50 protein-coding genes, 1 tRNA gene and 1 pseudogene (1 of these 52 cut by a window edge) are annotated in these 52,379 nt (G+C 63.9%); 20 read left to right on the plus strand and 32 right to left on the minus strand.

Annotated elements, in window-relative coordinates; translation table 11 throughout:
* Positions 1–251: the start of a ketopantoate reductase family protein gene (locus tag JQ600_RS22360; protein WP_212264175.1), read on the minus strand. 811 nt of this gene lie to the left of the window's left edge; only the first 251 of its 1,062 coding nucleotides appear in the window; its start codon is at positions 249–251; the stop codon falls past the left edge of the window.
* Between the two features lie 204 nt (positions 252–455).
* Between JQ600_RS22360 and garD the strand changes: the two genes are divergently transcribed.
* Together garD and JQ600_RS22370 are read left to right on the plus strand one after the other, a co-directional pair.
* The gene (gene garD / locus JQ600_RS22365) at positions 456–1,991 is read left to right on the plus strand and encodes a galactarate dehydratase (protein ID WP_312010857.1); all 1,536 of its coding nucleotides are present in this window, start codon (positions 456–458) and stop codon (positions 1,989–1,991) included.
* Between the two features lie 321 nt (positions 1,992–2,312).
* Positions 2,313–4,046 (plus strand): glycosyltransferase family 39 protein, encoded by a 1,734-nt coding sequence (locus JQ600_RS22370; RefSeq protein WP_212385844.1) that lies wholly within the window; start codon positions 2,313–2,315, stop codon positions 4,044–4,046.
* 131 nt (positions 4,047–4,177) lie between these two features.
* On the opposite strand, the gene JQ600_RS22375 is transcribed toward JQ600_RS22370, so the two are convergent.
* The 4 genes from JQ600_RS22375 to JQ600_RS22390 all read right to left on the minus strand — a co-directional run bounded on the left by JQ600_RS22375 (position 4,178) and on the right by JQ600_RS22390 (position 9,122).
* Entirely contained in the window at positions 4,178–4,792 is a 615-nt protein-coding gene (locus JQ600_RS22375; protein WP_249136023.1) for a 2-dehydro-3-deoxy-6-phosphogalactonate aldolase, read from the minus strand.
* 37 nt (positions 4,793–4,829) lie between these two features.
* A complete protein-coding gene (locus JQ600_RS22380; RefSeq protein ID WP_212385842.1) occupies positions 4,830–5,753 on the minus strand; it encodes a 2-dehydro-3-deoxygalactonokinase in 924 nt (307 codons plus the stop codon).
* Positions 5,750–8,083 carry a xanthine dehydrogenase family protein molybdopterin-binding subunit gene (locus tag JQ600_RS22385; RefSeq protein WP_212385841.1) on the minus strand — a complete coding sequence of 778 codons (2,334 nt, stop codon included), beginning with the start codon at positions 8,081–8,083 and terminating at the stop codon, positions 5,750–5,752. The genes JQ600_RS22380 and JQ600_RS22385 overlap by 4 nt, the downstream gene beginning before the upstream one ends.
* 112 nt (positions 8,084–8,195) lie before the next feature.
* The gene (locus JQ600_RS22390) at positions 8,196–9,122 is read right to left on the minus strand and encodes a DMT family transporter (protein WP_212385840.1); all 927 of its coding nucleotides are present in this window, start codon (positions 9,120–9,122) and stop codon (positions 8,196–8,198) included.
* Between the two features lie 156 nt (positions 9,123–9,278).
* On the opposite strand from JQ600_RS22390, the gene JQ600_RS22395 reads away from it, so the two are divergent.
* Positions 9,279–9,653: a helix-turn-helix domain-containing protein gene (locus JQ600_RS22395; RefSeq protein WP_212385839.1), complete on the plus strand. Its 375-nt coding sequence runs from the start codon at positions 9,279–9,281 to the stop codon at positions 9,651–9,653.
* Between the two features lie 64 nt (positions 9,654–9,717).
* Here JQ600_RS22395 and dinB read toward each other — a convergent pair whose 3' ends face one another.
* The 3 genes from dinB to JQ600_RS37620 form a co-directional block, all read right to left on the minus strand.
* A complete protein-coding gene (gene dinB / locus JQ600_RS22400) occupies positions 9,718–10,965 on the minus strand; it encodes a DNA polymerase IV (RefSeq protein ID WP_212385838.1) in 1,248 nt (415 codons plus the stop codon).
* Between the two features lie 108 nt (positions 10,966–11,073).
* Complete coding sequence (locus JQ600_RS22405) at positions 11,074–12,273, minus strand: adenylate/guanylate cyclase domain-containing protein (RefSeq protein WP_212385837.1); 1,200 nt, start codon at positions 12,271–12,273, stop codon at positions 11,074–11,076.
* A complete protein-coding gene (locus JQ600_RS37620) occupies positions 12,207–12,665 on the minus strand; it encodes a TetR family transcriptional regulator (protein ID WP_409410663.1) in 459 nt (152 codons plus the stop codon). The genes JQ600_RS22405 and JQ600_RS37620 overlap by 67 nt, the downstream gene beginning before the upstream one ends.
* Before the next feature lie 346 nt (positions 12,666–13,011).
* Between JQ600_RS37620 and JQ600_RS22415 the strand changes: the two genes are divergently transcribed.
* The 5 genes from JQ600_RS22415 to JQ600_RS22435 all read left to right on the plus strand — a co-directional run bounded on the left by JQ600_RS22415 (position 13,012) and on the right by JQ600_RS22435 (position 17,050).
* Positions 13,012–14,184, plus strand: coding sequence for a patatin-like phospholipase family protein (locus JQ600_RS22415; protein ID WP_409363252.1), 1,173 nt, complete (start codon positions 13,012–13,014; stop codon positions 14,182–14,184).
* A 49-nt stretch (positions 14,185–14,233) separates the two neighbouring features.
* Positions 14,234–14,851, plus strand: a complete 618-nt coding sequence (locus JQ600_RS22420; protein WP_212490097.1) for a PepSY domain-containing protein — start codon at positions 14,234–14,236, stop codon at positions 14,849–14,851.
* Between the two features lie 233 nt (positions 14,852–15,084).
* Positions 15,085–15,675 carry a TetR/AcrR family transcriptional regulator gene (locus tag JQ600_RS22425; protein WP_212490098.1) on the plus strand — a complete coding sequence of 197 codons (591 nt, stop codon included), beginning with the start codon at positions 15,085–15,087 and terminating at the stop codon, positions 15,673–15,675.
* A gap of 110 nt (positions 15,676–15,785) precedes the next feature.
* Entirely contained in the window at positions 15,786–16,520 is a 735-nt protein-coding gene (locus tag JQ600_RS22430) for an SDR family oxidoreductase (RefSeq protein WP_212385998.1), read from the plus strand.
* Between the two features lie 170 nt (positions 16,521–16,690).
* Positions 16,691–17,050 (plus strand): DoxX family protein, encoded by a 360-nt coding sequence (locus tag JQ600_RS22435; RefSeq protein ID WP_212385834.1) that lies wholly within the window; start codon positions 16,691–16,693, stop codon positions 17,048–17,050.
* A gap of 126 nt (positions 17,051–17,176) precedes the next feature.
* On the opposite strand, the gene JQ600_RS22440 is transcribed toward JQ600_RS22435, so the two are convergent.
* The 22 genes and pseudogenes from JQ600_RS22440 to JQ600_RS22545 form a co-directional block, all read right to left on the minus strand.
* Complete coding sequence (locus tag JQ600_RS22440; RefSeq protein ID WP_212385833.1) at positions 17,177–18,775, minus strand: isochorismatase family protein; 1,599 nt, start codon at positions 18,773–18,775, stop codon at positions 17,177–17,179.
* A gap of 22 nt (positions 18,776–18,797) precedes the next feature.
* Positions 18,798–19,646 (minus strand): MBL fold metallo-hydrolase, encoded by an 849-nt coding sequence (locus JQ600_RS22445; RefSeq protein WP_212385832.1) that lies wholly within the window; start codon positions 19,644–19,646, stop codon positions 18,798–18,800.
* A gap of 40 nt (positions 19,647–19,686) precedes the next feature.
* The gene (locus JQ600_RS22450) at positions 19,687–20,586 is read right to left on the minus strand and encodes an amidohydrolase (protein ID WP_212385831.1); all 900 of its coding nucleotides are present in this window, start codon (positions 20,584–20,586) and stop codon (positions 19,687–19,689) included.
* Positions 20,583–21,701: a VWA domain-containing protein gene (locus tag JQ600_RS22455; protein WP_212385830.1), complete on the minus strand. Its 1,119-nt coding sequence runs from the start codon at positions 21,699–21,701 to the stop codon at positions 20,583–20,585. The genes JQ600_RS22450 and JQ600_RS22455 overlap by 4 nt, the downstream gene beginning before the upstream one ends.
* Positions 21,698–22,579 (minus strand): MoxR family ATPase, encoded by an 882-nt coding sequence (locus JQ600_RS22460; protein WP_212264190.1) that lies wholly within the window; start codon positions 22,577–22,579, stop codon positions 21,698–21,700. The genes JQ600_RS22455 and JQ600_RS22460 overlap by 4 nt, the downstream gene beginning before the upstream one ends.
* 11 nt (positions 22,580–22,590) lie before the next feature.
* Positions 22,591–23,616, minus strand: a complete 1,026-nt coding sequence (locus JQ600_RS22465) for a xanthine dehydrogenase family protein molybdopterin-binding subunit (protein ID WP_249147690.1) — start codon at positions 23,614–23,616, stop codon at positions 22,591–22,593.
* A gap of 1 nt (position 23,617) precedes the next feature.
* On the minus strand, positions 23,618–25,297 hold the full coding sequence (locus JQ600_RS22470) for a molybdopterin cofactor-binding domain-containing protein (protein ID WP_249133413.1): 1,680 nt from the start codon (positions 25,295–25,297) through the stop codon (positions 23,618–23,620).
* A 10-nt stretch (positions 25,298–25,307) separates the two neighbouring features.
* Positions 25,308–25,790 (minus strand): (2Fe-2S)-binding protein, encoded by a 483-nt coding sequence (locus JQ600_RS22475; protein WP_192740553.1) that lies wholly within the window; start codon positions 25,788–25,790, stop codon positions 25,308–25,310.
* An 11-nt stretch (positions 25,791–25,801) separates the two neighbouring features.
* Positions 25,802–26,626 carry a xanthine dehydrogenase family protein subunit M gene (locus tag JQ600_RS22480; protein WP_212385829.1) on the minus strand — a complete coding sequence of 275 codons (825 nt, stop codon included), beginning with the start codon at positions 26,624–26,626 and terminating at the stop codon, positions 25,802–25,804.
* An 8-nt stretch (positions 26,627–26,634) separates the two neighbouring features.
* Entirely contained in the window at positions 26,635–27,078 is a 444-nt protein-coding gene (locus JQ600_RS22485; RefSeq protein WP_212385828.1) for an SRPBCC family protein, read from the minus strand.
* A gap of 2 nt (positions 27,079–27,080) precedes the next feature.
* Complete coding sequence (locus JQ600_RS22490; protein WP_212385827.1) at positions 27,081–27,518, minus strand: SRPBCC family protein; 438 nt, start codon at positions 27,516–27,518, stop codon at positions 27,081–27,083.
* Between the two features lie 4 nt (positions 27,519–27,522).
* On the minus strand, positions 27,523–30,390 hold the full coding sequence (locus JQ600_RS22495) for a flotillin family protein (protein WP_212264194.1): 2,868 nt from the start codon (positions 30,388–30,390) through the stop codon (positions 27,523–27,525).
* A 39-nt stretch (positions 30,391–30,429) separates the two neighbouring features.
* Positions 30,430–31,263, minus strand: coding sequence for a phosphoenolpyruvate hydrolase family protein (locus tag JQ600_RS22500; RefSeq protein ID WP_212385826.1), 834 nt, complete (start codon positions 31,261–31,263; stop codon positions 30,430–30,432).
* An 11-nt stretch (positions 31,264–31,274) separates the two neighbouring features.
* Positions 31,275–33,536 carry an ABC transporter permease gene (locus JQ600_RS22505; protein WP_212385825.1) on the minus strand — a complete coding sequence of 754 codons (2,262 nt, stop codon included), beginning with the start codon at positions 33,534–33,536 and terminating at the stop codon, positions 31,275–31,277.
* Complete coding sequence (locus JQ600_RS22510) at positions 33,523–34,305, minus strand: ABC transporter ATP-binding protein (RefSeq protein ID WP_212264229.1); 783 nt, start codon at positions 34,303–34,305, stop codon at positions 33,523–33,525. The genes JQ600_RS22505 and JQ600_RS22510 overlap by 14 nt, the downstream gene beginning before the upstream one ends.
* A gap of 23 nt (positions 34,306–34,328) precedes the next feature.
* Positions 34,329–35,390, minus strand: a complete 1,062-nt coding sequence (locus JQ600_RS22515; RefSeq protein WP_212385824.1) for a branched-chain amino acid ABC transporter permease — start codon at positions 35,388–35,390, stop codon at positions 34,329–34,331.
* 3 nt (positions 35,391–35,393) lie between these two features.
* The gene (locus JQ600_RS22520; protein ID WP_212385823.1) at positions 35,394–36,410 is read right to left on the minus strand and encodes a branched-chain amino acid ABC transporter permease; all 1,017 of its coding nucleotides are present in this window, start codon (positions 36,408–36,410) and stop codon (positions 35,394–35,396) included.
* Between the two features lie 139 nt (positions 36,411–36,549).
* Positions 36,550–37,383: a helix-turn-helix domain-containing protein gene (locus JQ600_RS22525; RefSeq protein WP_212385822.1), complete on the minus strand. Its 834-nt coding sequence runs from the start codon at positions 37,381–37,383 to the stop codon at positions 36,550–36,552.
* A 136-nt stretch (positions 37,384–37,519) separates the two neighbouring features.
* Positions 37,520–38,575, minus strand: a complete 1,056-nt coding sequence (locus tag JQ600_RS22530; protein ID WP_212385821.1) for an iron-containing alcohol dehydrogenase — start codon at positions 38,573–38,575, stop codon at positions 37,520–37,522.
* A gap of 114 nt (positions 38,576–38,689) precedes the next feature.
* Positions 38,690–39,955 carry an ABC transporter substrate-binding protein gene (locus JQ600_RS22535; protein ID WP_211995594.1) on the minus strand — a complete coding sequence of 422 codons (1,266 nt, stop codon included), beginning with the start codon at positions 39,953–39,955 and terminating at the stop codon, positions 38,690–38,692.
* 672 nt (positions 39,956–40,627) lie between these two features.
* Positions 40,628–40,936: pseudogene (locus JQ600_RS22540) on the minus strand (fumarate reductase/succinate dehydrogenase flavoprotein subunit); the annotation flags it as partial.
* A 145-nt stretch (positions 40,937–41,081) separates the two neighbouring features.
* Positions 41,082–41,158 (minus strand) — tRNA-Pro (locus tag JQ600_RS22545).
* A 68-nt stretch (positions 41,159–41,226) separates the two neighbouring features.
* Between JQ600_RS22545 and JQ600_RS22550 the strand changes: the two genes are divergently transcribed.
* The 4 genes from JQ600_RS22550 to JQ600_RS22565 are packed head-to-tail and all read left to right on the plus strand — an operon-like array spanning position 41,227 to position 44,726.
* Positions 41,227–42,219, plus strand: a complete 993-nt coding sequence (locus JQ600_RS22550) for an L-threonylcarbamoyladenylate synthase (RefSeq protein ID WP_212385820.1) — start codon at positions 41,227–41,229, stop codon at positions 42,217–42,219.
* 24 nt (positions 42,220–42,243) lie between these two features.
* Positions 42,244–43,671, plus strand: a complete 1,428-nt coding sequence (locus JQ600_RS22555; protein ID WP_212385819.1) for an FAD-binding oxidoreductase — start codon at positions 42,244–42,246, stop codon at positions 43,669–43,671.
* Positions 43,672–43,679: 8 nt separating this feature from the next.
* Entirely contained in the window at positions 43,680–44,129 is a 450-nt protein-coding gene (locus JQ600_RS22560) for a GNAT family acetyltransferase (RefSeq protein WP_212385818.1), read from the plus strand.
* Positions 44,130–44,144: 15 nt separating this feature from the next.
* Positions 44,145–44,726, plus strand: coding sequence for an NUDIX domain-containing protein (locus JQ600_RS22565; protein WP_212385817.1), 582 nt, complete (start codon positions 44,145–44,147; stop codon positions 44,724–44,726).
* A 51-nt stretch (positions 44,727–44,777) separates the two neighbouring features.
* Here JQ600_RS22565 and JQ600_RS22570 read toward each other — a convergent pair whose 3' ends face one another.
* The gene (locus tag JQ600_RS22570; RefSeq protein ID WP_212385816.1) at positions 44,778–45,536 is read right to left on the minus strand and encodes an SOS response-associated peptidase; all 759 of its coding nucleotides are present in this window, start codon (positions 45,534–45,536) and stop codon (positions 44,778–44,780) included.
* Positions 45,537–45,598: 62 nt separating this feature from the next.
* Between JQ600_RS22570 and JQ600_RS22575 the strand changes: the two genes are divergently transcribed.
* The 5 genes from JQ600_RS22575 to JQ600_RS22595 all read left to right on the plus strand — a co-directional run bounded on the left by JQ600_RS22575 (position 45,599) and on the right by JQ600_RS22595 (position 48,210).
* A complete protein-coding gene (locus tag JQ600_RS22575; protein ID WP_212385815.1) occupies positions 45,599–46,111 on the plus strand; it encodes a hypothetical protein in 513 nt (170 codons plus the stop codon).
* A 91-nt stretch (positions 46,112–46,202) separates the two neighbouring features.
* Positions 46,203–46,622, plus strand: a complete 420-nt coding sequence (locus tag JQ600_RS22580; protein ID WP_212385814.1) for an NUDIX hydrolase — start codon at positions 46,203–46,205, stop codon at positions 46,620–46,622.
* A gap of 146 nt (positions 46,623–46,768) precedes the next feature.
* The gene (locus JQ600_RS22585; protein WP_212264208.1) at positions 46,769–47,146 is read left to right on the plus strand and encodes a TIGR02301 family protein; all 378 of its coding nucleotides are present in this window, start codon (positions 46,769–46,771) and stop codon (positions 47,144–47,146) included.
* A gap of 1 nt (position 47,147) precedes the next feature.
* On the plus strand, positions 47,148–47,852 hold the full coding sequence (locus tag JQ600_RS22590; protein WP_212385813.1) for an HAD family hydrolase: 705 nt from the start codon (positions 47,148–47,150) through the stop codon (positions 47,850–47,852).
* A 91-nt stretch (positions 47,853–47,943) separates the two neighbouring features.
* Positions 47,944–48,210, plus strand: a complete 267-nt coding sequence (locus JQ600_RS22595; protein WP_192735255.1) for a hypothetical protein — start codon at positions 47,944–47,946, stop codon at positions 48,208–48,210.
* 126 nt (positions 48,211–48,336) lie between these two features.
* Here the strand turns inward: JQ600_RS22595 and JQ600_RS22600 are convergent, their stop codons facing one another.
* Complete coding sequence (locus JQ600_RS22600) at positions 48,337–49,671, minus strand: dihydroorotase (protein WP_212385812.1); 1,335 nt, start codon at positions 49,669–49,671, stop codon at positions 48,337–48,339.
* A gap of 185 nt (positions 49,672–49,856) precedes the next feature.
* On the opposite strand from JQ600_RS22600, the gene JQ600_RS22605 reads away from it, so the two are divergent.
* The 3 genes from JQ600_RS22605 to JQ600_RS22615 are packed head-to-tail and all read left to right on the plus strand — an operon-like array spanning position 49,857 to position 51,995.
* Positions 49,857–50,738, plus strand: coding sequence for a folate-binding protein YgfZ (locus tag JQ600_RS22605; RefSeq protein ID WP_212385811.1), 882 nt, complete (start codon positions 49,857–49,859; stop codon positions 50,736–50,738).
* Between the two features lie 10 nt (positions 50,739–50,748).
* Positions 50,749–51,375, plus strand: coding sequence for a DNA-3-methyladenine glycosylase I (locus JQ600_RS22610; protein ID WP_212385810.1), 627 nt, complete (start codon positions 50,749–50,751; stop codon positions 51,373–51,375).
* Positions 51,372–51,995 (plus strand): HD family hydrolase, encoded by a 624-nt coding sequence (locus JQ600_RS22615; protein ID WP_212385809.1) that lies wholly within the window; start codon positions 51,372–51,374, stop codon positions 51,993–51,995. The genes JQ600_RS22610 and JQ600_RS22615 overlap by 4 nt, the downstream gene beginning before the upstream one ends.
* Positions 51,996–52,379: the final 384 nt, after the last annotated feature.

Genomic DNA, 52,379 nt, shown 5'->3' on the forward strand with positions numbered 1-52,379 from the left:
CAGACGAAGGCGATGTCGACCGGCGCCTCCTTCGCAAGCTGCTGCGCGTCCGTGACGTGCAGCGCGCGCACCGGAACCGAGAACTCCGGAACATCCATCGCGTGGGTGACGCGCAGGCCGTGCTTTCGCATATGCTCGACATGCTCGGGCCAGGGATCGATGAACGTCACGTCCTCGCCCGCCTGCACCATGTGGGCGCCGGCATATCCGCCGACGGCGCCGGCTCCGACGATCGCTATCTTCTTGCCCATGCTTTCCCCTTCGTTTTCTCTTTTTCTTACTGGCGAGGCTAGCGCACCGGAAGGCCTCCCCACAATGGCCGAACGCATGCGGCAGCCGAGCGCCGCTATGACGTCATGGTGCATGAGTTTCATATATTCCCCAAAACCGCCTATACTCGCCCGAGTCTGGCGCTGGATGCGACGGGTGCAACAAGGAGATTTTTCGTGACGGGAATTGCGACGCCGCAGGCCTTTGAGCCGCGCTACATCCGGCTCGACCCCAACGACAATGTCGCGATCGTGGTCAACGATCTTGGGCTGCCGGCGAAGAGCCGGTTTGCCTGCGGTCTCGAGCTGCGCACCTTCGTGCCGCAGGGCCACAAGGTGGCGCTGTCGGACATTGCGCCGGGCGCGCCGATCCGCCGCTACAACGAGGTGATCGGCACCGCGGCACGGCCGATCCTGGCCGGGGAATGGGTCGACGAGGCGCGCATCGACATGCCGACGCCGCCCGAACTCGACAGGCTCGAACTCGCCACCGCCGTCCCTGCCCCGCAGGCCCCGCTTGAAGGCTATACGTTCGAAGGCTTTCGCAATCCCGACGGTTCGGTTGGCACCAAGAACGTGCTGGCGATCTCGACCAGTGTGCAATGCGTCGCCGGCACGCTGCAGTTTGCGATCAAGCGCATCAAGGCCGAACTGCTGCCGAAATATCCCAATGTCGATGACGTCGTCGGGCTGACGCATAATTACGGCTGCGGCGTCGCGATCAATGCGCCGCTGGCGATCGTGCCGATACGCACCCTGCAGAACCTGGCGTTGAACCCGAATTTCGGCGGCGAAGTCATGGTGGTCGGCCTCGGCTGCGAAAAGCTCGTGCCCGAGCGGCTGCTCCCGGAAGGAACAGACAGCAGCGTGGTGCGGATGCAGGACGAAGCGTTCGACGGGTTTGGCGCCATCGTCGACGCCGTCATGGAAATGGCGGACGCGCGGCTTGCCGTGCTCAATGCGCGCCGCCGCGAAACCTGCCCCGCCTCCGACCTCGTGATCGGCCTGCAATGCGGCGGCTCGGACGCCTTTTCCGGGGTGACCGCCAATCCTGCGCTCGGCTTCGCTGCCGATCTATTGGTGCGTGCCGGCGCCGCCGTGATGTTTTCCGAAGTCACGGAAGTGCGCGACGCCATTCATCTGTTGACGCGGCGCGCCGCCAATGAGGACGTCGGCCGCGCGCTGATCCGCGAAATGGACTGGTATGACGGCTATCTCGCCAAGGGCGACGCCGACCGCAGCGCCAACACCACGCCCGGCAACAAGAAGGGCGGGCTCGCCAATATCGTGGAGAAGTCACTCGGCTCGATCGTCAAGTCCGGCACCAGCGCCATCGTCGACGTACTGGCGCCGGGCGAGCGTGTGCGAACCAAAGGCATGATCTTCGCGGCCACGCCCGCCAGCGACTTCATCTGCGGCACGCTGCAGCTTGCGTCGGGAATGACGTTGCAGGTGTTCACGACCGGCCGCGGCACGCCCTATGGCCTCGCTGCCGCCCCGGTCATCAAGGTATCGACGCGCACCGAACTGGCGCGGCGCTGGAAGGACCTCATCGACTTCGACGCCGGCCGCATCGCCACCGGCGAAGCGACGATCGAGGAAACCGGCTGGGACCTGTTCCGCCTGATCCTCGACGTCGCGAGCGGCCGCACCAAGGTGTGGTCCGACCGTTGGGGCATTCACAACGATCTCACGCTGTTCACGCCGGGACCGGTGACCTGAGGCGCGTCCACTTCGTCGCAAGTTGCCATTAGGCCTGCGTTAACCATTGCGCCGGGCGATTGCGCCTGGCTCGCGATTGGGCCGTTGCGCCCGGCGCTTCAAATCATGCGATTTAAGCGAACATTACGGAATCTAGCATAGGCAAAAGGGCAGCGCGCATTGGTCGGCGTCATTGAGGAGCCCTGTTTTGCAGCCCTTCCCGAGAGTTACTGGCCGCCATTATTTGCAATTTTCGTATTGGCTTCCGTCGCGCTGTCCTACCATTGCAGTGGAACAGCGAGAGCGCCTGAATCGCATGCGTGACGCGCAAGGGATCTAGCCATGAATGCGGACAGCGTTGACGTGCTGGGTGTTCGACAAAGGAGAATGTTGCCGCGATCTCGCTGGCTCGCTCTGCTGGGACTGGGTTTTGCGTTTGTACTTATTGTGCCATGGCTGCAACGAGCCCTCTGGTTGACACCATGTCCTGGCCGGATCGCGGGCGACTGCGCAGGTGAGTTGGACGACCTGCGCTGGACGTTCGCCATCGAAACCGGGCTCTGCATCGGTGTCATTGTGATCGGCGCAGCAATCAGCTCTGTTGGCGAGGTTGGTCGAATAACCGGGAAGATCGTTTCCTGGATCGGGACACGGACGAATTGGTGCATATCCGTGACCGTCATCGCCGCGCTGCTGCTGCCGTTGGCAGTGGCCTACTTCATCCTGGACCGGTTTCCGAATTCCGGCGACGAGGACTGCTATCTGTTTCAGGCGCGCGCGTTTGCTGGATTTCGATTGTGGGAAGCCCCGCCAATCCTGGGGACGGATTTGATCCCGTTCCGCACCTATCTCTTCGAATCCAAATGGGTCAGCCAGTCCCCACCGGCATGGCCGATGGTGCTCTCGGCAGGGATGCTGCTGGGAATACCGCCATGGACGGTAAATGCCTTGCTGGGTGGAGGCAGCGTCGTGGCGCTTGCCGCGTTTTGCCGGCGTGTCGGTAATCCATCCGCGGCTGTCGTTGCGGCGGCGCTTTTTGCGCTGACCCCGTTCTACGTCATGAACGCGGCTTCGTATTTTCCGCACGTCCTCTCGTCACTGCTGATCCTGTCGTTCTGCCTCTGCCTGCTGCCGGATGGTGAGACTCCGCGGGGGCACAGGCTGGTCGCGGCGGGAGCCATCGTCGGTTTGCTGGGGGCGACACGCTATTTCGACGTGTTGCCGCTGATTCCGGCGACGCTGTTGTGGTTGACCCGGCAGCGGCGGAACGCATGGCCGCGCCTGATCGGACTTCTGGCGGCAGGACTTATCCCGGTACTGCTGCTGCTGATGCTCTATCATTATCTGATCACCGGCAGCCCGTTCCGCACCGCATATTACGTCATCAACACGCCGGAAGTATCCAATATTTTCGTAAGCCTCGACCCCTTGCGGATCTTCAATGGGGTGGCGATAACCGCGGGTCGCCTGATCGAACTTGCGTTGTGGACGTCGCCGGTTTTGCTGATCGTGTATTGTTGTTGCCTCGTACTCAAATTCAAGGACCGCAAGGTCGCCTATTACGATCTGATTTTTCCGGGCTTCGTGCTGGCCTATGTGATTTACGCCGATTTCGGCGGCAACCGCTATGGTCCTCGCTTTTACTTCGATGCGTTCCCTCTGATGATGGTCACCATCGTTTCGGCGCTCCCTTCAGTCACCGCGAGACTGGAGCGGTCGACGGATCGCGCGATGCTGCCGCTCGCTCCGATTGCCTGCGTGCTGTATCTAGTTGGCATCTGGCCGCTGGTGCTGACGGCCTTCCAGTTCCAGGTGTTTTCGCGCCAGGAGCCGTTTCGGTTGGTGCAGCAAGCCGTGACCGGGAAGGCGATCGTCATTCACGACACCTCCAGCGGCCTCGGCATGCATGATTGGGACCTCGTGCGCAATCCGCCATCCATGGACGCGGCCATTCTTCATGCCCGTGTGGGGACCGATGTCGGCGCGCTGCGCAAAGCGTTCCCCGACCGGTCGATCTGGCGCTACAGTCGCCACGATCCAAAGCAGCCTGGTCAGCTGATTCGTGTCACGCCGTAGTTGCCTCTGGGTTCTGTCCCGGAAATTCGCTGACAAAGTCGCGCGCGTTACTGAAGGATGGAGTCGGCGGTGGCGATCCACACGGATGGCGCGTTGGGCGATGAGGGCGAAGCCCGGAGCCGTTCGCTGAATTATTTCTGTTCCCGCATCGCCAAATCGTACGCGCGGATCGTCGCCTTGGCGCGTTCTGCAACTTCGGCTGCGGTCATTCCCGGCTTGTAAAGGCTGGTGCCGAGACCGAACGCGTGAATGCCGGCTTTGGTGTACTCCGCAAAATTCTTGTCGGAGATCCCGCCGACGGCAGCGATCATCAGACCTGCGGGAAGAACGGCACGTATCGCCGTGATGCCCGACGCGCCAAGGACGCCGGCCGGAAAGAATTTCAGCGCGGAAGCCCCTGCCTTCGCCGCCAGCAGCGCCTCCGTCGCGGTAAACACACCGGGCATCGTGACCATGCCGCGGTCCCAGGCGGCGGCGATGACATCAGGGTCGACGTTGGGGGACACCATCAGCCGCCCGCCGACGTCATGAAGCCGCTCGACATCCTCTGATGTCAGCACGGTACCCGCACCGATCAGGATATCGGCGGGGGATTTCTTGACCGCGATCTCGATGGAGCGGAACGGATCCGGGGAGTTGAGTGGAATCTCAATCGCCGTCATGCCGTGTTCGATCAACACGTCGACGATGCCCTCGGCCTCTTCGGGCTTCACGCCGCGCAGGATCGCGACGAGCGGACGCTTCATCGGCGGGAATGGAACAGGGGTCACGCGTTTGATCCTTCTATAAAGTCCAGATGGACGTGGCAGCCAAGGACTTGGCAGCCAAGGCAAGACCGCGTCGGACCGCATCATCGGAATCGATGGATTGGACCGCAACGGAAAGGCTGTCAAACGCCAATCGATACAGCGCCTCGAGCCTGCCGGACGCAACCAGGGTGATGTCGCGCCTCGACCGATCGCCAGCCAGTCCCGCCGACAGTTCGAGGCCGATCAGGGTTCCTGATATCTTCTCGCGAGCCGAGGCAGGACCGCCCCCGAATAGAAGCTGACCCGAGCGCACCTGGAACAACAAATTGGCCGCGAATGCAGGCGTCTCAAAGGCGGCAACGACAGCCGATTTGAAGGCCTGGGTATCCACGGCTTCGTCCGCGTTCGCTACGGCTAGCGACAGGATCGTCCCTTGCGATACGGCGCTGAAGAGTTCGCCGGTCATGAATGTGGTGAAGCGTTCAACGGTCCCACCACGCACGCTCGCCCATTTCGAATGGGTGCCGGGCATGCAGACCAGCGCTTCACCATCTGCACCGAGAGCACCGAGAAGTTGGGTTTCTTCGCCCCGCATCACGTCCGGCGCCTTGGGGTCGCGCTGCGCGATGCCTGGAAGGATGCGGATATCACGCGACTGTTCGGGAACCGGCACGGCACGCTGCAGGATGGATGTGAGGCTTGCCGGCGTGTCGAGATATCCCGCTTCAACCCAGCCCTGCCGGGCGCCCGCCATGCCGCAGATGACGACTGGCAGGTGATCGGCGGCACCGACGGCATCGAGATGCGACTGCAACACGCTGGCAAAACCGATCTTGGCGGCCGCCATCATGCCTTCATCGCTGCGTCGTTCCGCCAGCACGTCGCCGGAACGATCCATCAGCCAAAGCCGGAAGCTGCTGGTACCCCAATCGACGGCGACATAGGCGGCCTGGCTCATTTCGAAATCCGTCCTGATGTTCGTGCTTTCTGGATGGCGCTCCACACCAGATACGGCGTCGCCGGCATGTCCAGTTCATTGATACCGAGCGGGGACAAGGCGTCGAGCACGGCGTTCATGATGGTTTGCGGCGCGGCGATGCTGCCGGCCTGCCCGGTTCCCTTCACGCCCAGCGGATTAGACTTTGTTGGCGACGATTCATTCAGACCACCGGCGAAGCTCGGCAAATCCTGCGCGCGCGGCAGCGTGTAGTCCATGAAGGAGCCGCTGAGCAGCTGCCCCTCGGGATCGAACACGATGTGCTCCAGCAGCGACTGTCCGATACCCTGCGCCACCCCGCCATGCACCTGGCTGAGCGCCACGCGCGGATTGATGAGGCGGCCGAAATCATCGACGATGGTGTAGCGATCGAGCCGCACGACGCCGGTGTCGGGATCGATCTCGACTTCCGCGACATGGCAACCGTTCGGAAAATTGTAGAGTTCGGAACTGTTGGTCGCGCTTCCCTCGAGCTCCGGCGTCAGTCCTTCCGGCAGATTGGCGGGATCCCGCGCGGCCTCGGCCACCTTGCCAATCTCGATGGCGCGCTCGGTGGATTTCACGACAAAGCGGCCATCGACGAACACCACATGGTCGGCCGGGGCCTGCAGCAGATGCGCTGAAATCAGCCGTCCCTTCTCGATCAACTTCTCGATCGCCATGACAAGCGCGGTGCCGCCCATATGCATCGAACGCGCGCCGCCATGGCCGTTGCCGCCCGGCAGAAAGTCCGTGTCGCCCTGCTGGAAGCGGAATGCATCGATCGGCAATCCCAGCAGGTCGGCCGCGACCTGCGGATAGGCGGTCTCATGACCCTGGCCGTTGGACTGCGTACCGACCGCCAGCGACACCGTGCCGTCGGCCTCGAACGCGGCCCGCGCCATTTCCAACGGCACACCGCGGGACGTTTCGAGGAAGCAGGCAATCCCGAGGCCGCGCAGCAGGCCGGCCTTGTCAGATTGCTTGCGTCGCTTGCGAAAACCGTCTCGGTCGGCAAGCGCGATCGCGTCGTCCAGATTGGCCTTGAAGCGGCCGCCGTCGATCTTCATGCCCATCGCGCTACGATGCGGAAACCTGCTGACGATGTTGCGGCGGCGCAACTTGACGGCATCGATCCCGGTTTTGATCGATGCAAGATTCACCAGCCGCTCGATCAGATAATTGGCTTCGGGCTTGCCGGCGCCGCGATAGGCGTCGATCGGCGGCGTGTTGGTGAAAGCGCCGCGCACTTCGTAAAACACCGAGGGGATGTCATAGACGCCGCCGATCGCGCTGCCGGCCGCGTTGGTGGAGCTGATCGGGCCGCTGGTCGACAGGTACGCGCCCATATTGGCGACCGCCTTCACTTCCAACGCAAGAAACCGGCCATCGGTGTCGAGCGCGAGTCGCGCGCGGGAAAAGAAATCGCGGCCATGCGCCGAGCTGACGAAATCTTCTGATCGTTCGCAGACCCAGCGCACCGGGCGGCCGAGCTTCCTTGCCGCCCACAGCACCAGCACATATTCGGGATAGACGTAGTTCTTCATCCCAAAACCGCCACCGACGTCAGGCACCACCACGCGCAAGCGCTCGAGCGGAATCTTGAAGACGGCGCTAGCTAGCACCTTGCGGGTGTCGTGGACGGCCTGACCGGTCACCGACAGCAGAAACTGATCCGTCTTGCGATCATGAAAACCGATCGCGGCGCGCGTCTCCAGCGGTGCTGCCACGACGCGGTTGTTGAACAGGTCGCATTCGACGATATGCGTAGCCTGCACCATCGCCGCGGCAACAGCTGCCGCGTCGCCCCTATGGAACAGGAAGGCGGAATTGCCCGGCGCCTCCTTCCATAGCAGTGGGGCGTCCGGCTTGAGCGCCGCGGTCGCCATGGTGACGCAGGGCCTGGGCTCATAGGCGATGTCGACCGCTTCGGCGGCCGCCACCGCCGCCTCCAGCGTCTCTGCGACAATCAGGACGACGGGATCGCCGACATGCCGCACGACATCACGGGCCAGCGCGGGGCGCGGCGGCGCGATGATCGGCTCGACCGCATCAATTGCCGTGACGCAAGGCAACTCGCCGATGCCGTCCGCCGCGAGGTCGGCTTCGGAAAGCACCGCCACGACGCCGGGGAGCGCACGGGCAACGTCCAGACTAATCCGGGTAATTCGTGCGAAGGCGTGCGGCGAGCGGACCACATGGGCGTGCAGCACATCAGCCACGTGATCATTGGCGACGTAGGTCCCGCGCCCGGTGAGGAAGCGATGATCCTCCAGCCGGTTCAGGGACTTGCCTTGATAACGCTCGCGCAACCGCTCACCTCCTTGCCGAAACACCAAGGGTTATATTGGGCGCTTGCGGGGACCGCCACCCTCCTTGCCCCGTCGAATTTGCGTTGCGGACCTGTCGAGCACTTCGCGCGCTCTAGCGGGCCGGACCCGACGACGTCTGCCGAGCCCAATTCCTGTTGGCCGAGACGACACCGGTGCCGACCAGGATCCCGACGAGAACGAGGGCCATACCGGCGACCAGTTCCACCGTCAGCGATTCGCCAAGCATCGCGATGCCCAGCGCCATCGCCGTGATTGGATTGAGCGTCAGATACAAGACGGTCGTCGTCGGCGGCAGCCAGCGCAATGCCCACATGAACAGTGAAAACTGCAGAACACCGGCGACGGTTCCAAGGAACAGCACCGCGATCCATCCTTTTGTACTGATCGCCGGCAAAGCAACGCTGCCTTGCTGGAGACCGACAACCGGCAACAAGACAGCGACGGCGAATACCATCGCCAATGCCGTCACGAAAATCGGCCCGTGGCGCATCAGGGTTGCGCGGCTGAACACGGAGTAGATGGCGGCGCAGAGCACGCTAAGAAGCATCAACCCGTCTCCGACCACGTAATCGTCATTTCCCCGCCCGAATGCAGCGGTGCCAAACGCCACGGCGATGCCGGAAAACGCCAGCACGACACCTGCGACCTTCGCGGTTGTCAGCTTCTCGCGTCCAAAGGCAGCTGCGACGATCAGGGTCTGGATCGGTATCGTCGCCAGACCAACCGCGCCGCGCGCGGCCGGCACGTACTGGAGCGACGCATTGAAGGCCCAGGGAAAAAGCACAAAGAACAGAATTCCGAACCCGGCGATCTTTGCACACTCGGATAGCGCAAGGCCGCCGCGCGGCCACATCGCCAGCAGAAACGGCGCAAAGCAGGCGATCGAGATCAGGTAGCGGTAGAAGACCAGCGAGATCGGGTCGATCTCTCCAATGACCGAGCGCGTGGCAACGACGGCAGCCCCTGCGATCAAGGCCGCGGCCGCCGCGGCGGCATGGGCGAGTACAATCCTGTTCATGATGCCGTCACCTCGATCAGCCGCCCGGCGCCAGCCAGTCACTTTCAAATCGAAAGTTACACTAGCCATGACACTTTAAAAATGCAAGTCGGTCTGATAGATTAGAGGCACACCGTTCCGGGCAGGTCCGGTGCTGGAAACACGGGCACGTTCGCCATGGCAAAACATGACTTCCGATCGACATGCTCCATCGCGCGCGCGCTGGAAGTCGTGGGCGACAAGTGGACCCTGCTCATCGTTCGCGACCTGATGTGGCACCGCAAGCAGACCTTTCAGGCGCTGCAGGACAGCGCTGAACGGGTCCCCTCGAACATCCTGTCCGAACGGCTCAAGAGGCTTGCGGAATGGGGCCTGGTGAAACGCGAGCCCTACCAGCAAAACCCGGTCCGATACGCCTATCAGCTGACCGACGAAGGAAAGCGCCTGGAACCTGTCCTGCTGCAAATGATGAATTGGGGCCACGAGCAGCTCGGTGGGGGGCGCTACGATCCGAAGTCAGCCAAGAGCTGGAAAGCGCGAACCGGGCTTTAAACGCGCGACTAGTTCGACTGTCGCTGGATCTCTCCCGGCAACGCTTTCGTATTGAGGGTGAAGTTCACAGGTCCTTTTCGGCGAGTTTACGAAACGCGTCGGGAACGGAAGAAGAGACGTCCGGCGCCACCGATCCGTAGCCGATCGCATCCCATCCGAAGCGTTCGCGGATTTTATCAACCGCATGGTCGGCCGCCCCACGTGCCATGCCTCTTTTGGTGCCGGGGCGGCGTGCTTCATCGCCAAGTCCGAGTGGGAGTTCGAGCTCCACATCCCGCTGCTCTCCAAGATGCGACACGGAAATCGCCAGGAGCGAGATGGTTTTCTCGTGAGGATGATCGGCGAGGACAGCGCGCACCAGCTCCTCGGCGACCTCGGCCAGAATCAGGGTCGCGGAGATTGGTGCGTCGAGCGTGACCGAACGCGTGACTGAATTCAGATTGGCGAAGCGAACGCGGACCGTCACCGTCCGCCCAGGCCTGGACTTGGCGCGGAGCCGGCTGCCGATACGGTCAGCAAGGTGAAGCAAGGTGGATCGAACAACCCGCTGTTCGGCGGGTTTCCTGCCAAGCGCCGATTGCGCTCCTGCCGATCGAGCCCGGCGGTGAGTCTTGATTTCCCGTGGATCACGATTCCACGCCAGCGCCGAAAGTTTCGTCCCTGCCGCGGAACCAAGCACCCGCTTGAGCGAACATCCGGGTGTCGCTGCCAGCTGCCCGATCGTGAGCACGTCGATTTCGGCCAGCCGTGTCCGCGTCGCCGGACCCACGCCCCACATCAAGTCGACCGGCAGGTGGTGAAGGAATCCGAGCTCCGTATCGGGATCGACAACGACAAGCCCGTCGGGTTTGGCCACTTGCGAAGCAATTTTCGCCAGATGCTTGGTGCGCGCGACACCGACCGAGATCGGAAGGCCAAGCTCCGCGCGCACGCGTTGGCGGATTGCCGTTGCGATTTCGGCAGGCGGACCGAACAGATGGGTGCAGCCCGCGACGTCGGCAAAGGCCTCGTCGATGGAGATCCGTTCGACGAGGGGCGTGAAGTCTCCCATCACCTTGATGGCGGCATCGCCCAGCCGTTGGTATTCCCGGAAATGCCCGCCGACAAAAATGAGCTGCGGACAGAGTTCGCACGCTTGCCGTCCCGGCATGCCGCCGCGGACCCCGAAGGCCTTGGCTTCGTAAGACGCGGCAAGCACAACCCCACCACCGACGGCAATCGGTTTGCCGCGCAGCGATGGATCAAGCAGCTGCTCTACCGAGGCATAGAACGCATCCAGGTCCGCATGGAGGATGGTGGCTGTCGTTGCCATCCGACCGTTCGCCCATGACGTTTCGACGAGGTTCTCGCAGAGAGAACATAATGAGAACAAGAACGCCTTGTGTCAAGCGATCGGAGACGCGCGGACATGCATCGGCATTCAGCCGTGATACGCAAACAGCTCGATCGGGTCATTGAAGCCGCGCACCGGATGTTCACCGACGCGTTCGAGATCGAAATCGCCTTCAACAGAGTCGGCGAACGCGCGAGACAGCAGCACCGTTTTCCCTAACTGCTTGGTGAGGGCTTCAAGACGCGACGCCATGTTGACGGCCGGACCGATGACCGTGAAGTCGAGCCGGCTGCGCGACCCGATATTGCCGTACATGACGTCGCCGACGTGGACACCGATGCCGTAGTTCAGCGGCGCACGGCCGGTTTCGCTGTTCTTTTCGTTCAGCGCCGTCATGGCCTGACGGGCCTCAGTCACGGCATGCAGTAGGTTTGCGCAGGCCGAGGGCTGGCTGAGCGGAAAAATGGCGAGCAGACCGTCGCCGATGAATTTCAGTATTTCGCCGCCATGCCGCGCGATCGGCTCCGACATCGCGTCGAAATAGCCGTTCAGGAGATCAATGACGTCATCGCGCGGCCAGTTGTCGGAGATCCGGGTGAAATCACGCAAGTCGCAGATCATGATGGCGGCGCGAACGGTCGTCCCGGTTCCGCGCCTGGTGGCGCCGGCCAGAATGAGTTCGCCGGCGTGCGAGCCGACATAGGTTTCCAGCAGCGTTCGCGCGAGCCGGTTCTTGACCCGGATTTCGCTGACCAGCGCCAGCACCGGCAACAGTTTCAACAGGGCGGCGATATGCGCGGCGTCGAAACCACCTGGCCGGTCGGTTGCAAAGGTCACGATGTGCCGCTTGCCGAGCGTATGGTACAGCGGCCACGCCACATAATCGGTCAGGCCTTTCGCCCGCATCTCGTCATAGACGGCGTGCTTGCGGCCGAGCGAAGGATCGCGCTCGAGATTCTCGCGCACCTCGGTGACACCGTCATGGATTTCGTTGGCGGGACTGCCGATATATTCGGATCGCTCCTGGACATCGTAGTCAACGCGCGCAATCTCGGCCTCGCGCATCCCGTCTTCCCACATGATCCGGGCGCCAAGCCATTGCGGATGGTGGATCAGGATATGAAGCGTCGCCCGTTTGACGGGAATGCCGGCATGCTGGAGCCGGACACAAAGCTCACCGAAAATATTGTCGATGAAGCGCTGATCGCGCGTGCCGTTTGTCAGCCAGTGCACGACGTCGCCGTCAGAATGCGCTGTAACGGGATCGATATTCGGCGGCGCGTCCATATTGGCTCCCGAGTTGTGACCTGGATCGACGGTACGGGATATGTCGTGTCCCCATCCGACAGCGTCAATGCAGTCCGCCGCAATCCGGATGCACGTTTTCGGGAGATCGATAGTTGCCGCGTGTTCAGCGCGGGAGGACGCGGCGGCAACACTCCGAGCATAGCCTTCCAGTTCGGGTAGGACGCCTTGGGACTGTGCCGGATCATCTCGTGGAAGACGCGCTCCTTGGTCTCGAAATAGAAATGGATCGTCCCCTTGGTTGCGGATGCGCGGGCGGCGACGTCCTCGCCTCGTAGCCGTTCCTGACGAATTCCTCGAAGGCCACATCGAGGATCGCGGCAGGTCGTTGCGCTGTCGGCGGGCCGTTCCTTCGTCTTCATCTCAACGCCCATTCACGTAGAGTATCTAAATACCTTCAATACACTGTTGACTTTCGAGTCAGTCAACTTTAGTAAGTGATTACTCACTTGATTGGTCGGATGTGTCTTATGGCGTCAAAGTGGCCCTGTTGCCGGCGGTGCGTCCGGATGCGTGCGAGGGAATCCGGTCCAGGCCGGAGCAGCGAGAGCCGCGGCCGTCCAGCAATCGCGGGCGCCTGACGGAGCGAATGGTCGCCGCATCCCGCCGTGCCGAATGGCGAAGCGACACCCGATACGCGGCGGGTTGCCCCTGAGCGCTCACTTCCAATCCGGAAATGTCATGAACTGCATCGGTCTTCGGACATTCGTAGCCTTGGCCATGGTTTCAGCGCTCAGCCTTCTCACCGCCGGATGTTCGTCGCTGCCGAGGACGCCGCATAGCGTTGCGGATGCATCCTCCGCGCGCGTCCTCGATCTGACGGATTTGCGCCGCTACGCCGACGAGCCCGCCGCCACGTTCCGGCAATATCCCGCACAGGCCATGCTGCGCGGACCCCGCACCTACCTTGCGTTATCCGGTGGCGGGGCCGACGGCGCCTATGGCGCCGGTGTGCTTATCGGCTGGACCGAGACCGGCAGGCGTCCTTCGTTCTCGATCGTGTCGGGTGTCAGCACCGGCGCGCTCATCGCGCCATTCGCGTTTCTCGGTCCCAGCCATGACGCGACCTTGCGCGAGCTCTACACCAGCGGCATCGCCGAGAGCCTGCTCGACGCCCCGAACCCGTTCAATGCCATCTTCGGGGCGGGCCTGTTCGGCAACGCCCGGCTGCGCGAACTGGTGGCCAAATATATCGATGCCGACTTCGTCGCGGCGGTCGCAGCCGAACACGCCAAGGGGCGGCGGCTGCTCGTCGTCACGACCAATCTCGATTCGCAGCGCACCGCGATCTGGGACATGGGACGCATCGCCGCGCTCCACACGCCCGCAGCATTGAATCTGTTCCGGGACGTCGTCGCCGCATCGGCGAGCCTGCCCGTGGTGTTTCCGCCGATGCTGGTGAGCGCCGAAGCGAACGGCAAGCGTTTCGAGGAGATGCACGTCGATGGCGGCGTGACCGCGCCTGTGCTGACGTTGCCGGAGGCCTACCTGCTGCACGATGCCAAGCCGGGCAAGCTGGACAATCTGCAGCTCTACATCCTGATCAACAACAAGGTGGACCGCGAATTCAAGCTGGTTCGGAATGCCACCGTCGAAATCGCCGCGCGGTCGTCATCGACGATGACGAAAATCCAGACCCGCTCGATTCTGTACAGCACCTATATCTTCGCCCGCCGCAACAAGTTCGGATTCAACCTGACTTACATCGAGGGCGATCAGCCGGCTTCGCCGACCTCCGGCTTCGACACCGCCTATATGCGCTCGCTGTTCCAGTACGGTTACGACAGGGCGCGCGGCAACCGTCTCTGGTCGGTATCCCCTCCGCCGGATGAACTGGAACCTGCGCCGATGTCCGGCGTCTCATCCACGCGGCATCTCGCCAGCGGCGATTGATGTCAGCCCCGACTTTCAATCCGGCACGTGCAAACAACGAAGGCAGCCGATGTCAAACAAGCAACGATTTGCGGTCATCCTTTTCTCCCTCCTCGCGCTTGCTCCGCCGTTTGCGATACCCCCGTTGTCGGCCACGCAGGCCGCTCAGGAGGAAGGCGCAGAGGGCGAGCGCATTCACCAGGAGGCGGTCAACCGCGAGCTCGAGGCATTCCGTGCAGCACAGCTATCACTGCGCCAGGCGATGGGAATCGCTGAAAAGCGGCACGCCGGTTCGAGAACCGCGGATATCAGCTTCGATGGCGCGTCGGGCTCCCCGGTCTATCGCGTGAAGACCGTCCAGGATAACCGTCTCTGGGAACATGCGATCGATGCGAAAACCGGCGACACGATCGGCGTAGAAACGGTGTCACACCTAAAGGACCTCAATCCGGACGACCGGAACAACGTCATGGCGCTGCGGACCGTCCGGCAAGAGCTGTCGGACGCCGTCATCATCGCGGAACAAGTAGCGTCGGGACGAGCCATTGGCGGAAGCCTGATGGACGACAATGGCAAACTCAATTTCGTCATCGTCGTGGTGAGCGGCGGCAGCGATCTGAAGCAGGTCGTTCTCGAACCTCCGCAAGCAAGAGGCCGGGCATCGAACCCCCGCCACGGATCGCGATGATTCGAGCACCTGCTGACATCTCATGCGCCGTCTCGCGCATGACGAAAGGTCTCGCCTGCGCCACGAAAGCGCTGCGTGCATTTCGCGTGCAAAACCGGGATTTTGCGGTGCCAGCGGACGCGTAGGCACCCGGCAATGAATATCTACCCCTCAGGCCCCTGAATTTTCTGTCTCTGGACGACAAATGGCGTTATGCGTCAAAAAAGTCCGCTCAGTTCAGCGAGGAGAAGATCTTGGGCCTCCGGGAAGACAAGAAGGACCGAACTCGGACACAGCTGCTTGAGGCAGGGCTCGACTTGATCCACAAGCGCGGGTTCGAGGAAACGACTGTTGCCGATATCGCCGCGGCAGTCAGCGTTTCGCCGCGCACCCTGCTGCGTTATTTTCCGACCAAGGAAGACGTCATCGTCAGCTGGGTGCAGGACGGCATGATGATCATCCGGGAGGAATTGAGGAGGCGGCTCAAGTCGGAGCCGCCCGTTGCTGCCCTTCTTGCCGCAGCGCGGGCCATGCTCGTGGATTTCGACGAGAAATCTCGTTTCTTCCTCTCCATCGAAACGGCGATCCGCTCCAACAAGAGCATTTCCGCGCGGAAGGAACAGATGATCGCCGAGTTGATCGATGAAGTCGCGCAAGTTCTCACCTCATCTGGCCGACGGGCGCCAATGCCTGGCATTGTCGCCTATACGGTCGCAGGGACGGTTTTTGGGCTCATTCGAGCGACGATCAGCAGCTGGATAGAGGGCGGGGGAGCGAAGTCGCTCCCTGATATTTTCGACCAAGCCGCCAAGGTCGTGCAGTTTGACAGAAATGTCACTAAGTGACATTTGTCATTGACTGACATAATTTTCCATGCAATTTTTCAATGAGGCACTGAGCCGCTTCATTGCGAAAATGCGTCGCCCATGCAGGGCGCGCTGCTGGGAGATATGGAATGTCCGTACAAGAGAAGATTGCGCTCGTCACTGGCGCAACCCGTGGCCTCGGTTTCGAAACGGTTCGTCAGCTTGCGCGAAAAGGCGTGTTTGTTCTTCTCGGCGCGCGCGATCTAGCCGCCGGCCAGGAAAAGGCTGAAGCCCTCCGCTCGGAGGGTTTAGCGGTCGATGCGATCGAAATCGATCTCAATCGACCGGACACGATTGACGCTGCCGCGTCCACGATCGACGCGCGGTTCGGCAAGCTCGACATCCTGGTAAACAACGCCGGAATCCTGCTGCTCGACACCGACGATTTTCCGAGCGTGGCCCCCCTCGAAACCCTGCGCGAATCGTACGATGTCAATTTCATTGGCACGGTAATCGTGACGCAGAAACTATTGCCTCTGATCCGCAAGGCAAGCAGCGGCCGTATCGTCAACCTCTCCAGCAGCGTGGGTTCGCTTTGGTGGACCGGTGATATCAACAATCCAAATCCCGGCGTCAAATGGCTTGGCTATGCCGCCTCGAAAGCAGCCGTCAACATGCTGACCGTGCAACTTGCCTTCGAGTTGAAGGATACGCCGATTAAGGTGAATTCTGTCTGCCCCGGCTACGTCATGACGGATTTGAACAGAGGCGGCGGCTACATCACCATCGAGGATGGCGTCAAGGCATCCGTCAAATATGCCTTGTTGGATGACGCCGGACCCACAGGCCAGTTTTTCAACATCGACGGCCCCATCAACTGGTGATGACCGGCCAACAATCTCGCAGTCGCGATCTTCCTCCGGACGAACAGGCTAGGCCTGACCGTGGCTAGATAGCTTAAAAGGCGGCTTCCTGGTACGTCGCGCCGAAAAGCGCGGCACGTCCATCGTCAATCTGTAACTGACTTGAATTGTGCGCAAGAAAGACACCTTCCATGCGTGGACATCTGTGGGGAAACGTTGTCGTCTGGCTGCTTGCAGCGTTCTTCTTGGTCGGGGCTTTCGGCAATACTTTCGTCAGCACGGAGATTGCCGCTGACTATGCCCGCTGGGGCTATCCGGAGAACTTTCATTATCTGACCGCGTTCCTCGAATGCACGACAACCGTCATGCTGATCCTCAAACCTCTCCACCTTTACGGATCGCTGCTTGGCGGCGCCGTCATGCTGGCCGCTGCGGGGACCGTTGTATCCCATGGGGAATATGCGCATGCAGTTCCCCCTTTGGTCGTCCTGGGTGTTTGCGCGTTCGTTGCTGTTCTGACGGTCAGATCAAAGCGGTCACTGCAGCAATGACCGCAAATCCATAGAACGTGAGGACATGACGAAGTTGGATCACGCCGCCGGACCGATATTGGAGGCATGTCGCAACGAAACGAACAGACACGACAAGCAGCAGCGACAAAACCCTTTCGACCATGATCAGGACAACGCAGCAATCAGATCGTCGGCGCGGGTCACCATCGCCACGTTCTGGATCGCGTAGTTCACCGCGGCGATGTGCCATTCGGCATTCATGGTCGAGCAGCAATCCTCAGGCACAACCATGTAGAATCCCTTGTCCGCGCCAGTGCGGGCGGTATGTTCGATCGACATGTTGGTCCAAGCGCCGGTGACAATGACGAAATCGCGTCCAGCCGATTTCAGCATGGCCTCTAGTCTTGTGCCTTCCCAAGCGCTCATCCGCATCTTCTCCACCACCTGATCGCCAGCTTGCGGCTCCAGCCCCGGTACCGGCGCAGCGCCCCAAGTGCCGCGCACCAGTGCTTTTGCATCGATCAATCCCTCGAACAGTGGCGCATTCGCTGTCACGCCGGGCGCGCCCGGCTCGACCACGAACCAGACGTGAATCACCAGGACGCCGCGGGCACGCGCGGCCTCCGCGAGCCGCTTTGCGTTGGCGATGGCGTTTTGTTCGCGGCAATGCGCCGGCGAGCCTGATGACGCAAAGGCGCCGCCGTCCATCACCACGTCGTTTTGCATATCCTGAATGATCAGCGCGCAGCGCATCGGATCGACCGCGTAACCCGGCTCGGCGAGCTGGGCTGCGGACCGGTTGACAGTCGCCACCGGAGCCGGTGCCGGCCGGGCTGCGGCCGGCGCGTTCTGGCCGGCACGCATATAGGGCTCGTTGCGCGGTCCAACCTTCACCGGCACCGCATAGACCGAATGCGTCGCAGTGATGTAGAGCGTGCGCCAATCCGGCCCGCCCCAGGTCATATTGCTGACCAGTTCGGGAACGCGCAGCTTGCCGATCAATCTGCCGTCCGGCGCATAGACCCAGATCCCGCCCGGCGCCGACACCCAGACATTGCCGAGCGCGTCGCATTTCATGCCATCCGGCACACCGGGCTCGGTGGCCGAGACGATGTTGGAGGCGAACACCCGGCCGTTGCGGAGGCCGCCAGCGGCATCGACGTCGAACACGCGGATCAGATGCTTGACGGTATCGTTGACGTAGAGCCGATGCTCGTCCGGCGAAAAGCACAACCCGTTCGGCTGATCGAACAGATTGCGGTCGACCAGCAATTCCGGTGGGCCACCGCGGGGCGGTACGCGATAGACACCCTGGAAGCCGAGCCGGCGCGGCCGTTCGACGCCATAGACCGGCATCCGGCCGTACCACGGATCGGAAAAATAGATCCCGCCGTCGGACTTGACGCAGACATCGTTCGGCGAATTCAGCTCCAGCCCGTCGAAATGCGACGCCAAGATCTCGCGCCGCCCGTCGGGGCGTTCTCGCACCAGCGTGGAGGTGGCGTGCTCGCAGACGATCAGGTTCAGCCCGGCATCATAGGTCATGCCGTTGCACTTGTTGGCCGGACGCATCGCCTCGCGAATGCCCTGCCCGTCGAGACGGCGGCGCACGTCGCCCGGCATGTCGGAGAACAGAAGATCATGCGCCTTCGGATGCCAGATCGGGCCTTCCGTGAACTGAAAGCCAGTGCCGGCCTGCCGCACCGGCGCCCACAGGTCGATCAGTTCGGCAAAGGGCGGCCGCAGCGCGATATGCGTGGTCATCGCTGGTCTCCGAAACTGCCGCTCACGCTGCAAACCAATTGCGTGACGGCAGCGATTGCACGATCGGTCCCGGCACCGCCATGTCGAGCCGTCCCACGACCTGGCCGTGCTCGATCTTGGCGGGCTTGTCATGCACCGGCAGCAGGAAGCGCGAGCCGGAAAGCAGCCGTTTGATCGCGGCCTTCTCCTCGCGCTTGGTGTTGCCGTGGTTGCCGGTGGTGCGGGGCTCATTGTGATGCAGTTCGTGGAAAGGATTCACGATCTGGTCGTTGAAATCATAGATCACGTCGCCGCATATGGTGGCGCGGCCCTCGGCGGTCTCGACATGGATGTTCATCGAGCCTTCGGTGTGAGCGCCCGCCGCATCGACGGTGACACCGGGGCAGACCTCGATCGGGCCGGACAGTTCGAGATCTTCCAGCCGCAGCGCGTGGCGGGTGTGCAGCCGGTCGATCAGGTGCTTGATGTCAGGCGCCGGATATTGCGGATGCATCAGGCCCGACACCGAATATTCCAGTTCGCGCCGGTTCAGCAGCACCGTCGTGTTCATCGGGAACAGCTCGTCCTTACCGGCATGGTCGATGTGGAGATGGGTGTGCATGACGTAACGCACATCACCCATCCGCACGCCATGCCTGGCGAGCTGGTTCTCGATCATGTTCTCATGGTGCTGCAGCCCGCGCATGCCCAGGCTTTCCATGATCTGATTGTGGCGATAGCCGGTATCGACCACCATCGGCCACGGACCTCCGAGGATCAGGAAGCCGTAAGTGTATACCCGCCTGGTGCGCCCGCAATCGCGCCCCAGCACGAGAAAGCTGGATTCCAGTTCAATGTCGCCGTAGTCCAGGATCTTGATTTCGAGCGCCATGTGATTGTTTCCCCTCGTTGGATCTCGTTGTTTTCTGAAATCAAGCCAGCCGGTAAATGCCGGCGGCGGTATCGTGAAAGATCGCCTGACGGTCGGCGACGGACAGCACCTGCGTCGCCACGCGATAGGCCTCGAACAACGCCTCGTAGCGGGTCCAGAGCTTTTCGATCGGAAAGTTCGAACCGAACATGCAGCGGCCCGCGCCAAACAGCCGCACGGTTTCACCGACCACGAAACCGATATGCGCCGGGTCGTTGCGATGCAGGAAGGTGCCGAGGCCGGACAGCTTCGCCACGACGTTGGGCCGTTGCGCCAGCAGCGCCATGCCGGTGCGCCAGGCCTCAAGGCCGGCCGGCGACAAATCCTCCAGCATGCCGGCGTGCTGCAAGACGAAGCTGACGCCGGGACAGGCATCGGCAAGCTCGGCCGCACCAGCCATTTGCGGCGCGAAGACCTGCAGATCGAAGGCCCAGCCATATTCGCTCAATCGCGCGATGTTGCGCCGGAGCGTGGGATCGCGCGCCAGATCCGGGCCCGATGCGAAACGGTATTGCGGATTTTCGTGCCAGTGCAGCTGCATCCTGACGCCGCGCACCAGCGGGAATGCCGCCAACTGCTCCAGCTGAGGCCGCACGTCCTCCGCGGTGAAATCCGCATAGGCGACGATGGCGTACGGCCAGCCGGTTTCCCGCGCGGCGTCGGTGACATAGCGGACCTCATCGAGGAAACGCGCCGGTGCCCAGTTCGCCTGCACGTAGACCGACCGCGTGACGCCGGCGGAGGCAACATCCGCCAGATATTCCGCGATGGTGTAGTCGCGGCGGATCGGCTCGTAGGGGCCAAAGATTCGCGGCAGCATCGGACCGAGCAGCCAGGGCAGATCCTGCTGCCGCCAGATGTGATGATGCGCATCGACGCAGCCAGACGCAGGCTTACTCATCGGGCGGCCCTCCGTCGCGAGAGATCGAGAACGTGCCGGCAGAGCCGCTCCGTGGTCGCGCCATTGGCGACGCTGTCGAGCATCGGCAGAACCGCGCGCAGTGCAGCGGTCTCCGGGCGATAATCGGCCGCGGCGGCAAGCGGCGTCAGCCAGTCGATCCGCCAGGCGCGCGCGGCGAGATGGCCGACCGCACGGATCATCTGCGCCGGATCGCCGCGCTCAAGCCCGTCGGACAGCACCAGCACCAGCGCGCCGCGGGCATAGCCGGCGAAGCGCGGCACCGCGAGGAAGGCGGCCAGCGCGTCGCCGATCCGCGTGCCGCCGTCCCAGTCGGCCACGAGGTCCGCCGCGGCGGCAAGCGCCTGCTCGCGGTTCTTCAGCCGCAGCGCACGGGTCAGCCGCGTCAGCCGCGTACCGAACGTGAACACCTCGACCCGGGGCGCGGCGTTGACCAGCGCATGGGCAAAACGCAGATGCGCGTCGGAGCGCGCCTTCATCGAGCCCGACACGTCGATCAGCAGCAGGATGGCGCGTGGCCGCAATTGGCGTTCGCGGCGGCGCAGCCGGATCACCTCGCCGTCGGTGCGGATGGAGTCCCGCAGCGAGCGCTGCAGGTCGAAGCCCCCGCCGCGCTTGGTGGAACGCATCCGATAGCCACGGCGGCGCGGCAGCCGGTCCGGCAGGTGCCGGCTGAAACGCGCCAGCTGCTGGCTTTCATCGTCCGGCCGCAGTGCGCGCCGCGACAGCGCCTCGCTGGCGGTCGCCGCCTGCCCGGTTTCGTTTGTCTCGTCCGACAGCGGCGCGTCATATCCGGCACCATCGTCCTGAACCTCCATCTTCTCGTCGCTTTCGGCGACCTGATCCGACAGCACGCCGGCAAGGCCGAGAAAATGCATATCGAACAGCAGGTCGAAATCGGGCTGCCGCTCGAACGGCGGCGCCAGCGTGGCAACGCCGGCGCGGCGGATGTCCTCGATATCGCGCGGGCCGAGCAGTTCGATCGCGCGCAGAAAAGCCAAACCCTGTTCCGGCGCGACCGAAAAGCCGTTGCGGCGCAGCAGCGCGATGAAATCGAGCAGCGGCCGCGCCGCGCGCGGTAGAGCTGATACCGTCATGCCGCGATCTCCGCGATAATGGCGTCGAGCCGCGGCGCGATGAAGGCGAGATCCTCCTCGTCCTTCAGCGCCACGCCGATCGCGCGGCGGAACGCGGCCGGCCACGGCGCGCCGGTTTTCGCCAACAGGGTCGCCGCCTCCGCCCAGTCGATCGCTTCGGCGACGCCGGGCGGCTTGGTCAGCGGCTCCTGCCGCAGCCGCCCGACCGCCGTCACGATCGCGCGTGCCGTGGCCTCGGCGACGGAGGACGCGCGCATCATGATGATCCGCGCCTCGCGCTCCGGATCCGGATAGGCGATGTAGTGATAGACGCAGCGGCGCCGCAATGCCTCGTGCAGATCTCGGGTGCGGTTCGAAGTCAGGATCACCACGGGGCGTTCATGCGCGCGCAGCGTGCCGCGCTCCGGAATCGAGATCGAGAAATCCGACAGGAATTCGAGCAGGAACGCCTCGAATTCCGGATCGGAGCGGTCGATTTCGTCGATCAGCAGCACGGTCGATTCCGGCCGGCGCAGCGCCGCCAGCATCGGCCGCTCGATCAGGAAATCGTCACGATAGATGTCGATCGGCTCATCGCCGGCCTGACGGATCGCGAGCATCTGGCGCGGGTAGTTCCACTCATACAGCGCGGCGGCGGCGTCGATGCCCTCATAGCATTGCAGCCGGATCAGCTGCCGCCCCATGATCCCGGCGATCGCTTTGGCGGCCTCGGTCTTGCCGACACCGGGCGCACCTTCCAGCAGCAGCGGCTTGCCTAGCGCGAGCGCGAGATAGCCGGCCGTGGCGAAGCCGTCATCGGCGAGGTAATAGGCCGCGCGCAGGGCCTCGGCCAGTTTCTCCGGCCGATCGATCCCTCCGACACTTCCGCGCACCGCCATCCCGATGTCCCCTATGCGCGCCGGGCTTGCGGCCGCGCGCCGCCCTGCGCTTTCAGCGCACGCAGGATTTTTTCCGGCGTGATCGGCAGCGTATCGATCCGCACACCGATGGCGTTGAAGATCGCGTTGGCGACCGCCGGCAGCACCGGATTGGCGCACATCTCGCCGGGACCCTTGGCACCGAACGGACCGTCCGGCGCCGGACGCTCCAGCACCGTGATGTCGTGCGGCGCGATGTCGCCGGGGCCGGGCATCAGATATTCGTTGTAGTCGCGGCCGCCATGTTCGGGGTTTGGATAATACGGCTCCGGCGTCTCGTAGAGCGCGTGGCTCATGCCCATCCAGGCGCCGCCGACCAGTTGCTGCTCGACCATTTTCGGATTGAGCGCGCGGCCGAGTTCATAGGCGCTGGTCAGTTTGTTGACCTTGACGTCACCGGTTTCGTCGCAGACTTCCAGATCGACGACGAGGCAGGCATGGGCATAGGCGGTGACCGGCGACATCTCGCCGGTCTCCGGATTGACCGTCGAGAGCGGGATCAGAAAGATGCCGCGGCCAGAGATCGTCTTGCCCTGCTTGAACTGCGCCGCCTGCGACGCGGCCTTGACGGTGATCGATTTCGACGCCGCACCGCGGACATGGATGTTGCCCTTGCCGTCAGTGACGAGGTCGTCGGCATTGACCTCGAGCTCCTCGGCGGCGGCCTCCAGCAGCACGCCCCGCGCCTCCTTTGCCGCGACGATCACCGCATTGCCGACACGATGCGTTCCGCGCGAGGCGAACGAGCCCATGTCGTGCGGACCGGTATCGCTGTCGGCGGTGTCGACATAGACATCCTCAATCGGCACGCCCAGCGTTTCCGCCGCGATCTGCCGGCTGACCTGCTTCATACCCTGCCCGAGATCGATCGCCGACAGCGCCACGGTGAATTTGCCGTCCGGATTGGCATGGACCAGCGCCTGACTGGGATCGCCGCCGAGATTCATGCCGATCGGGTAATTGATGGAGGCCATTCCGCGCCCCTGATGCCGTGCCATCTCAACGCCTCCGTGTGAACACTGACGAGAACCGCGCCGCGCCGTGCTGGGGCGTCGCCGGCGCGTTGGGAACCGGCGGGGCCGGAGCCGGCAGCGGCGCGGCGGCGGCCGGCTGCGATGGATAGTTCGGCAGCGGTGCTGCCGGCTGATGCGCCGGTGGCGGCTGATAGACGGTCACGGCAGGAGGAGGCTGATAGGCCGGAAGCGGCGCCGCGCCCGGCGTCAGCTGCGGCGGCGCCTGCCGCGTCTCCGGCCGGCCGATCCGGCCGCTCTCATCGGTCACGGTCGGCGGTATAGCCGCGCGCGCGCCGCCGCCACCACTCAGCGACGAGGCGCGCCGCGCCGTCTCGCTCAGCGGCCAGTTCACCTTCTCCGCCACGACCTGCACGCATTCGATCAGCGCGGTGTTGTGGGCGACGCGGCGATGCGCCTTCATGTCGCCGTCGCGATAGGCGTTGAGGATGCGGAACTCCATCGGGTCGATGCCGACCAGATGCGCCAGCTTGTCCATCTGCACCTCGATCGAGAAGTCCACCCCGGTGACACCGAAACCGCGCATCGCGGTGGCCGGCACGCGGTTGGTGAAGACGCAATAGGCGTCGCCGCGCACATTCGGGATCGTGTAGGGCCCCGGCATGTGCGCGACGCATTTGACCACGCCATAGCTGGTCAGCCGCGTGTAGGCGCCGGCATCGAAATAGGAGGTGATCTGCCGCGCGACGATACGGCCGTCGCGCATTACGCCGTCCTTGATGACGTGCCGCTCGGCCCCGCGCGGCGAGGCGAACTGCATCTCCTCCTCGCGCCCCAGCACATAGCGGACCGGCCGCCCGGTGAGGATCGCGCCGAGCACCGCCAGCGGCTCGGTCAGCGAGTCGACCTTGCCGCCAAAGCCGCCACCGACAGTGCCGCCGATGAAATGCAGCCGGTTGGATTCCAGCGCGAGGATCTTGGCGGTGGTGCCGAGCGAGAAGAACAGACCCTGCGCGCAGGAATGCACGACGTAACGGTTGTTGGTTTCGGGCGCGGCGATGGTGCCGTTGGTCTCGGTCGAGGCGTGCTCGATCGGCGACATCTGATAGCGCTCCTCAAGCACGTGATCGGCGGTGCGGAACGCCGCCTCGACATCGCCGAAGCGCAGTTTCTGATGGTCGTATTTGTCGTGATACTCGAAATAGTTTCCCGGATAGGTCTCGTTGACGACGACCGCGCCCGGCTTCAGCGCCTCCTGCACGTCGAACACCGTGGGCAGCGGATCATAACTGACCCGAACCAGCTTGACCGCGGCCAGGGCTTCCGCCTCGCTATCGGCAATGATGGCGACGATCGGCTCGCCCTTGTAGCGCACCTTGTCGACCGCCAGCGTCGGCTCGTCGTCCTTGCCGAAATCGATCAGGCTGAGCAGCGTGTTCTTGTTGAGCGGAACGTCCTGCCCCCGGATCACGCGTTTGACGCCAGGCGCGCGCTCCGCGGCTGTCACGTCGATGCTCCGGATCCGGGCGTGATGGTGCGGGGAGCGCACGACCTTCAGATGCAGCAGGCCGTCAAAGCCGTGATCGTCGAAGAAGCGGGTGCGGCCAGTGACATGCCCCAGCATGTCCTGGCGCTGCTCGCCCTTGCCGATCACGTTGAGATTGTCGTCACGCTCGTCGGCGAACAGATCCTTGCGAAACTCCAGCATCGGGATCTCCTCAGGCGCGGCGGACGCCGCGCTGCTGCGCGGCGGCCAGGATGGCGTTGATGATCGGCTCGTAGCCGGTGCAGCGGCAGACATTGCCGGCGATCGCCTCGACAACTTCGACCCGCGTCGGGTTCGGATTGCGGTCGAGCAGCGCCTTCGCCGCCATCAGCATGCCCGGCGTGCAGAAACCGCATTGCGCGGCGAAATGCTCCATGAAAGCCGCCTGCAGCGGATGCAGGGTCGGCCCGTCGGCAAGCCCGCTCGCGGTTTCGATCGATCGCCCCTCGCAGGTGACACTGAGCGTGAGGCAGCCCAGTCGCGGCTCGCCATCGACCAGCACGGTGCAGACGCCGCAGGTGCCCTGGCCGCAACCGAACTTCGGGGCGAAATCGCCAAGCCCGCGCCTTATCGTGCCGAGCAGCGTTTCCGCCGGCTCGACGAACACCGCGCGATCAGAGCCGTTGAGGCGAAACTGTACAGGCATCCGGGCCATTCTGCGTTCCTTCAGGATGTCTCGCCGGCAAGCAGCCGGCCGAGATGCACAGGCAATACTTCGCGGCGATACCATTCCGACGCGATCGCATCGGTCGCGGGCTGCGTGCCCTCGAGCGCCGCGGTCTTCGCCGCGGCAATGGTGGCCGCATCCAGGCTGCGGCCTTCCAGTACGCGCTCGACCGCCTTGGCGCGCAGCGGCGTCGGCCCCATCGCGCCATAGGCGACCCGCGCGCCGCTGATCCGTCCGGCGTTCTGCGGCAGATGCGCCGCGATCGACAGCACCGAAATACCCTTCGGCCGCACGCGCGCGACTTTGACGAAACGAAACCCATCGGCGCCGGCCGGGCGGCTGAAGCCGACCGAGGCCACCAGTCCCACCCCTCCCCGCGCCCGGTTCGCCAGCATCTCCTCGAGCGGCATTACCCGCGCGCCGCCGAAACCGGCATGCAGCGTGACCACGGCTTCGAGCGCCAGCAGCGCGGTGGTGAAATCGCCATAGGGCGTCGCGGCGAACAGATTGCCGCCGATGGTCGCGGTGGTCCGCACCGCGGGACCGCCAATGCCGCGCGCCGCCGCATGCAGGTAGGACAGGTCCCGGCTGGCCAGCACCATCGCCATGGTGACGCCGGCGCCGAGTTCGACGCGTGCACCGCCGGTGTTCATCGCCAGCAGCGCCGGATCGACCGCGCGCAGCAACGTGCCCTCCGTCATCACACCTTCGTTGATGTCGCGCACCAACAGCGTGCCGCCGCCGAGCAACTGGGCGCCGCGGTCGCTGGCGAGGATACTCGCGGCTTCCTGTAACCCCTGCACGATGCGTACGTTGACGGGCATGGCGTTTCCTAACTAGCGAGTTCGGGCAGCTGGCGGACCGCCGCGATGCCGTTCGAATAGACTTCGTTGCCGACGAGCTCGGCCAGCTCCGCCTCGCGCCCGGCCGGCGTGGTGAACCGGCCCTCCCAATGCCAGAAACTGCGATTACCGTCGGTGACCGGCAGCAGCCGGACATGGGCGACGTAGTTGAACAGCGGAATCGGCGTCTCCAGCAGGCAATAGCTGAAGGTCATTTCCAGATCCGACAGCGCTAACAACTGCTCGCGCAATTCGGCGCCGTCCTGCATCGTGAAGCGGCGGACGCAGCCGATCTTGTCGGACGGATAGCCGCGCTCGATCGTGCTCTTGGCAACGATCGGATGCCAGGATTCATGACCGTTGAAGTCGCGCAGCACCGCCCACAGCCGCTCGACCGGCGCGTCGATGATGGTGCTGCGAACCACCCGCGGCATGTTCAGGCTCCAAAGGCGCGGTTGAGCGCGTCGAAACCGGTCTGGAACACATTGCCGCCGACGCCACCGACCAGCTCTGCTTCCAGTTCCGGCGCGCAGTCGAAATCGGCGCTCCATTCGATGAAGGTGCGGTCCTGGTCGGTGACCGGTGTCAGCCGCAGCGAGGCGACGTAGTTGGTCAGCGGCATCGGCGAATCCAGGATCGAATAGGTGCAGACCATGTCGAAGTCCGACAGGCCGAGCAGTTTTTCGCGCAGCCGGTCGCCATTGCGCAGCGCGAACGCACGGACGCAGCCGACCTTATCGGCCGGCTCGCCGTTCTCGATCCGGCTCTCCGCGATGCCGGGGTGCCAGTTCGGCAGGCCGTTGAAGTCGCGCACGCGCGCCCAGACCTTGGCCGCCGGCGCATTGATGACACTGGATACGTAGACGCGGGCCATCCGATTACTCCTTGCCCTTGCCTTTGTCGCCGCGGCCCGACGGCTTGCGTTCGCCTGGATCCGTGTCCGCTGGCCCGTCCTTCGCCTTCGGCGGCTGGGCCTCCTTGCCGACGCGCTGCATGTCACTGGCCTCGCGCATCAGCCCGCCCATCTTGGCGAGGTTGCCGCCCTCGATCCCGATTTCCTTCAGCACCTGATCGATCAGCGGCGCCTGCACCCGGTAGCGCAGCGCCGACTCGATCACCTCATCGGTCGGCGTGCGCGCGGTGCCGCCGCCGTTGCCGGCCATGCCGCCGAGTCCATCGACATGCAGGATGCGGATGCCTTCGATCTTCTCCATCGGCTTGACACTTTCGCGGACGATACCCTCGATCCGATCGAGCAGACGGCGCCGGAACAGGCCGTAGCGGGCCTCGTCGGTGAGCGCGTTCTCGGCCTCGTAGAGCAGCTTCTGCGCTTCCGCATCGACCGCAGCGCGGATCGCATGGGCCTCGGCCTCGATGCGCTTCTCGTCGGCGTTCTTCCTCGCCAGCATGACTTCGACCGTGGCACGGCGCTTGGCGTTCTCGCTTTCGCGCACCGTCTTGACGATCTCCTCGGCTTCCACCGCCTTGGCCTTCGCCATCTCCGCTTTCACCTGGGCTGCGGATTCCAGCAGCGACTTCTCGAAGATCGCAATCGCCTTGTCCATCACCGCGCTCTCGACCTCACGCTCGCGACCGACCTCGAGCTTGCGCAGGTCGAGGTCGCGGCCGACACGAGCCTCGTCGAGGCCGCGCTCGGAGGCGATGCGCGCACGTTCGATGTCCTCGCGCGCGGCGATCTCGGATTCCTGCAGTGCCTGGTTGCGCGCGATATCGAGCTGTTCGAGCGCCTTGCGGCGCTCCAGCCGCGCCACCTCCAGTTCGCGCTCGCGCGTAATGTCGACCTTCTCGACCTCCTGGCGCGCATTGATCTCGGCTGCGCGCACCGCACGGTCGGAATCAACCCGCTCGATCCTCCGCGCAGAGGTCGCGATAACGCGTTCCTCCTCGGCGATCTCGATGGTCTTCTTCTGATCGATCTGCAGCACCTCGCGGCTCTTCGACGCCGCGATCCGCCCCTTGTCGATCGCAAGCTCAGCCTCGATGCGGCTGACCTCGACCGCGTCGCGCTTCTTGATCTCGGCGGTCTCGATCGCCTTGGCGCGGTTGATGTCGAGGTTGCGGATTTCCAGATCAGAGGCGATGCGGGCGGTCTCGGTCGCCTCGCGGGCGGCGATTTCGGCACCTTCGAGTGTCTGGGTCCGCGCGATCTCCTGCGATCGAGTTTCCTGTTCGGCGAGGATGCGATGCGCCGCGATTTCCTTCTCGTTGGCTATCCGCGCCGCTTCCACTGCATGCAGGGCGGCGATCTCGGCCTCATCGATCGCCTGGTTGCGGGTAATGGTCAGCGCCCGGACCCGTTCCTCCTGGACGATGCGGGCGGACTCCACCAATTCCTTCGAAGCGATGGTCTCCTGCTGGACGGTGCGGTCGCGGACGATCTCGCGCGCCAGCCGCTTTTCCTCCGCGGCGAGGCGACTGGCGATGATGGCACTGTTGCGGGCGATTTCGGCAGTTTCGGTGGCGAGCCGCGCGGCGATGTCGGCCTCCTCGATCGAACGCCGCTTCGCGATGTCGAGGCCCGAAATCCTCTGTTCGTTGGCGATCCGGTCGGTGCTGACGGACGCTTCCTGCGCGATCCGGGCGCGCTCGGTGGATTCGCGGGCGGCGATTTCGGCAGCCTGCAGCGCCCGCACCTGCTCGATTTCGCGCTCGCGGATCTCGCGGTCGGCGGCGATGCGGGTCTCCTTAATCAACTGATCATTGGCAATCCGTGCCTTCTCCACCGTCTCGCGCGCGGCGATCTCGGCCTGATCGACGGTCTGACTGCGCTCGATCTCGCGCTGGCGGACGTCGCGCTCGGAGGCAATCCGCGCCTCGCTGATGGCGCGCTCATTGCCAATCCGCGACTTCTCGATTTCCTCGCGCGCGTTGATCTGGGCCTGCTCGGCTTCGGTGTCGCGCATCGCACGCTCGCGGGCGATTTCCGCGCGCTGCACGGCGCGGCGCACCTCGACGTCGCGCTGCTGCTCCAGCCGCGCCAGCTCGCTCTCGCGTTCGATCTCTAGCGACTGCTTCTCCGCTTCGAGATTGCGCGAGCGGATCTTGATCATCGAATCCTGCTCGATGTCGTTGCGTGCCTTGCGCCGGCCTTCGATCTGCTCGATCAGATGGGTCAAGCCCTCGGCGTCGAAGCGGTTCGAGGCGTTGAAATATTGCAGGTCGGTCTGGTCGAGATTGGTCAGAGCCACCGATTCCAGTTCGAGTCCGTTTTTGGCGAGCGCCTCGGCGGCTGCCTCCTTGACCTTGGCGAGATAGACCCCGCGCTGCTCATGCATGTCCTCCATCGTCATCTCGGAGGCGACCGAACGGATCGCCGAGACGAACTTGCCGGACAACAGCTCGTGCAGCGTCTCCGGCTGCATGGTGCGCCGGCCAAGCGTCGAGGCCGCGAGCGACACTGCCTCGGGGGTGGCGCGGACGCGGACGTAGAAGTCGGCGTCGATGTCGACCCGCATCCGGTCGCGGGTGATGATGGCGCCGTCCTGGCCGCGATGCACCCGCATCTGCAGCACGTTCATGTTGACCGGTGTGATGTCATGGATGAACGGCAGCACGAAGGCGCCGGCATCGATCACCACTTTCTCGCCGGCAAGACCGGTACGGACGAACGCCGCCTCCTTCGACGAGCGGCGGTAGAGCCAGTTCACCAGATAGACGACGATCGCGATCACGATGATCGCGACGATCAGCCAGAGAATGAGCGCTCCGATCAGCTGGCCTGACATATCTGTTCTCCCTCTACAAAGTGCTGTCGCATGGTCCGTTCAGCTGCGGCTGATGGCCTTGAATTTCCGGGTCTGCTCGCGGATCGCGACTTCGACCGGCAGCCGCTCCATCGAGGAGGCGCCGTAGAAGCCATGGCAATGCCGCGAGTTCTTGATCACGAATTCGGCGTCCGAAGGTTCTGCGACCGGGCCACCATGCACGAGGATGATCGCATCGGGCTTCACCGCGAGCGCCGCCGCCGCCCAGGTGTCCAGCATGGCCGGAACATCCTCGAGCTTCAGTGCGGTTTGTGCCCCGATCGCGCCGCCGGCGGTCAAGCCGAAATGGCAGACAATGATGTCAGCCCCCGCGCCCGCCATCGCTGCGGCATCGTCGGCCGAGAACACATAGGGCGTCGTCAACAGGCCCTTGGCGCCGGCCAACGCGATCATCTCGACTTCGAGCGCGTAGGACATGCCGGTTTCCTCCAACCCGATGCGAAAGCTGCCGTCGATCAGTCCGACCGTCGGAAAGTTCTGCACGCCGGAGAACCCGGCGGCTTTCACCTCGTCGAGAAAGCGCTCCATGCTGCGGAACGGATCGGTGGCGCAGACGCCGGCCAGCACCGGAGTTTTCTTCACGACCGGCAGCACCTCCGCGGCCATCTCCATCACGATCGCATTGGCGTCGCCATACGGCATCAGGCCGGACAGCGAACCGCGCCCGGCCATCCGGAAACGGCCGGAATTGTAGATCACGATCAGGTCGATACCGCCGGCTTCCTCGCATTTGGCCGACAGGCCTGTGCCGGCGCCGCCGCCAACGATGGGCTCGCCGCGCGCGATCATGTCGTGAAACCTGGAGAGAAGAGCCTGCCGATCGATCGCTGCCATGCTGTGATCCCCTACCGGCCCGCGGCGCGTGCGCGCGGCCGTGCGCCTTGCAGCGCGCGAAAATGCTGCACCAGCGCGGCCGCAAACGCCGGGCTGTTGATGTGATGCGGAACGCGAATGAGCTGGCGCGACGCCGTCTGCCGCACGCTCGCCTCCAGCGCGCCGAACAGCGCCTCGCGCGCCGCAGTGTCGAAGAACGGCTTGCCCGCCTCGTCGAGCGCCGAAACCCCGCCCTCCGGCAGCAGAAAGCGCACCGGGCCTTCCATCAGATTGAGCCGTTCACCGATCCAGCGGCCCATCGCGGCATTCTCCGCAGGCAGTGTCCGCATCAGCGTGACCTGCGGATTGTGCTGATGAAGCAACCGCGTCCGGTAGCGCTCGGGGACGCTGTCGGGCGCGCCGAAATTGACCATGTCGAGCGCGCCGACCGAACCGACATAGGGAATCCGGGTGCGGATGATGGCGCCGAACCGATCCTCGGTCGCCGGAAACACGCCGCCGAACAACAGGTCGGCGATTTCGGTGGTCGAGACGTCGATCACCGCCGGCACCAGGCCGCCATCGACCAGCTTCTCCATCGACTGGCCGCCGATGCCGGTGGCGTGGAACACCAGGCATTCGTAGTCGTCGCCGATCAGTTTCGTGACCTGCTGCACGCAAGGCGTCGTGACGCCGAACATCGTGAGGCCGACCAGCGGCCGCTCACCGCCGGCATGGCGGCGCGGCGGCGGCGCCTTGCTCGCCTCGAGCCGCGCCTTCGCCATCCCGGCCATCGCCTGTGCGCCGTTCGCCAGCACCTGTCGCGAAATCGCATTCAGTCCCTGAACGTCGGTGACGGAATACATCATCATGATATCGGAGGGACCGACATAGGCCCTCGTGTTGCCGGAGGCGACGGTCGAGATCATCAGCTTCGGCACGCCGACCGGCAGCGCCCGCATCGCCGGCGTCGCCAACGCCGTGGCGCCGGAGCCGCCGGCAGAAATCAGGCCGAGCAGCCTGACGCCGTCGCGGCCGGACTTGCCCTTCACCCAGGTCTCGAAAGCCTCCGCCATCGCCGCCACGGCGGCGCCACGGTCGGCATTGAACACCCCGGCGGAACCGCGCGGGTGATGCAGCGCGATCTCCAGCGGCGGCACATCCGCGCCGGAGATCCGGCCCGTGGTCGACAGATCGACCAGCTTCACCGGCAGGCCCGCCGCTTTGATGATGTCGGCGATGAAGCGAAGCTCCTCGCCCTTGGTGTCGAGCGTGCCGGCCACGGCGACGAATGGCTCGTTGAGACCACCTATGCTGCGCCCGACCTTGCGGTCGGATGCGGCGACCGCGGCCGCGACGGGCATGCGCGTCAGGGTGTGCGCCGATCCTTCGATCCGCGCCGCCGCAACATCGGGGCTCCAGCGGGTGGGCAGCACCGGGTTCGACAGGTAGACCCGGATCGGCGCATCGTTGCGAGCTGGCGCCGCTGCGGTCCGGCGGCCGCCGGGTTCACTCACGGAAGCAGGCGGCGGTTCGATCTCCTCGTGGCCATGGCGACCGACGCCGAGCAGGCGCTGCTGCAGATCGCGATCGGCTGCCAGCCGCGCCGCCTCGATAACGCGGTTGACCCGGCCGTTGACCATGATCGCGACCATGTCCGAGATCTCGGTTGCCACCCCGATGTTCTGCTCGATGACGAGGATGGCGACGTCGCCTTCCTCGCTCAGCCGCACCAGCATGTCCTCGACCTGAGCAACGATGACAGGCGCGAGGCCTTCGGTCGGCTCGTCCATGATCAAGAGCCGTGGATTGAGCAGCAACGCCCGCGAAATCGCCAGCATCTGCTGCTCGCCGCCGGAGAGCTGCGAGCCTGCATTGTTCTTGCGTTCGGCAAGCCGCGGAAAGGTGTCGTAGACCCGCTCCGGCGTCCAGCCGCCGCGCGGACCGCGTTGCGCCAGCCGCAGATGCTCGTCGACGCTCAGCGATCGCCACAGCCGCCGGCCCTGCGGCACATAGCCGATGCCGAGCCGGGCGATGTCGGTGGTGGAGCGGCCGACCAGTTCCTCACCGAACGCGGTGATCGAACCGCTCGACACCGGAACCAGACCCATGATCGCCTTGCACAGCGAGGTCTTGCCCATGCCGTTGCGGCCGACCAGGCTGAGCACACCTTCCTGCAGGGTCAAATCAACGCCCTGCAGCGCGTGCGACTGGCCGTAAAACAGGTTCAGCTCGCGAACCTGCAGCGCCGGCAGCGTGCCGCGTAGCGGCGGACCACGGTCAGTGCTGGGCATGACCGCCTCCGAGATATAGCTCCTGAACTTCCGGATCGGATTCGATCTCGTCGGACCGGCCTTCCTTGAAGATCCGGCCGTTGTGCATCATCGTCACGCTTTCGGCGACACGCAGCGCGACATCCATGTCGTGTTCGATAATGATGAAGCCGATGTGCGCCGGCAGCGATGTCAAAATCGTCACCAGATCGGCGCGCTCGGTCGGCGATAGGCCCGCCGCAGGCTCGTCGAACAGCACGAAGCGCGGCGCGCCGGACAGCGCCAGCGCTATTTCAAGCTGGCGCTGCTGGCCATAGGCCAGCTCGCCGACCAAGCGGTCCTTGTCGTCGGTCAGGTGCACAGCCTCGACCAGTATTTCCGCTGCTTGCACGAGTGCATCGTCGGGGCGGGGCCGGACCAGCGAGAAACGGTTTCGCGAAACACCGCAGCAGGCCAGATAGACATTGTCCATCACGCTCAGCCCGGTGAAGAGCGAGGATATCTGGTAGGTGCGGCGCAAGCCCCGTCGGATTCGCTCATGGGGCGGGAAGACCGTCACATCCTCGCCAAAAAACCGGACCAGGCCCGCTGTGGGCAGAAAATCCCCGGTGATGCAGTTGAACAGCGTGGTCTTGCCCGCGCCATTCGAGCCGAGAACGGCCCGCCTTTCGCCCGGTTTCACCGAAAGCGTCACGTCCGAGATTGCGGCCAGCGCGCCGAACATCTTGGTGATGCCGCGCAGTTCCAGCGCATTGCCGGAGCTGGCATTGCCAGCCCCGGGCACGTTCATCCGGGAAGACACGACGGGCGCGTTCATGCCCCGCCTCCCGTCGTTGCGGCCTTGCGCGCCGCAAGCCCCGCGCGCCAGCGATCCCACAGGCCCAGCACACCATCCGGCGAGAACAGCACGATCGCCAGGAAGCCGATCCCGATGATCAGCTTGAAGCGATCCGCCGAGAATCCGAAAAAACCGAGAATGTCGGTCGAGAACACTTGCAGCAACACGTAGATGAAAGCGCCGATAAACGGTCCGAGCGGACGGCGCATTCCGCCGACTACCGCGACCACGAGCACATCGATCGCGGAGGAAATTCCGATCGTGCCCGGCGCGATCTGCGCATTCTGCCAGACCAGAAGAATGCCGCCCGTGGAGGCGAAAACGCTCGCCAGGGCGTAGGCCGCCACGCGATGGGCGGTCACGTTGAAACCCAGTGCCGCCATGCGACGCGGGTTGTCGCGCACGCCCTGAAGGGCGAGCCCGAAGGGTGAGCGCGCGAGATAGACGACTGCGCCGTAGCAAAGAGCGGCGCAAGCAAGGGTGAGGTAGTAGAAAGCCAGGGGATCGCGCCAGTTCACGCCGAAAAATTTCGGCGGCAACACGAGGTTGAACCCGGAATAGCCGTTGAAGACCGAGTAGTTCTGTCGTGTGAAATAGAAGAAGGCCGCCGCGATCGCGAGCGTGATCATGATCGTGTAGATGCCATCCGTGCGAACGGCGAGCGCGCCGGATATCGTCGCGAAAAGAGCTGCGATCAGGAAGGCGGCCGGAAGCACGATCCACCAGGAGAGGCCGAGACTGACATTGGCCGCGCCGGACGGCCCAAGGATTGCGACCATGTAGCCGGCCATTCCGGCAATCGACATTTGCAGCAGGCTCACCATTCCGCCATAGCCGGCGAGGAACATCAGGCTGAGCCCGATCATGCCCAGAATGAAAGTCCAGCCCATTATCTGGAACAGCCAGAAATTGTTGGCCACGATCGGCAGCAACAGCAGGATCAACCCGAAGATCCACCAAGGGGCGGGAATGCGCTCGGACCACATTCGCTGGTCGACGGGGCTGGCGAAGCGAGGGGCTTGATCGGCAACCGACATGTCCTACCGCCTCGTTCCCAGAAGGCCCTGCGGCCGAAACGCCAGCACCGCCGCCATGATGAGGAAGGTGAGAACGATCGAATAGGTCGGCGCGTAGACAAACCCCATCTGCTCGGCCACCCCGATGATCAGCGCGCCCAAAGCCGCGCCGACGATCGACCCCATGCCTCCGACGATCACCACCACGAGGCTCGCCAGCAGGAAACGCGTATCCTCGCCGGGCGACAGCGACTGGAACGTGGCACCGATGATCCCCGCGATACCGGCAAGCCCGGCGCCGAAGCCGAACACCGCCAGAAACACCAGATGGATGCGCACGCCGGAAGCGGCCAGCATCTCACGGTCATCCACGCCCGCACGGATCAGCATGCCAAGCGCGGTGCGGTTCAAAACGAGCCACATCGCGATGCCGATCACGATTGCCGCGACCAGGATCCAGACGCGCACGGACGGGTAGCGGAGCCAGGTAATCGCGCCGGTCGCGTCGTTGACGTTGCTCACGAGGGGCAATTCCATCGGCCCCTGCAGGAATTGCGGAGCGAGGATCGAATATGATTGCCCGCCCCACCACCACAGCATGAGGTCGGCAAACACGATCGAAAGCCCGATGCTGACCAGCGTCTGGCGGAGCTCCTCGCCTTCCATTTTCGAGAAGATGAAGAACTGCATCAAGAGCCCGATCAGCCCCACGACGATGAACACAACCGGAAATGCCAGCAGCCACGAACCCGAGGCGGTCGCGACCTCGTAGCCAACATATCCGCCGATCAGGAACAACGACCCATGCGCGAGATTGACGACGCGCATCAGGCCGAAAATCAGCGTGAAGCCGGCTGCCACGAGGAAGTAGAGCGCGCCAAGCGTGATGCCACCCAAAAGGGCATTCAGGAAGATTTGCTTGCGGCCCCAAACCGCCACCAGTTCGGGTGGCCAGGGGGCCAGCACAAGACACAGGAACGCTGCGGCCAAGAGGAAAAAAATCAGGCTCCAGAGCGGATAGCGCTTGATGTAATTGTCCATCTCAGAACGGCCCAACAGCTTCCCGTGGCGAACTTCGCCACCGTTGGAATGAAGGCTAGATTGAAGTTGCCGGCCTGTCCTTTCCCGAACGTCTTTTCTCTAGCCCGAACGTCTCTTCTTTGGAGTGCAGCACCTCTTTTCAGTGTGTGAGCGCGACGCTGCGCCGGTAGGCGCTCGGCGGCACGACGCCATTGGCGATGAAGAACCGCGAGAAGCTCGCCGGGGTCGCAAAGCCGAGATCAAGCCCGATTTCAGAAACCGTTTCCGTGCCTCTGGCCAATCGCTCGATCGCGCGCTCCATGCGCAGGGCGTTGAGGAAGATCGTAGGGGGCAAACCCATCTGCTCGCGAAACAACTTGAAAAAATGCGGGCGCGAGAGGCCGGCGTTCCGCGAAATCTCTGCAAGGTCGACGGGCTCGCCGAGCCTCTCGCTCAGGAGGCTGATCGCGCGCCGCAGGCGGAAATCCCGCAGTCCCGAGCAATGGGCAGCCGGCCTGTCAGCCGCGCTCGTCCACTGCCAGGTTTGATCGAAGGCCGCCTGGGTGAGGGCACTGAGCCGGTCTTCGAAAGAGCCATCGCAGCCGCCATGGTCGGCGAGAAGCCGTGCGGTTTCCGACACAAGCCGGGTGATGTGGTCGCTCATTTCGACGGTTGAGCGGCCGAAGCGCAGGATTTCGAAGGCGGTGTGGCTCGCCTCAACAAACCAGCCCGGGCGAATATAGAGAACGAGCGTCAGCGTTGGTTCGCGGCGGTCAACCGGCGCGAAATAATGCGGTTGCCATGGGCTGATTGCCGTTGCGCAGAGGGGCGTGAGCGGCAAGGTCTTGCCATCGACAACCACGCTGGCGACCGGTCCGCTGACGTGAAAGATCAGATGCCCCTCGCGATGGGCATGCGGCACCATCGGCCGATCCAGCTCATAGAGGCAAGCGCGCCCGAACGCACCATGTGCGACCGCGTGAGCAATACTCATCGGTTTCCTCCCCGCCCATCTTTGTGTGCGGTTACGGAAGAATGTATAAGGAGATCGCGTTGTGACAACAGGCAAATTGCCCCGGCCGCCACCGGTCCAGGCCGTTTGCCACACGCCGGGTGCTGCTCATTCGTGCTCACCAGGCGGCCTCGAGAATGCGGCGGCAGTCGCCGGGGGTCAGCCGTCGGGGATTGGCAAGCGCTCCAGGGTCGTTCGCTGCCAATTCCGCAAAACGGTCGAACTGAGCCGGATTGATCCCCATCTCCCGCAAGGAGGTCGGCAGGCCGATGGCGCGGGCGAAAGCTCCGATTGCGGTGCTGAAGTGCGGCTCCCGCGTTGTTCTGGCGAAGGTTTCGGCCATGGTGGCGTATCGATCGCCCACGGCTTCGGTGTTGAAGTCGGCCATGGCAGCCATCAATGGCACTTGGAGATCGCCATGCAGGACGCCGGGTCCAAGTTCAGCCTTGATCGGATGCGCAAGCGCATCGACCCCGCCAACCGCTTTTTCCAGCGCGAGCCCGGCCGTCAATGCCGCGACCATCAATTCGCGCTGCGCTTCCCGGTGACTGGGCGAAGCAAGCGCCACGGGTAGCCACCGCGTAAGCCGCTTTGTGGCCTCCAGCGCAAGCGCGTCCGCCGGCGGGTGGTAGACGGGGCTGGCATAGGCTTCGATGGCATGGACCAGCACCTCCATGGCCGCGGCGGCGAGGCGGCGTGAGGACGCTCCCTCAAGCACGGTCGGATCGGCGATGACCCGGTCGGGGCGCGGGCAGGTGACCGGCTGGCCCTCCCCCAGGCGCACCCGCCGCGCCAATCCGAAATCGCAAAGGCCGGCAGGAACCGCGATCAGCATGAGGCGTTCGCCTCGCCGCAATGCATGCTCCGCGGCGAGACGCGCCTGCCCGACGGCCGCAGATCCACCCACGGCGATGAGCGTGCCGGTCCGGATGTCGCTCATGGCGCTCAGAATCCTGACAGTTGCGTCCACATGAGGGCTGGCACGATCGGTCCGCGCCAGGCTGATCACCGTCTGGCCGAGTGACTCCTGCACGCGCGCGCAAACGGCCGCGCTTCCCGGCTCGTTGTCAACGAGTACCAGCGCCCGAGCGAGCGGCCCCACCTCCTCGGGAAGCGCATCCTCGATCGCAGCTTCTGCGAAATGGGTGCGCGTGAGATAGTCGATGAGAGTCATCGGACACGCTCCCGGCATTTCCGCCGCATGGAGTCTGCAATGGCGGAATTCCGAAGGAAGCGGCGGCCGGCTGTGAGCGCCGGCCACCGAAGATGACATCAAGAGCAGGCGCGCTCAGCCGCCCGCGCGCAGCTTGGCGCAGTCAACCGCATCGCGCGCCGGCAGCCCCAGGGCCTTGAACTGAGCCGTCGTCATGCCGAGCGTCTGGTTCACGTTTTCGGTCTTGGCCACCATCTTGCTGGTCAGGTTGCCGTCCGGTCCATCGACCACTTCGTTGACGAAGACCGTTCCGGTCGCCTGCCGGTTTTCGTTCAGCGTGATCTTGCCGATCGGGCTGTCGAGCTGAAGCTTGTTGAGCGCTTCCTTGAACTTTGCCTGCCCGTTCGACAGATCGCCCCCGGCCGCTTCGAGCCCTTTGATGGCGGCCTGCGTGGCAACGTAGTAGCCCAGACCGAACAGCGACGGCGACGGCAGGCGCTGGGCGGCGGGGAAGGTGTCCTGATAGAGCTTCACATACGAGGTCCATGCCGGGTCGGTATTGTCGGCGGCGAAGGGGCCGGAGGTCGGCGTGCCCTTCAGCACGTCCTTCGCTTTACCTTTCGCCGTCAGAACCGTCTGGTCGGCCATGATGGTGCCGCCGATCAGACGGGTCTTTTCACCGGCCTGCTGGTATTGATTGAGGAAGTTGATCGCATCCGTGCCGCCAAGGCCCAGGTAGATCGCATCCACGTTGTCAGGCAGCTGCGCGATGATCCCGCCGAAATCCGATTGGCCGAGCGGCTGCCAGAAGCGCTGGACGATGTCGCCGCCCGACTTGCAGAAGTCCACCGCAAAACCCATGAAGTTCGTGTAGCCGAACGAGTAATCGGCTGCGATCGTTGCAACCTTCTTCCAGCCCTTCGTCTTCACGACGTAGCCGCCGAGGCCATAACCCCATTGCGAGCCGTCGAGGTTGAAGCGGTAGAAGTTCGCCGCCGGATCGACCCATGTCGTCTCGAGCGCGCCGGAGATGCCGTTGATCACCACCTTGTCGGGGATGGTCTTGGCGAAGTCGCGCATGGCGATGCCTTCCGAGCCGGAAAGCGGGCCGATGATGAAGTCGACCTTGTCCTGCTCAATAAGCTTGCGAGCCATACGGACCGTTGTGTCGGGTTTGGTATCCGTCGGAGCGACGACGGTTTCAATCTTCTTGCCGGCAATGGTGTTGTTCACCTGCTTGAGAGCCAGTTCGACATTTCGGACGCCATCCTGGCCACCGGTCGCGAAGGCGCCTTCCAGCGCCACCAGAATGCCGATCTTGATGGTGCCGCTCTGGGCGAGAGCTGCGCCGGGCAACATAAGGGCGGCCACCGCGACGGCGCCAAGCAAAGACTTGCGCATTGTTGTTCCTCCCTGTGACGCGGAAGAGAGAATCCGGCGACCACGCCGAACCTCCCCCATGTGCGTCTCGTAACGCGCCCCTCGCGGGCGCCTTCGGGAAGGCTGCCGTTCAAAGCCCAAGCCGCCAATATCCAAGCGTCTCATTTTCGCCGCCGCTGTTATGTGCGGGGAGCGCGGCATAAGCCGTCCTCTCACCGACGCTCGCCGTGAGTTGCACCGAGCAGGCCGAACCTGCGCCGCCTGGGTTGAAGCTCAAATGCCAGCCCCAAAGCATGCTCCAAAACGTTGGCGCGCGATTGCATTGGCGCCGTTGTTCGTCGTCTGGCTAGGCATCGGCCGCACGTCGCGCATGACGTTCGTTGCATTTTTTCGCTCCTCCCGATCGTCGTCGCAACGCTCACCGGCCTGACTTCAGTCGATCGCTACCTGTTGAGGCTATGCAAGCCAGTGGGGCAGATAGGGTCCCGCCTTTATTCGAAGGTAGCCATCTCGTGGCCGTCCCGGAATCTTTGCGTGTTCAGGTGCGGACCTGATCCGATGACACCCCCCAACCATTCCTGCAGTGTCGAACGAGATCCTTTCGTACCGAATATCGCCAAATCCGCAAGTCGACATTGCTGACGTCGGTTGTCACTGGATTTTCTTTGATCTCTCGGTGCACACACCGCCTTCGCGCCGGGTCTTGTATTCGAGCTGGTTCGGCGGAATCCCGTCCTCTCGCCTCGTCGGTGCCAGCACCCGCGCCTGCTCGCGGGCAACGTCACCTAGGTCGTAGTCGGGAAGATCGATATTCGCGGCGAAGCCCGCCGCGTGCTCCCCTGCCACCGCGCCGTTGGTGAAGGCGCCGAGCATGTAATTGTGCGGCACACTTGCCATGTCACCCGCGGCATACAAGCCCGGCACCGTGGTGCGCGCAAACTCATCGACGTAGACACCGGATGCGCTGTGGCCGGAGCAGAATCCGATCTCGGAAATATGCACAAACCGATCGTTGGCTGTGACAAGCGCGTGCACGGCCTTACCCCAACGCTCTTATGCAGAATCGAATTCCACAGGCACGGCGCTGCTCCGATCGAGCCATTTCGTTGCACGCTTAAATCATCGAAAGTATAAGTATTTGAAAGAATGGTCGGAGTGGCAGGATTCGAACCTGCGACCCCTGCGTCCCGAACGCAGTGCTCTACCGGGCTGAGCCACACTCCGACTAAGAACGCGGCTTATAGCTGCCGGTTTCGGTCACCGCAAGGCACCGATTTGAGGAATTAATCCCTGTGAATACAAGCCTGAAAACGTCGGTTTTGCCCGCCAATGAGGCCGCGGTGGCCTCTGCCGCGCATTGTTTGCGCGAAGGCGGGCTGGTCGCATTCCCGACCGAGACCGTTTATGGTCTGGGCGCCGATGCCACCAATGCGGCTGCAATAGCCCGGCTTTACCAGGCCAAGGGCCGGCCGGCCTTCAATCCGCTGATCGCCCATGTCGGCGATCTCGCCGCGGCGCGCGAAATCGGCCGTTTTGACGCGGCCGCCTTGCGGCTGGCCGAAGCGTTCTGGCCGGGGCCGCTGACGCTGGTGCTGCCGAAAACCGAACATTGCGCGGTCGCCGACCTCGCCACCGCAGGGCTCGAGACCGTCGCGATTCGGATACCGGCGCACCCTGTGGCGCGCGACATCCTGCGCATCCTCGGCCGGCCGGTGGTGGCGCCATCGGCCAATCTGTCCGGACACGTCTCGCCGACGACGGCCGCCCATGTGCAAAGCGATCTGGAGGGGCGGATCGACCTGATCGTCGATGGCGGCGCGGTCGCCGTCGGCGTCGAATCGACCATTGTCGGGATTTTCGACGAACCGATGCTGCTGCGGCCGGGTGGCCTGCCCCGCGCCGACATCGAGCGCGTGCTGGGCCGTGCGCTCAAGCAGCCGCCTGCGGACGCCGAGAATGACAGCGCCCAGCCGCTGGCGCCGGGCATGCTGGCGTCCCATTATGCTCCGAGAACACGTGTGCGGCTCGGTGCAATTCAGATCGAGCCCGGCGAAGCGCTGCTGGCGTTCGGCAGCGATGCAGTTTCGGGAATTGACGCCGCCGCCGCGGTGATGAATCTGTCCGTACGCGGCGATCTCAGCGAGGCTGCCGCCAATCTGTTCGGCTATCTTCGCGCGCTCGACAGCAAGGCTGCGCAAACCATCGCCGTGATGCCCATTCCCAACGATGGACTGGGCGAAGCCATCAACGACCGGCTGCGCCGCGCCGCAGTTGGGCGAGAGTGAATCGGACGGGAGTGAAACCAGACCATGAATATCGTTCAGCCCGCCGCGCCACCGCTTCCGCCCGAACTGATCGCGAAATTCCGCGCGATCGTCGGCGACAAATATGCGGTGACGGATGCTGCCGATATCGCGCCCTATGTCACCGAGGAGCGCGATCTGTTTCACGGAAAATCTCCGCTGGTGTTGCGGCCGGGATCGACCGCGGAAGTGTCCGAAATCTGCAAGCTCGCCACCGCGCATAAAATCGCGCTGGTGCCGCAGGGCGGCAATACCGGGCTGGTCGGCGGCCAGACGCCGCATAATGGCGAAGTCGTCGTCTCGCTGCGTCGGCTCGATAAAATCCGCGAGGTCGATGCCGCCTCCAATACCATGACCTGCGAGGCCGGGGTGGTGCTGCAGGTCGCGCAGCAGCGCGCCCGCGACGTCGACCGGCTGTTTCCGCTGTCGCTCGGCGCCGAAGGAAGCTGCACCATCGGCGGCAATCTCTCGACCAATGCCGGCGGCACGGCCGCGCTCGCCTACGGCGTGGCGCGCGAGATGGCGCTCGGCCTGGAAGTGGTCTTGGCCGACGGGCGGATCCTGAACTCGCTGTCGAAGCTGAAAAAGGACAATACCGGCTACGATCTGCGCAATCTCTTCATCGGCGCCGAAGGCACGCTCGGCATCATCACGGCGGCGACGCTAAAACTGTTCCCAAACCCGCGTGCGATCGAGACCGCCTATGTCGGCCTGCAATCGCCGGCGCAGGCGCTGAAGCTGCTGTCGATCTCACAGAACGAGGCGGCCGGCAGCCTGACCAGCTTCGAATTGCTGGCCGACATCGCGGTGGATTTCAGCATCCGTCACGGCATCGACATCCGCGATCCCCTTGACAGCAAGCACCCCTGGTACGTGCTGATGGAATTGTCGTCCTCACGCGATGACGCCCGCGACGCACTGGAATCGATCCTGGCCAAGGGCATGGAGGAAGGCATCGTCGATGACGCCGTGATCGCGGCGAACCTCAGCCAGCGCTCGGCGTTCTGGAAGCTGCGCGACGAGATGTCGGCGGCGCAGAAGCCGGAAGGCGGCTCGATCAAGCATGACATCTCCGTGCCGGTCGCCGCCGTGCCTGATTTCATCGAAGACGCCAATGCCGCGGTGGTGAAGTTGATCCCGGGCTCGCGGCCGGTACCGTTCGGCCATCTCGGCGACGGCAATATCCATTACAATGTCAGCCAGCCGGTCGGCGGCAACACCGCGGACTTCCTGGCGCGCTGGCACGAGGTCAACGAAGTCGTGTTCGCGATCGTGCTGCGGATGGGCGGATCGATCTCCGCCGAGCACGGCATCGGCGTGCTCAAGCGCGACGAACTGCCCGACGTAAAAGACAAGGTCGCGATCGAACTGATGCGGAGCATCAAGGCGATGCTCGATCCCGCAGGGATCATGAACCCCGGCAAGGTGCTGTGAACGCATCAATGCCAAAGCCGCTTCCTGCCCTCGCCATCGCGCCGATCGCGGATTCCGACATCCCCGCCGTCGTCGCGCTGTGGCAGGCGTGCGGGTTGACGCGGCCGTGGAACGATCCGGCGTCCGACATCGCGCTGGCGCGGCGCGGGCCGAATTCGACCGTGCTGATTGGCCGCGACGGCGGCGCCATCGTGGCGACCGCCATGGCCGGCCATGACGGCCATCGCGGCTGGGTCTATTACGTCGCGACTGATCCGGAACGCCGCGGCCGCGGCTATGGCCGCGTCATCATGAACGCGGCCGAGGATTGGCTGCGCGCAGCCGGCATGGCCAAGGTGCAATTGATGGTCCGGCGCGAAAACGCCCGCGCCGGCGCATTCTACCAGTCGATCGGCTACGCCGAGGCGCAGACGGTTGTCTTCGCCAAATGGCTCGACGGCCGCGAACCTACGCCTTGATGCAGAAAGATTACCATGACCATCTCCGACCGCATCCGCATCAAAGACGAGCGTGTCCTCTCCCATGCCCGGTACCTGTTGAAGAGCATCACGCTCGACTACCGCCGCGGCAACGGCGAATGGCAGACGCAAACCCGCGAAGTCTATGACCGCGGCAATGCCGCAGCCTTGCTGCCGTACAATCTCGCCTTGCGCACCGTGGTGCTGGTGCGGCAGTTCCGCTTGCCGGCCTACGTCAACGGCCATGACGATCTCCTGATCGAAGCCGCCGCCGGCATGCTCGACGATGCATCGCCGGAGGAGCGAATCCGCGCCGAGGCCGAAGAGGAAACCGGCTATCGCCTCCACGACGTCAAGAAGGTGTTCGAGGCCTTCATGAGCCCGGGCGCGGTGACGGAGAAACTGCACTTCTTTGTCGCCGAGTATGAAGCCTCGATGCGGATCGGCAGCGGCGGCGGCCTCGCCGACGAAGGCGAGGACATCGAGGTGCTGGAATTGCCGATTGATCAGGCACTCGCGATGATCGCCGATGGCCGCATCGCCGATGCCAAGACGATCATGCTGTTGCAATATGCGGCGCTGCATATTTTCAGGTAGGTCTGTACAGGAGTTCACGTCGTCCCGGCCTTGAGCCGGGACGACGCGGAGTCAAAACAGCGATCCCTGCCCTTCGTCCTCCGGCGCCGACGCCGCCTTGCGCGCGGCTTTCTTCGGCTTCGGCTCCTCGGCCGCACGTTCCTCGTCCGTGATCGGCAGCAGCAATTGCGCGTCGTCATTGACGACGCGATTGACCCGCGTCGAAATCTCGTGCCAGGCGAATTCGCCTTCCGCGGGGCCGGTCAACAACGCCATGACGTCGTCGGCATCAAAGGCCCGGGCATCCAGCCAGCGCTCGAATTCATCGGGCGCGATCGTCACGGGCACGCGATGATGCAGCGCCGCAAGATCGCGGCTGGCCGGCGCGGTGACGATCGCAACGCTGTCGACCTCCTCGCCGTTCGGTCCCATCCAGGTCTCGGCGAGGGCGGCAAAGCCGACCGGCTTGCCGTCGCGGCGGTGGATGAAGAACGGCCGTTTCCGGCCGCTGGAATCCTGCCATTCGTAATAACCGTCGGCCGGGATCAGGCAGCGCCGCCGCTTGATCGCGTTCTTGAAGGCCGGCTTTTCCCGCACCGTCTCGGAGCGGGCGTTGATCAAGAGCGAGAATTTACGGGGGTCCTTGACCCAGGCCGGCACCAGGCCCCAGCGCATCAGCCGGAAATGCCGGCCGCCATTCTCCAGCATCACCACCGGGATTGGCTGCGTCGGAGCAATATTGTACCGCGGCGGGAAGTTGGGCTGCTCGGCATAGCCGAAAATCTGCCTAAGTGCCGCCGGCGGCGAAGTAATTACGAAACGTCCGCACATAATCTAACCCGAATGGGTGTCCGTTTAATTCCTTTTAACCCCAATTGTTAACACTGGAACAGATGAGCTCAACGGCCGCCACACAAGCGCGATCCGATCGCCCGACACCGCTACCGACGAGCCCCATCGATGAGGCCCGCGCCGCGGTGCTGCGCGCCGCCAACATCAACCCCCGCACCGGGCTTGCCACCGACTATCTGAATCATTTCAACGAAGCCATCATGCTGCTCGAGATGGTTCCGGACATGCCGGAATGCGCCGAGGATTTTCTGACCTGGAGTCCGCTGTCCTACGCCGAGCATTTCTGGGCTTCCAATTTCAAGGCCCGCGATCTCGCGATCGAGGCCTACGAATTGGCTGACCCCAAGATTCGCACCGAGTTCGACAACGTCGCCAACACCATGACCTCGATCCTGACCGCGGTAGGCTCGGCGATGCGCGAAGCCCGCCAGGACAAGACCCGCGCCACGCTCGCTGAGCAGGCCACCGGCTGGGTCAAGCCGCTGGTGGCGCTGGCCGGTGGCATCATCAACGGCGCCACCGAGGCCGACGTCGAAACCATCATGTCGAACTAAGGCCTGACCTGACGGCAGTGCATTAGACCTTCGCGCATCGATCGGGCATGATCCGGCCCGAAACCGTCCACCACTTTTGCCGGATCAAGCCTTGGATTCGCCAGCCCCGCCCACCCGTCCCCAGCTCGCCGTCAGCGGCGCGATCTTTCGCGACGGCAAGGTACTGCTGGTCCGGCGCTCACGCTCGCCGGGCAAGGGCTTTTATTCGTTCCCCGGCGGCCGGGTCGAATTCGGCGAATCGCTGCATACGGCGCTGCATCGCGAGGTCGACGAGGAAACGGGCCTGCGAATCGAGATTCTGGCGCTAGCCGGCTGGCGCGAAGTGCTGCCGGGAACCGGCGGCGGCGGGCATTATCTGATCATGTCGTTCGCGGCGCGCTGGACCGCCCGGGAGCCGGTCCTGAACGATGAGCACGACGATTTCGGATGGTTTGATCCCGATGCGCTCGGCGATCTCAGGCTCACCGGCGGCCTCCTGGAGGTCTTAGCAGCCGCACGGAAGCTGGTTTAGGCGCGAGTCCTTTGTTTTGACGCGTTTTCTTGACGCGAACCGGTGTCCACCCCCGGATCAAGCCCGAGGGCATGCTTCGCTTGAAAACGCTATGTCTTGCCACCGGCGCATTGAGGGGGCATATCGGGCGGGTTCTGGACCCCCAAATGCGCAAGCACTTTTTTGCCGTCCTCATCCTCATCTCGGCCTGCCATCTGGCGCCCGCGCGGGCCCAGGATGGCGCCGCGCCGTTTGACCGCGATTTGCAGCGGCTGGCCGAAATCCTCGGCACGCTTCACTATTTGCGCGGCATCTGCGGCAACAATGAAGGTGCGAAATGGCGCAACGAAATGCAGGCGCTGGTCGATGCCGAAACGCCTTCGGGCGAACGCCGCGCGCGCATGATCGCCGCCTTCAACCGCGGCTATAACGGCTTCCAGCAGACCTACCGCACCTGCACGCCCGCCGCCTCGATCGCGATCCGACGCTACATCGAAGAAGGCTCGAAAATCTCGCGCGACCTGACTGCTCGCTATGCGAACTGACATGAGTCTCAACGCAATCTATTTCGACCTCGACGGCACGCTGACCGATCCAAAACCCGGCATCACGCGCTCGATCCAGTATGCGCTGCAAAAGCTCGACCATCACAGCATCCCGACCGAAGACGAACTGACCTGGTGCATCGGCCCGCCGCTGCGCGCCAGTTTTGTCAGACTGCTGGGCGCGGAAGATTCCGCCGACCGCGCCGTGTCGCTGTACCGCGAGCGATTTTCCGACGTCGGGCTGTACGAGAACGGCGTGTATGACGGGATCAGCGAATTGCTGACGAAACTCCGCCAGTCCGGCCACCGGTTGTTCGTCGCCACCAGCAAGCCGCATGTGTTCGCGACACGCATCGTCGAGCATTTCGGGCTGCGCCATCATTTCGAGCATGTGTTCGGCTCCGAGCTCGACGGCACCCGCGTCGACAAGTCCGATCTCCTGGAATACGCGCTGAAGATCGCAGCCGTCGATCCGTCCAAGACGCTGATGATCGGCGACCGCAGCCACGACATCGTCGGCGCCAGGAACAATGGCATGCAGGCAATCGGCGTGCTCTACGGCTATGGCAGCAAGGACGAATTGATCGGGGCCGGCGCGCTGCATGTCTGCGCCACGCCGCAGGCCATACTCGACTGCATTTCCCGGAATTTTCTCGCGGAACCCGCGGGCCCATCAAATGCCGAGAGCGGCGTTAACCTTTCTTAAAGATGTGGCCTAGCAGGCCCTGCGGCGCATGCTACAGCTTGGCGATCAGACGCGCTCCGCTGGGGAACGCGCGCAACGTCTGTCGAGTTTCATGAGCCATCCTGCGTCTTATTCGCTTCACCGCGACCCGCTTCCCGATCACGAGCAAAAGCAGGCGGCGCTCAGCTACCTCCATGAGGCCTGGGCCGAGGCGCGCCACGATGGCGTCGACGGCGACTGCCTGGCGCAGGCGAGCCTGTTCACGGCGCTGGCCGAACTGGTCTCGACCTATGGTGAGGACGCGGTGGCGAAATTCGTCGAAGGCCTTCCCGCGCGCGTACGCAATGGCGAATTTTCGTTGTCGCTGGCGCGGCAGTAACTCCAGACACTGTCATTCCGGGATGGTGCGTTAGCACCAGACCTCAGGTGCGCAATTGCGCACCGGGGAATCTCGAGATTCCGGGTTCGATGCTTCGCATCGCCCCGGAATGACAGAAGAGAAGCCCTACGCCCTCAGCGTCTCCAGGAACCGCACCGGCTCGCCGGTCGATGGCGTCGTCAGTTCGCCCTGCCACATCACGCGCTTGCCGCGCACGAAGGTGCCGACCGGCCAGCCGGTGACGCGCATGCCGTCATAGGGCGTCCAGCCCGCCTTCGAAGCCACCCATTTGTTGGTGATGGTCTCAGAGCGCTTGAGATCGACGATCGTGAAGTCGGCATCATAGCCGGCGGCGATGCGGCCCTTGGTCGCGATGTTGTAGAGCCGCGCGGGGCCGGCACTGCTGAGATCGACGAAACGCTGCAGCGACAAGCGCCCGGCGTTGACGTGGTCGAGCATGACAGGCACCAGCGTCTGCACACCCGTCATGCCAGAGGGCGAGGCCGGATAGGTTTTTGCCTTCTCCTCCAGCGTATGCGGCGCGTGGTCGGAGCCGAGCACGTCGATGATGCCCTGCTCGATGCCGTACCAGATGCGGTCGCGGTGATCGGCCGAGCGCACCGGCGGATTCATCTGGGCGTGGGTGCCGAGCCGCTCGTAGCATTCGGGCGCCACCAGCGTCAGGTGATGCGGCGTCGCCTCGCAGGACGCAACGTCCTTGTGGTCGCGCAGATAGTCGATCTCCTGCTTGGTCGAGATATGCAGCACGTGAATCCGCTTGCCACTCTCGCGGGCAATATTCACCAGCCGCTGCGTCGCCATCAACGCCGCGGTCTCGTCGCGCCACACCGGGTGCGAACGCGGATCGCCTTCGATGCGCAGCGACTTGCGCTCGTTGAGGCGGTATTCATCCTCGGCATGGAACGCGGCGCGGCGCTTGATGACGGCAAAAATGCGCCGCAGGCTTTCGTCGTCCTCGACCAAGAGCGCGCCGGTCGAGGAGCCGATGAACACCTTGACGCCAGCGCAACCCGGCGCGCGTTCCAGTTCCGGCAGATCGGCGACGTTGTCGCGGGTGCCGCCGATGAAAAACGCAAAGTCGCAATGCATGCGATGATGGGCGCGCCTGATCTTGTCGCTGAAGGTCGCCTCGGTGACGGTCAGGGGATCGGTGTTCGGCATTTCGAACACGGCGGTGACCCCGCCCATCACGGCGCTGCGCGATCCTGTTTCCAGGTCTTCCTTCTGGGTCAGGCCCGGCTCGCGGAAATGCACCTGGGTGTCGATCACGCCGGGCAGGATGTGCAGGCCCTTGCAGTCGATCGTCTCGGCGGCGGACGCCTGCCCGAGCCCGCCGATCGCGGCGATCCGGCCATTGGAAATGCCGATGTCGCGGATGGCCTCGCCGTCCTGATTGACCACGGTGCCGGATTTTAGAATGGTATCAAATCGCTGATTCATCGGTCCTCGACGCCCGTTTTAGGCTGCCTCTCGGGCTTGTTGACGGCACCTTAGCGCCTTAACTTCCCATGTGATATCCGGCACCTGTGTTTCCCCAGGAACTTGAACGAGAACTTGAACGAGAAGTTGCAAGAGAACTTCCAGCGAAATTCAAGAAGAACCTCCAAAATAGGCCTTTTCAGCGCATGAAAGCAGCGTTTCTTACCGACCGGGGCGTGGTCAAGGTTTCGGGCGAGGACGCCCGCAATTTCCTCAACGGCCTCGTTACGACCGACGTTACGCTGCTGCGGCCGGGCCTTGGCCGGTTCGGCGCACTGCTGACCCCGCAGGGCAAGATAACAGCGGATTTCCTGATCACGGAGGCTTCCAGCGGCCATGGCGGCGGCTTCCTGATCGACCTGCCGCGCCCATTGGCAAAAGGCCTCGCCGACAAGCTCGGCTTCTACAAGCTGCGTGCCAAGGTCGCGGTGGAAAACCTCTCCGACAGCCTCGGCGTGCTCGCGGTGTGGGACGGCGAGCCCTCGATGAAGCCTGATCTTGCTTTCGCCGACCCGCGCAACGAAACGCTCGGTTGGCGCATCCTGGTTCCCGAAGAGCTCAAGCAGAAAGTCGCCGATTTGATCGGCGCAGAACTCGTCGGTGAAGCCGCCTATGAGGTCCGCCGCGTCGCCGCGGGCGTGCCGCGCGGCGGACTCGATTTCATGTACAGCGACGCGTTTCCGCACGAGACCAATATGGACCGCCTGCACGGCATCGATTTCGACAAGGGCTGTTACGTCGGGCAGGAGGTGGTGTCGCGGATGCAGCATCGCGGCACCGCGCGCACCCGCGCGGTTCGGGTCACGCTGGAAGATTTCTCGCCCGAGGCCGGCATCCCCGTTGTCGCCGGCGACAAGCCGGTCGGCACCATGGGATCGACCGCCGGCGGCCACGGCATCGCGCTGGTGCGGACCGATCGCGTCGCCGACGCGCTCGACGCCGGCCTGACGCTGTCGGCCGGCGGGCTTGCGATCCGCCTCACCGATCCGAACGACGTGCGCACGCCGCCGAAGCAGACCGTCGCATGAGCAAAGTCCGATGAGCCGCTCTGCACGCCTGCATACCGACGGCAAGACCCGCTGCCCGTGGCCGGGCGAAGATCCGTTCTACATGGCCTATCACGACACCGAATGGGGCGTGCCTGAATATGACGACCGCGCGCTGTACGAAAAGCTGATCCTCGACGGTTTTCAGGCCGGCCTTTCCTGGATCACGATCCTGCGCAAGCGCGAGAACTTTCGCAAAGCCTTCGACGATTTCCAGCCGGAGAAGATCGCGCGCTACAGCGAGAAGAAAGTCCACGCGCTGATGAACGATGCCGGCATCGTCCGCAACCGCGCCAAGATCGAAGGCGCCGTGAACAGCGCCAAGGGCTATCAAAAGATCATGGAAGAAGGCGCGGGCTTCTCGAAATTCCTGTGGGACTTCGTCGACGGCAAGCCGAAGGTGAATCAGTTCAAGACCACCGCCAGCGTGCCGGCTTCGACGCCGCTGTCGATCAAAATATCGAAGGAGCTCGGCGCGCGCGGATTCAAGTTCGTCGGCCCGACCATCGTCTACGCCTTCATGCAGGCCACCGGCATGGTCAACGACCATCTGGTCACGTGCTTCTGCCACGAGACCTGCAGCGGTCAACATCGCAAGCCCCGCCTCAAGGTCAAATGACGCCAAGAAGAACATCTGGCAAATCTTCCGATGTCTCGACCCGGGCCTGGCAGCGGATGCTGTCGGGACGGCGGCTCGATCTGCTCGACCCCTCGCCGCTCGACATCGAGGTCGCCGATATCGCCCATGGCCTCGCCCGCGTCGCGCGCTGGAACGGCCAAACCAGCGGCGCGCATATCTTTTCGGTGGCGCAGCACACGCTGCTGGTGGAGGCGGTGCTGCGCGAGCAGATGCCGCGTGTCGATCTCAAATTCCGGCTCGCCGCATTGCTGCACGATGCGCCGGAATACGTGATCGGCGACATGATCTCGCCGTTCAAGGCGGTGATCGGCGGCGATTACAAGGTGGTGGAGAAACGCCTGCTGGCGGCGATCCATATCCGCTTCGGCCTGCCGCCGGTACTGGCGGATGCCATCACGCAGGCGATCAAGGCCGCCGACCGCGGCGCGGCCTATCTCGAAGCCACCCATCTGGCAGGCTTTGCCGAGGCCGAGGCGAAACGCCTGTTCGGCAAGGATCCCGGCCTGCCCGAACCAACCGTGCGCGAATATCTGACGCCATGGACCGCAGCCAAGGCGGAGAAGCAGTTCCTGGCGCGGTTTGGCGCGGTCGTGACGTAGCGGCTGCGTCCCGAGATCTATCAACCCGTCGTCCCGGCCTTGAGCCGGGACCCATACTCCGCGGCAGTTATTGTTTGCAGAAGGTCTCCAACGCCAGCGCTCTAACCGATGGGCCGCGGCGTATGGGTCCCGGCTCAAGGCCGGGACGACAGCGTGTTTGTTGTTGCACCGTGGCCTAAACGCACCTTCGCATTCTCGCGGCATCATCTGCCCGAGCTTTGCCAGAAATTCCTTGGCCCTCATGAACAGAGGGCGCAGGGAAGACCGGGTGCGCGCTGCACCCGCGGTCTCGCGTGCGGTTTGCACAAAACAAAATGCACACGAGCATACAGGGCAGCGGAGAACACCCGGCCTTCCCTGCGCAATGGCTTTACGGCTTATGCC

It is taken from the genome of Bradyrhizobium sp. AUGA SZCCT0176 (genome assembly GCF_018130145.1).
GTDB lineage: Bacteria > Pseudomonadota > Alphaproteobacteria > Rhizobiales > Xanthobacteraceae > Bradyrhizobium.

Bases quoted from the DNA above. Each gene is read 5' to 3' on its own strand.
- JQ600_RS22370 (WP_212385844.1), top strand. From the start codon at position 2,313: ATGAATGCGGACAGCGTTGACGTGCTGGGTGTTCGACAAAGGAGAATG.
- JQ600_RS22375 (WP_249136023.1), bottom strand. From the start codon at position 4,792: ATGAAGCGTCCGCTCGTCGCGATCCTGCGCGGCGTGAAGCCCGAAGAG.
- JQ600_RS22380 (WP_212385842.1), bottom strand. From the start codon at position 5,753: ATGAGCCAGGCCGCCTATGTCGCCGTCGATTGGGGTACCAGCAGCTTC.
- JQ600_RS22390 (WP_212385840.1), bottom strand. From the start codon at position 9,122: ATGAACAGGATTGTACTCGCCCATGCCGCCGCGGCGGCCGCGGCCTTG.
- JQ600_RS22395 (WP_212385839.1), top strand. From the start codon at position 9,279: ATGGCAAAACATGACTTCCGATCGACATGCTCCATCGCGCGCGCGCTG.
- dinB (WP_212385838.1), bottom strand. From the start codon at position 10,965: ATGGCAACGACAGCCACCATCCTCCATGCGGACCTGGATGCGTTCTAT.
- JQ600_RS22405 (WP_212385837.1), bottom strand. From the start codon at position 12,273: ATGGACGCGCCGCCGAATATCGATCCCGTTACAGCGCATTCTGACGGC.
- JQ600_RS37620 (WP_409410663.1), bottom strand. From the start codon at position 12,665: ATGGGCGTTGAGATGAAGACGAAGGAACGGCCCGCCGACAGCGCAACG.
- JQ600_RS22415 (WP_409363252.1), top strand. From the start codon at position 13,012: ATGGTTTCAGCGCTCAGCCTTCTCACCGCCGGATGTTCGTCGCTGCCG.
- JQ600_RS22420 (WP_212490097.1), top strand. From the start codon at position 14,234: ATGTCAAACAAGCAACGATTTGCGGTCATCCTTTTCTCCCTCCTCGCG.
- JQ600_RS22430 (WP_212385998.1), top strand. From the start codon at position 15,786: ATGTCCGTACAAGAGAAGATTGCGCTCGTCACTGGCGCAACCCGTGGC.
- JQ600_RS22435 (WP_212385834.1), top strand. From the start codon at position 16,691: ATGCGTGGACATCTGTGGGGAAACGTTGTCGTCTGGCTGCTTGCAGCG.
- JQ600_RS22440 (WP_212385833.1), bottom strand. From the start codon at position 18,775: ATGACCACGCATATCGCGCTGCGGCCGCCCTTTGCCGAACTGATCGAC.
- JQ600_RS22445 (WP_212385832.1), bottom strand. From the start codon at position 19,646: ATGGCGCTCGAAATCAAGATCCTGGACTACGGCGACATTGAACTGGAA.
- JQ600_RS22450 (WP_212385831.1), bottom strand. From the start codon at position 20,586: ATGAGTAAGCCTGCGTCTGGCTGCGTCGATGCGCATCATCACATCTGG.
- JQ600_RS22455 (WP_212385830.1), bottom strand. From the start codon at position 21,701: ATGACGGTATCAGCTCTACCGCGCGCGGCGCGGCCGCTGCTCGATTTC.
- JQ600_RS22460 (WP_212264190.1), bottom strand. From the start codon at position 22,579: ATGGCGGTGCGCGGAAGTGTCGGAGGGATCGATCGGCCGGAGAAACTG.
- JQ600_RS22465 (WP_249147690.1), bottom strand. From the start codon at position 23,616: ATGGCACGGCATCAGGGGCGCGGAATGGCCTCCATCAATTACCCGATC.
- JQ600_RS22470 (WP_249133413.1), bottom strand. From the start codon at position 25,297: ATGCTGGAGTTTCGCAAGGATCTGTTCGCCGACGAGCGTGACGACAAT.
- JQ600_RS22475 (WP_192740553.1), bottom strand. From the start codon at position 25,790: ATGGCCCGGATGCCTGTACAGTTTCGCCTCAACGGCTCTGATCGCGCG.
- JQ600_RS22480 (WP_212385829.1), bottom strand. From the start codon at position 26,626: ATGCCCGTCAACGTACGCATCGTGCAGGGGTTACAGGAAGCCGCGAGT.
- JQ600_RS22485 (WP_212385828.1), bottom strand. From the start codon at position 27,078: ATGCCGCGGGTGGTTCGCAGCACCATCATCGACGCGCCGGTCGAGCGG.
- JQ600_RS22490 (WP_212385827.1), bottom strand. From the start codon at position 27,518: ATGGCCCGCGTCTACGTATCCAGTGTCATCAATGCGCCGGCGGCCAAG.
- JQ600_RS22495 (WP_212264194.1), bottom strand. From the start codon at position 30,390: ATGTCAGGCCAGCTGATCGGAGCGCTCATTCTCTGGCTGATCGTCGCG.
- JQ600_RS22500 (WP_212385826.1), bottom strand. From the start codon at position 31,263: ATGGCAGCGATCGATCGGCAGGCTCTTCTCTCCAGGTTTCACGACATG.
- JQ600_RS22505 (WP_212385825.1), bottom strand. From the start codon at position 33,536: ATGCCCAGCACTGACCGTGGTCCGCCGCTACGCGGCACGCTGCCGGCG.
- JQ600_RS22510 (WP_212264229.1), bottom strand. From the start codon at position 34,305: ATGAACGTGCCCGGGGCTGGCAATGCCAGCTCCGGCAATGCGCTGGAA.
- JQ600_RS22515 (WP_212385824.1), bottom strand. From the start codon at position 35,390: ATGTCGGTTGCCGATCAAGCCCCTCGCTTCGCCAGCCCCGTCGACCAG.
- JQ600_RS22520 (WP_212385823.1), bottom strand. From the start codon at position 36,410: ATGGACAATTACATCAAGCGCTATCCGCTCTGGAGCCTGATTTTTTTC.
- JQ600_RS22525 (WP_212385822.1), bottom strand. From the start codon at position 37,383: ATGAGTATTGCTCACGCGGTCGCACATGGTGCGTTCGGGCGCGCTTGC.
- JQ600_RS22530 (WP_212385821.1), bottom strand. From the start codon at position 38,575: ATGACTCTCATCGACTATCTCACGCGCACCCATTTCGCAGAAGCTGCG.
- JQ600_RS22535 (WP_211995594.1), bottom strand. From the start codon at position 39,955: ATGCGCAAGTCTTTGCTTGGCGCCGTCGCGGTGGCCGCCCTTATGTTG.
- JQ600_RS22555 (WP_212385819.1), top strand. From the start codon at position 42,244: ATGAATATCGTTCAGCCCGCCGCGCCACCGCTTCCGCCCGAACTGATC.
- JQ600_RS22560 (WP_212385818.1), top strand. From the start codon at position 43,680: ATGCCAAAGCCGCTTCCTGCCCTCGCCATCGCGCCGATCGCGGATTCC.
- JQ600_RS22565 (WP_212385817.1), top strand. From the start codon at position 44,145: ATGACCATCTCCGACCGCATCCGCATCAAAGACGAGCGTGTCCTCTCC.
- JQ600_RS22570 (WP_212385816.1), bottom strand. From the start codon at position 45,536: ATGTGCGGACGTTTCGTAATTACTTCGCCGCCGGCGGCACTTAGGCAG.
- JQ600_RS22575 (WP_212385815.1), top strand. From the start codon at position 45,599: ATGAGCTCAACGGCCGCCACACAAGCGCGATCCGATCGCCCGACACCG.
- JQ600_RS22585 (WP_212264208.1), top strand. From the start codon at position 46,769: ATGCGCAAGCACTTTTTTGCCGTCCTCATCCTCATCTCGGCCTGCCAT.
- JQ600_RS22590 (WP_212385813.1), top strand. From the start codon at position 47,148: ATGAGTCTCAACGCAATCTATTTCGACCTCGACGGCACGCTGACCGAT.
- JQ600_RS22595 (WP_192735255.1), top strand. From the start codon at position 47,944: ATGAGCCATCCTGCGTCTTATTCGCTTCACCGCGACCCGCTTCCCGAT.
- JQ600_RS22600 (WP_212385812.1), bottom strand. From the start codon at position 49,671: ATGAATCAGCGATTTGATACCATTCTAAAATCCGGCACCGTGGTCAAT.
- JQ600_RS22605 (WP_212385811.1), top strand. From the start codon at position 49,857: ATGAAAGCAGCGTTTCTTACCGACCGGGGCGTGGTCAAGGTTTCGGGC.
- JQ600_RS22610 (WP_212385810.1), top strand. From the start codon at position 50,749: ATGAGCCGCTCTGCACGCCTGCATACCGACGGCAAGACCCGCTGCCCG.
- JQ600_RS22615 (WP_212385809.1), top strand. From the start codon at position 51,372: ATGACGCCAAGAAGAACATCTGGCAAATCTTCCGATGTCTCGACCCGG.